Here is a 45,674-nt window from a genome sequence, read left to right on the forward strand (position 1 = left end):
GTTGTAGTTCGTGCGCGCCACCGACGCGTTGCCAATGTTGTACAGGTTCGGGATTTTCAGCTCCGGGGCGTACATATACTGCCGCTCGAAATAGTTGTAGCGCCGGTTGCCGCCCGCGTTGATCGTTACCCGGAAATCGCTGAATGTTTTGTCGGCCGTAACCAGGAAATCGGAGTTCGACTCGCGGGTGAAGACGTTGTCGAGCGCGAAATCGCCATTAGGAATGCCCACGCTCCGCGCCCGTTTGGTGTTGCGCCGATCCAGCGACACGTCGGTACCCGTGCGGCCCATAACCGTAAGCCACGGCAGCGGTTTGTAGATCAGTTGCACATTGCCCACGATCCTGTCTTTGTCGTTGGCGTAGAGCAGCTTGTTCAAGGCGAAGTAGGGATTGTTCCAGTAGTTAAGGTTCCAGTTGCGCTGCATGGGCCACAGACTAAGGTCGGTGCCGGGTTCCTGATATTGCTTCAGGTCGTCCAGATCCACCTGCCGCCCAAACCACGTCCAGTACAGATTCAGGTTCTGCCGGTTGTCCGACCCGTCGCGGATGTAGTTGACCGCCGTACGCACGGTCAGGTTTTTGGCCAGGTTATAGCCCGCATTCAGCGCCACGTTCTGGCGGCGGTAGTTGGTGTTGGGGTACATGCCGCTCTGGTACAGGTTTGTAAACGACAGCCGCACGTCGCCTTTGTCGTTGCCGCCCGTGATACCCACGTTCTGGGTGTTGGTCATGCCCACTTCATGAAAATTCTTCACGTTGTCGGGCCGGGCAATCCAGGGCGTGGCCGTCCGTACACCCGTGGTGGGGTCAACCGGCGAGTTAAACTGCGAAATCAGCCGCCCGTCGAGTTTCGGTCCCCAGCTTTCATCTACCCCGTCGTTGGTGCCGCCGCCTTTGCCATCGACGTAGGCAAACTGCCCTTTAAAGCCCTGTCCGTACACGTTCTGGTAGTTGGGCAACCGAAACGGCGTGTCGAACGTGGAGTTGATATTGCCCGAAATGCCCAGCCCTTTGCTGCCCTTACCCGATTTGGTGGTAATCAGAATGACCCCGTTGGCCGCTCGTGAGCCATACAGTGCCGCCGCGTTGGCCCCTTTCAACACCGAGATATTGTCGATATCGTCGGGGTTGATGGCCGAGGCGCCGTTGCCATAATCAACCGTCACGTTGTTGGTGTTGCCTGTGCTGCCCGGTGCGGTGTTATAGCTACCATTGTCAATCGGGATGCCATCGACCACAAACAGGGGCTGATTATTACTGCCGATGGAATTAGCCCCCCGAATGAGCACCCGCGATGACGCCCCCGGCTGCCCGTTGGACCCCGTCACCTGCACTCCAGCAATCTTCCCCGACAGAGCGTTGACCAGGTTGGTAGGCCGTGCCTGCGTCAGTTCCGAGCCTTTCAATTCCTGGATGTTATAGCCCAGTGCTTTCTTCTCGCGCTCGATACCCAGAGCCGTCACCACCACTTCGCTTAGTTGCGAGGCATCTTCGGCCAGAGTTAGTTCAATTTCGGTGCGGTTGCCCACGGTCACTTCCTGCGATACGTACCCAATGTACGAGATCACCAGCTTGTCGGTGGGCGAGGCCGAGATCGTGAAGCCGCCATCTGCGTTGGTAGAGGACCCGGTGTTGGTGCCTTTCACGAGCACGTTAGCCCCCGGCAGGCCCGCCCCGTTGGCCGATAGCACCCGGCCTTTGATGGATTGAGCTATGGCACTGCTGGCGCATAGCATCAGACAGAGCAACAGCCCATACAGGGTATATTTTCTCATAATCGGTTGACGTTAAGATAAACAGGTTGTATTCTAATATTCTGTAATTCCTGAAATATTCAACCGATTATTTGGCGTTAAAAATATATTACAAAATTTTCAATAATAATTAAAGATTAATTAAAAAATATCATAGAAGGATGCAATTTTCTACAAGTGTACCTGATCGGGCACAAAAAAGCGGTGCCCGATCAGGTCTGGCACCGCTTTGAGTAGAACCCCGCCACTACGGTGGGGTGATGCTTACAACTGTGGCTGTTGAGCTGCCACTTCATCCAGGCTGTGGTCTACTTTGCGGTTGCGCATGAAGAAATAGAGACCTGCGAAGGCCACGATCAGAATAATGGGGAACGTGGTCATTTTAGTCAGCGTGGCCTGTCCGGCAGCCAGTTCGAGGGCATCGCCCGTGAGGCCCGTGGCGGCTTTGGTAACCCGTTCGCTATCAATCCATTTGCCAATGATGGGCTGGAAAATAGAGGTTGAGAACATGCCCACGCCCCCCACAATCGACATGCCCAGGGCACCACTCAACGGAATGCGTTCGGCTACGAAACCGATCATTGTTGGCCAGAAATAGCACACGCCAATGGCGAAGAAAATGGCTGCTACATAGGCCATTGCGCCCGTTTGAGTGCTGAACAGGTAGATACCAATCGTGGCGAAGATAGCTCCACCCAGCAGTACGCCGGTTTGGTCGAGGCGATGGATGATTGGTCCACCAAAGTACCGGCCAACAGCCATCAAACCTGTTACCAGGGCCAGAATCAGCATGGGACTAGCACCGCTTTTGCTCATAATGAGGCCCACCCACTGTTGCGGACCGAACTCGGAAATAGCCGTCAGCGCCATGCAGCAAAAGATAAACAGGTAAAGCGGCGTGAGCATAGCCTGGAAGTTTTTGCCCAGCGACGTTACACCTTCTACGCGTGGTTTTGGAAACGCCTGGCCGAAAAACAGGAACGCATAGATGAGGGTCGGCACCATAATGGCCCAAATCTGAGCCTGCCACGAAAAGCCACCGTCGGTCATGAACTTCGACAGCAGGCTACCCACCACAATGCCACCAGGGAACCACATATGGAAGCGGTTCAACTGTTTGTTCATCTGTGCCCCTGAATACATGTCGGCGATCAGCGGATTACAGGCGGCTTCGGTGCAGCCGTTGCCGATGCCGATGAACAGTGTCGAGATTAGTAGACCCGTGTAACCGCCCGAATAGATTGTGAGCAGAATACCCAGCGTATGGGCCACAAAGGCCACCGTCATAATAATTCTTGGCCCAACGGTATGGTATACCAGCCCCCCAACGATCATGGAAATGGGGAAGCCCAAAAACCACATCGAGTTGATAAAACCCAGTTGTTCGGCGCTCAGGCCAAACTCGGTGCCTAGCTGCGGCAGAATACCCGCTCGTATGCTAAACGAAAAGGCGGTGGTGATGAGAGCAAAGCAGCTTGACAAAAAAAGCCGCGATGGATTGACGGTTTGGTTCATAATCGGAAGGAGATAGGATGATTTTGGTGAAACAAGTAATCTCGGTTTGCGAATAAAGCGGATTCGTGCGGCTTATTACCCGGTTGTTATGCTGAATTGCACATCCAGCACAACCTGGCTCCCCTTAAAAAGTAAATCAGCCCCCTTTTGCGATTTCCTTATATAAGGGTTGCTTCGGGGCCGTTGCCCGTCCTTACTTTGCAGCCTAAGCCTTACCAACGTCTGTTTATGACTATTCAGCCCGACAAGAACCCTACGTTTATTCCCTCCACTACGCACCGCAAGCTCCGCATGGGCATGGTGGGCGGTAGCCTCGACGCCTTCATCGGGGCCGTACACCGCCGCGCCGCCGTTCTCGACAATGAGATCGAACTGGTGTGTGGGGCTTTTAGCTCTAACTCTGAAAAATCGCGGCAAACGGGCCATGCGCTTTACCTGCCACCTAATCGGGTTTACGACAATTTCGAGGCCATGATTCTCCGGGAAAAGGAGCTTCCCGACGGTGAACGCATGGATTTCGTGACCGTCGTGACGCCCAACCATATGCACTTTGCCCCGGCCAAAATGGCCCTCGAAAACGGCTTCCACGTGGTCTGCGACAAGCCCATGACGCTGAACCTGGCCGAGGCCCGCGAGCTAAAACGCATTGTGGAACAAACCGGCCTGCTGTTCTGCCTTACCCACAACTACACCGGTTACCCGATGGTGAAGGAAGCCCGGGCGATGGTGAAAGCGGGCAAGCTGGGCAAAATTCGTAAGGTCATCGTGGAATACCCGCAGGGCTGGCTGGCGCAGTTGGTGGAAGCGACGGGGCAGAAACAGGCAAGCTGGCGCACCGATCCGGCCAAATCAGGCGCAGTGGGTGGCGTGGGCGACATCGGTACGCACGCCGAAAACCTCGCCGAGTACATTACGGGCCTGAAAATCACTGAACTCTGCGCCGACCTCACCATTTTCGTGGAAGGCCGCCTGCTCGATGACGACGCTAACATGCTGCTCCGGTTCGACAATGGTGCCAAGGGGCTACTCACCAACAGTCAGATTGCCAACGGCGAAGAAAACCCGTTCTCCATCCGTGTCTACGGGGAATTCGGTGGTTTAGAGTGGCATCAGATGGAGCCTAACACGCTGATTTACAAAACCAACGAAGCCGGTGCGCGTCTCATTCGCACGGGTGTGGGTGACCTCTCGCCCGAAGCACAGGCCAACACACGCCTGCCCGCCGGCCACCCCGAAGCGTTTCTGGAGGCCTTCGCCAATATTTACACTGCCTTTGCCCAAACCCTTCGCGCTCGCCTCAACGGCACCGAACCTGACCCCATCCGCCTCGATTTTCCCGGCGTGGAAGAAGGCGTTCGCGGCATGGCCTTCATCGACACCGTCGTCGCGTCGGATAAGTCGTCGGAGAAGTGGACGAAATTTATTTCGTAAGGTATCGGCGTACCCCCCCGCCCTAAAGGGTGCTTTGCTTACGCGTAAGCAAAGCACCCTTTAGGGCGGGGGCGGTCCCGCGTCCGGGGTTACGCCGATTAAAAACACAAACCCTTTTTCTTTTTTCACTAATTCGCTCATTCTAATGACTAAAATACAAGTTGGTGTCGTTGGCACCGGTTTCATTGGTCCCGCGCACATCGAAGCCCTCCGTCGGTTGCCCAATGTCGAAGTCGTTGCGCTCTGCGAAGTGTCGCAGGAACTGGCCGAAACCAAGGCCGCACAGTTGGGTATTCCCCGCGCCTACACGTTCGATGAACTGTTGAAGCAGGACGACATTCAGAGTATCCATATCTGCACGCCCAATTTCCTGCACTATAGTCAGTCGAAAGCGGCGTTGCTGGCGGGTAAACACGTCATCTGCGAAAAACCGCTGGCGAAAGACCTGCACGAAGCCGAGGAACTGGTGCAACTGGCCAAAGAGTCGGGCCTCGTCAACGCCGTGCATTTCAACCTCCGCTACTACCCGCTGGTACGGCAGATGAAGGTCATGCGCGAGAAAGGCGAGCTGGGCGACGTCTACAGCATTATCGGCTCGTATTTGCAAGACTGGCTCTTCTACGAAACGGACTACAACTGGCGCCTCGAACCTGACAAATCGGGCGACTCCCGCGCTATTGCCGACATTGGGTCGCACCTGATGGATATCATCGAGTACATCACGGGCCTGAAAACGACCGCCGTACTGGCCGATTTCAACACGATCCACAAGACGCGGAAAAAGCCCCTGAAGCCGGTAGAAACCTATTCGGGCAAGATGCTCCAGCCTGACGACTACGCCGACGTACCCATTAACACCGAAGACCACGCCAACGTGCTGCTCCGGTTTGATAATGGCAACCGGGGTGTTGTCACCGTGTCGCAGGTGTCGGCAGGGCGCAAGAATCAGTTGAAGCTGGAGATTTCGGGGTCGAAAAAGACGTTCGCGTTTGATTCAGAATCACCCAACCAACTCTGGATGGGTAACCGCGACGGCTTTAACCAAACCGTGACGGATGACCCCTCGCTGGTTCACGCCGAAGTGCGGTCGGTAATCGGTTTTCCGGGTGGGCACAACGAAGGTTTCCCCGACACTTCAAAGCAGATGTTCAAGGAAGTTTACGCCGCTATCGAAGCAGGCAAACAGCCTGAAAACCCGACGTACCCTACGTTTGCCGACGGTTATCGGGAGTTGCTCATTTGCGAACGCATTCTAGAATCGAACAAAAGTCAAAGCTGGGTTGAGGTGTAGTGAAAGAGTGAAAGACAGAAAGAGCGAAAGAATGGTTTTGCAATGACCGAGAGCTATAATGGTGAATTTGACTGGGATGAAAATTGGCTTGGTGAACCTGTCGCTGATTATTCCTCTTTTTCTAAAAGCCAGTTTTTGGAAGATGTTGGTCGCCGACTGACTAATGTCATGCTTCGATGTCTGACGGTTTGTCGGGCACTTCCTAATCGTTATGAGGCACAGCATTTTAGTCATCAATTGATTCGCTCTGCTTCTTCTTTCGCTGCCAACTTTCGTGCGGTTCGTCGAAGCCGGAGCAGCAAGGAATATTTCGCTAAGTTAAGTTTGGTAATTGAAGAGTTAGATGAATCGCTTTTCTGGCTCGAAACGCTGGTTGCTGCTCAACTTGTCCCCGAACAGCGATTGGCAGACTTGATCGACGAAGGGTATCAGCTTTTAAAAATTCTCTCTAAATCCCGTAAAACAGTGAGCGACTGACAATCATGGAGTGAAAGAGATAAAGAGTGGTTCCTATGGCTTATCCATTGACCTGTTTATGCCAGCGCAATCACTCTTTCGCTCTTTCATTCTTTCGCTCTTTCACATATGAAATCACTAAAAGGACCAGGCATCTTTCTCGCGCAATTCATGGGCGACGAAGCCCCCTTCAATTCGCTCGATTCGATTGCCCGCTACATGGCCAACCTCGGCTACAAGGGTATCCAACTCCCCACTTGGGACCCCCGCGTGATTGACCTGCAACAGGCCGCCGACAGCAAGACCTACTGCGACGAACTGAAAGGTAAACTTGCCGACATCGGCGTGGAAATCACTGAGCTGTCTACTCACTTGCAGGGGCAGCTTGTAGCCGTTCACCCCGCCTACGCCCCTATGTTCGACGGGTTTGGCCCGGCAGAACTGGCGGGAAAACCTGTTGAGCAACAGGCATGGGCCGTCAATCAGATGATGCTGGCTGCCAAGGCGAGCCAAAATCTGGGTTTAACGGCCCACGTGTCGTTTACGGGTGCCCTGCAATGGCCGTTTGCCTATCCGTGGCCCCAACGCCCCGCCGGTTTGGTCGAAACGGGTTTTGCCGAACTGGGCAAACGCTGGAAACCCATTCTCGACGCCTTTGACGATGCCGGTGTAAACGTGGGCTATGAACTACACCCCGGCGAAGACGTGTTTGACGGAGCTACATTTGAGCTATTTCTTGATGCCGTAGACAACCACAAACGGGCGGGGATCAACTACGACCCCAGCCATTTTGTACTGCAATGTCTTGACTATCTGGAGTTTATTGATATATACCACGAGCGAATCTACGCCTTCCACGTCAAAGATGCCGAGTTTAACCCCACGGGTCGGCAGGGAGTTTACAGCGGTTTTCAAAGCTGGGTGAATCGCGCTGGTCGGTTCCGTTCTCTGGGCGACGGGCAGGTCGATTTTAAAAGCATTTTCAGCAAAATGGCGCAGTACGACTACGACGGCTGGGCGGTGCTGGAGTGGGAGTGCGCCATCAAACACCCCGAACAGGGTGCCGCTGAGGGTGCTCCATTCATCCAGAACCACATGATCCGCGTCACCGAGCGCGCCTTCGACGACTTCGCCAGCAGCGGCTCAGACGAGGCCTTTAACAGGAAGGTGCTGGGATTGTAAAGCAGAGAGGTAAGAGGTAAGAGGTAAGAGGGCTGACGCATGTATATGCTTGCGTCAGCCCTCTTACCTCTTACCTCTTACCTCTCTGCTTTACAATTGGCTCCCCATCCCAATCAACACGGTCGACAAAATAATGATACCAAGACCGGTGTAGACGATGCGGAGGGTGGAGGGGCTGGAGCCGCGCCACTCGTGGAGGACCAGGCCCCACAGCGTGCTGAAGGTGATGATGAAGGCCATGTGCAGTGTCCAGCCCGCAAACCGGAACGAGTCGCCCAGGTACGTGTCGCCCATGCCGTAGAAAAAAAACTGGAAATACCAGACCGTTCCGGCCAGAATAGCCCACAAGTAGTTGTTTTTCAGTAGCTTACTGCTGTCTAGGTAATCGCCGAAGCTCTTGTTGCGGGTATTCAGAATCATGCACCAGATGAAATTGGTGGTGAAACCGCCCAGTAGGAGTACGGGATAAATAGCGTTGTTTTGGTAGAGCGGATCGGTGCCGTTTTGCACGGCCAACACCGCAATAGGGTGCCCGGCGGTGAGGCCAAACGAGAAGCACGCGCTCAGAATACCCGACACCGTGGCCACGCCGATACCCTTCCGCAGATTGAATTCGGCGACGGTGGCTTTCTGCTGTTCTTCGTTCAGTTCGCCCTCTTTCCGGAAACCCGCCAGCCCACAAACGGCGATGCCGATGAGGCAGACCACTACGCCCGCCAGCGTAAACTGACCCGTGCGCGTGGTAAGCAATTCATTAAACCTCCCCGCCCAGATGGGTGGTACCAGCGTACCGAAGGCCGAACAATAGCCCAGTGCCACGGCCATACCCAGCGAAATGCCCAGGTAGCGCATCGACAAACCGAAGGTTAGCCCGCCAATACCCCATAAAACGCCGAAGAAATAGGTCCAGCCCAGGGTGGCTATGTCGGCAGCCATGATGGAACCAACCAGGTTATGAACCGTGAGGCTACCCATGATCCAGGGTACAAGTATCCAGGAGGCCAGCCCACCCACAATCCAGGCACTTTCCCACGACCAGCCTTTTACGTTACGGAATGGTAGATAAAACGAGCCAGAGGCAAAGCCGCCAAAGGCGTGAAAAAGAACACCCAGAATTGCAGTCATCGAGATAGGGTAGGAGATTGGTTATAGAGGCTGGAAGATGCATAAATCTCCCCACATTATGATCCCTCACTTACCCAGGCTTACTCAACCACCACCCGCATCGGCGGACCGCCCCGGCCCCCTCCTTACCAAAGAGGGGGCCGGGGCGGTCCGCCGATGCGGGTGGTACAAACGCAAAAAGCCCCTCGGTTGCGAGGGGCTTTCTGTAAGCGGTGGCGAAGAATATTACTTCGCTGAGTCAGACGCCATTGATGATGACATGGCTGAAGTTGATTCAGCACCGGTAGCCATCGTGGTATCCATAGATGACGTAGCTGACGAATCCATAGACATGGTTGACGTAGAGTCTGAAGTTGTAGTTGACGTGGTGTCAGCTTTCTTCTCGCAGCTAGTAGCCAGAGCAAGGATTGACAATACGAACAGGGCAGATTTTGCGAAGCCTTTCATGATCTTATGTGTTTAAATGTTATTGGTTAACTTTCCATACGTTAATACTGGGGCACGAAGAAGGTAACCCACCTTCTGTGAAAATTTTTTAATTTTTTTTTGGGTTACCCTTGGCCCTCATTTTGTATTAAGAAGTAGGCGTTCATGAGTGAAGCGATAGGGTTGGTTTGGACAGACGACGATCTGTTGAGCGGGTTGGCTGAGGGGTCTGATAAAGCATTGAGTCACCTGTACCGGCAGCATTATCCCATGGTTTCGCACCTGGTGCTGTCGAATAGCGGGTCGGCGGAAGACGCCAAAGACATTTATCAGGAGACGCTTATTGTGCTCTATGAGAAAGTGTCGGCGGGTGATTTTGACTTGCACTGTCAACTCAAAACCTTTGTCTATGCCGTAGCCAGGCGGTTGTGGCTCAGGCAGTTAACCCTGCGAGGACGCTCACCGATGTTGCGGTCGGCACCCATGGACGACGAACCTGCCGATGACGTGGCTACTGATCTGGCTGAACATCAGCGGCGCGAGAACCAGTTTGCGCAGATGGCCACCTCGCTCGATCAGTTGGGCGAACCATGCCGGACCCTGTTAGATGATTTTTATGTCCGCCGCCTGTCTATGCAGGCGATCACGGAGAAGTTTGGATATACCAATGCCGACAACGCCAAAACGCAGAAGTACAAGTGCCTGACGCGGTTGAAACGCATTTTTTTTAAAGACTACCAAGACGACGACTACCAATGAACGCCGATGATATGACTTCTTTCGAAAGCACCCTACGGGCTTACGGCCGTCGGGTGGCGTTTAAAGAAAAGCTGACTAACGTACATCAGTCGCTGGAGGCCGATGCCCTGTTACCTGTTGCCGAACCTCAGCAGCCCGTGCGCCTGTGGTGGAACATACATCGGCCTACGCTGGCTATTGCGGCTGCCGTGGCCATCATGACCACATTTGCTACCATTATTCTCTACCGGTCGTACCAAAGCAGCCATAAGCAGGACGTGCAGTATAGCATGATGATGCGCAACCTGGCCGTGATCCAACAAACCCAAAACCGGCTGATGAGCAACATCGGTGGGCGGGGGAAAGTGTTCCAGCAAAACCCAGGTCAGGTGGCGGGTTCGGGCTTTTTGCTCACCTCGTCGGGCTACTTGGTCACCAACAACCACATTGTGCAGGGGGCCGACTCGGTCTATGTGCAGAGTCAGCAGGGCGAAGTGTATAAGGCCCGGCTCGTACATACCGATCCAACGCATGACCTGGCTATTTTGCAAATCGGGCAGGATACGGCTTTTCATGCCCTACCCCCGGTGCCTTACGGATTCGACGCCCGCTCGTCGGATTTAGGCGAGCGGGTGTTCACGCTGGGCTATCCCCGCGAGGAGATCGTATATGGCGAGGGCTACCTTAGTTCCAGCACAGGTTTCCGGGGCGACTCGGCGGCGTATCAGGTGGCCATCAGCGTGAACCCCGGCAACTCGGGTGGTCCACTGCTCGACGAGCGGGGGAACGTAATTGGTATTATTACGGCCAAACAGATTACCTCAGAAGGTGCCACGTTTGCTGTGAAAACCAACGTATTGCTTAACGCTCTCAACGCTATTCCGCCCGATTCGCTCAAGGCCGACCCGCTGCTGATGAATCGCCGGGGTCGTATGGCTCGTTTGCCGCGCAAGCAGCAAATCAAGCAAATGCAGGCGTACGTATACCAGGTGAAAGTGTTTAAGCACTGAAAATAGTGGCATTTGGTAGTGGCAGTAAACAGTTGCTGACGCATGGCTAAGAATCAAAAAAAGGGGTGTTCCTGCGCAGGAATGCCCCTTTTTTGATCTTTAGCCATGCGTCAAACACAGTCCATATAGCTGATAGATAAATTTCTCGCTGCCTGTATCTAATTTTTGTTCTAATTGGGAATTTACAAAAATCAGCCTCAAAATCAGTCATTTATGAACCGTATCAGCCTCTTTGCTGGCTGTTTTGTCCTGTTATTCTGGGGTAAAACAGCCGCTCAACCCATCCCAATAGACAAACTTAGAGCACAGGTAGCCGACACCGAACGAGCCTTTTCCAAAACCATGGCCGACCGGGATTTTGCGGCTTTCACCGGTTTTCTATCAGACGAAGCCGTCTTTTTTTCGGTGGGAAAACCGCTCTATGGTAAAGCCGAAGTAGCCGCCTGGTGGAAACGTTTTTTCGAGGCAAGAGAAGCCCCGTTCACCTGGCAGCCCGACAAAGTAGAAGTCCTTGAATCGGGTACGCTGGCGCTCAGTTCCGGCCCCGTCCGCGACGCCAAAGGTAAAGTGACAGCTACCTTTACTTCCATTTGGCGACAGGAAGCCCCCGGCCTCTGGCGTATTGTGTTCGACAAAGGCAATGAGATTTGTCAATAGAAAAGGTCAGGCGGTTGCTAGTGATAGGGATGCCATCGCTCCAAGCGATGGCATCCCTAATCCGTTACTCTTCCTCGCTATTGTTCAATTTGCTCAACAAGCTGTATCCACCAATTAAGACAATAGGCGTTTTGACAGGGTCGATATCGGCTGAGAGGCTTACCGCTATAAAGCCATTTTCGCGGACCCCCGTGCGCACTTCCATCTGCCGAAACTGGTAGGTGACGGGCTGCCCGCTCTTCGATTCCAGCACGTAGATGTAGTTTTTTCCGCCAAAGCCAACCACCGCCGATTCAGGCAAGGTAGGCAGCGACTGCGTTTTTACGTCGATTTGGGCCGAAATGTAGCCGCCGGGGATGAAAATGGGCTTCAACTCGTCGGGGTGGGCCAGAACGGGGATGGTGCGGTCGGTGGCGAGCGACTTACCAATGAGGAAAATCTCGCCTTTGTGAATGGGGGCGGCATCATTGCCAATGCCAAACCGCACGGGTTGCCCCAGCCGAATTTGGCCTATGTCTTTCTCGAAAATATTGAGCCGCACGTGCAGGTCGTCCATATTCGTAATCTCAACCAGCACGTCGGCGGGGTTTACGTACTTGCCCTTGTTCACAGGTACGTTGGTGATGTAGCCCGACGTAGGCGACGGCACAGTGATGGTGCGCGTCATTCGGGCGGGGGTAAGCGTGGCGGGGTTGATGCGCAAAATGGCCAGTCGTTGGGCGTCGGCGGCTAGTTGGGCCTGTAGGCTTTGCCGATTCGAGCGGGTTTGCTGGAAAACCTTCAGCGCGCTCACGTTTTCGCGGCTCAGCTCTTCCTGCCGGGCATAGTCCAGGTCGGCGTAGTCGAGCTTGGCTTTGGTGTCGAGGTAATCCTGCTGAAGCTGAATGTAATCGGGATTTTCGAGCGTTACCAGCGTTTGTCCTTTCCGGATTCGCTGCCCCGGCTCAAGCGTTATGTAACGGATATACCCCCCAAATGGCACTGATACCGACACCAGATTAGCTGCGGGTACGTCGATTTGGCCGTTGGCTTTCAGGATTGTGTTAAGGCTGCGGTTGGTAGGTTGGCCCAGCTTGATGTCGGCCACGGTATACTGCGCCTGCGTCAGCGACACCCGCACAATACCGTCTTTGGAGATGGCCTCGGTCGTATCTTTTTGGGCCGCGCCCTCATCGGCAGGCTCTGCTTTTTTGGCTGACGAACAGCTCGAAAAAATAAGAAAACCAATACACAAAAGGCAGACAACTGGTTGGCTAACTGCTTTACAACGAATGATTTGCGAAACGTTCATATTAGGGGTTGCCCAGCAAATAGGTGATGTAGAGAACCGATTGGTTATACTGATTTAGCAGGTCCAGATACGACGACCGGATGGTGAGCGCCTGCTGAATGGCCAGCGAAAATTCGACGTAGCCGATGTCGCCACCCCGGAAGGCGCGGCGGGCGTTAGTCTGAATCAACTGCGCCTGCGCCAGTCCGTTTTGTTCGTAATAGGTCAGCGCATTTCGATACTGTACATACTGGCCTACAGCCTGTTGCAGTTGTTGATTAAGCCCGAATTGGCCTGATTGCAATTCCGTCTGCGCCAGTTGCTCTCCCACGCGGGCAGCTTCCACGCGGGCTTTCTGCGCCTTGCCGAACAGCGGAAACGAGACTCCCAACTGCCCCGCCGTGAACCGATAACCCGGACCAAAATAGATCTCCTGCCCGTCGATCAGCTGATTGCCGATGAGCGTTTGTGAAGTCAGCCCCACCAGAAAATCGGGTCGGCTGCGGGCCTGTTCTACCAGCCGTGATTGTTCGGCTACCTGAATCTGCGACTGCAACAACCGTACCTGCGGGTTCTGGTCGGGCTGGGTCAGCAGCAGGCTGTCGGGGTTGTAGGAGAGGGTCAGTTTGGGCAGGGGCTGCTCGTCGGTATCGACGGGGGCGGTGCTGTAGAGCAGCGTTTTCAGGCGGGTGCGGGCGGCGGTGAGTTCGGCTTCGAGTTGCGCCAGACGTACCTGCTGGTCAGCGCGTTGGCTCTCGGCGGTGGCTTTTTCGAGGCTGCCCGTCTCGCCGGTTTTAAAGCGCAACGTTGCCGCCTGCACAAACTCGGCCAATATGGTGTCCTGCTGCCGGTAGAGTTGCCGCCGCTGATGCAGGTAGCCCAGGTCGTAGTAAGCCGCCTTTACCTGATAGCGTACGTCGTTTTGGGTTACGGCTACGGCGGCCTGCCGGTTGGCCACGGCGCGGTCATTGAGGTCGGCCAGGCGGCGCATCAATACCGGGTTTGGAATGGTTTGCGTCACGGTCAGGTTGTTGTCGAACCGGCGGCTGTTATATTGCCCCAGCAAGGCCGTGGCCGAAAACCGCCCGGCATCATAGGCCGTTCGGCGCAGGGCCTGCTGTTGCGTCACGCCGATGTTACCCAGCTGAATCTGCGCGTTGCGATTACCCGCCTGTTGCAGGGCCTGATTGAGCGACAGAATGCCTGAAGACTGTGCGCGCCCCTGCTGGACCGTACCCAGCAATACCAGCAAAATCACCGCTGTTGCTACCGAAATGGCATTTTTAGTCGGTTGCTTCCGGGCTTCCTGTACTTCTTTATCCAAGGATTTTTTCTCAAACAACGAATATAGAATCGGCAGTACAATCAGGGTCAAAAGCGTGGCCGTCAGCAGCCCGCCGATGACAACGGTGGCCAGCGGTTTCTGCACTTCGGCCCCCGCCGAGTTGGACAGGGCCATGGGAATAAAGCCAAACGAGGCTACCAGGGCGGTCATGATCACGGGCCGGAGCCTGATTTCGGACCCCTGCCTGATGATCTCGGCCATGTCTGTGAGATGGTCTTCGTGGCGTAGTCGGTTGAACTCGGCGATGAGCACGATACCGTTGAGCACCGCCACGCCGAAGAGCGCAATGAACCCAACCCCCGCCGAAATACTAAACGGCATACCCCGCAATTCCAGCGCAAATACGCCGCCGATGGCTGCCAGCGGAATGGCCATGAAGATCATCAGGCTCTGCCGGGCCGAGTTGAAAGTGAAGAACAGCAGGGCAAAAATCAGCCCCAGCGCAATGGGAACGGCAATCGTGAGGCGTTGTTTGGCATCGACCAGATTCTGGAATGTGCCGCCGTACGTAACTGAATACCCCGCCGGAAACTTGATCTGTGACTGCACTTTCTGCTGCAATTCAGTCACGATGCTCTCTACGTCGCGGCCCCGCACGTTGAAACCCAGCGTAATGCGGCGGTGGGTCTGGTCGCGCTGAATCTGGTTGGGGGCCTGTTCCATGCTCACCGTGGCAATCTGCGCCAGCGGTATCTGATTGTTGTCGGGCGTGGCCACGTATAAGTTGCGAATATCGTCGATGGTCTGGCGTTTGTCTTCGGCCAGCCGGAGTACCAGGTCATACCGTTTTTCGCCCTCGTAAACCGACCCCGCCGTCTGCCCCGCAAAGGCCGTGTTGATGGTCTGGTTCACGTCGGTCACGTTGAGGCCGTATTTGGCAATGGCGTTGCGATCCAGCTTGATCAGAATCTGCGACAGCCCGCCCACTTGCTCGATGTAGAGGTCCGTTGCACCGTCTATCTTCCGCACCAGTCCGCCCACCTGGTTAGCCAGTTTGGTCAGTTCGTTGAGGTCTTCGCCGTAGATTTTCAGGGCCACGTCCTGCCGCGAGCCGGTCATCAGTTCGTTAAACCGCATCTGCACAGGCTGCTGAATCCCGAACGTGACGCCGGGAATAGCCGACAGGGCTTCGCTCATCTTCTCGGCCAGTTCGTCGCGCGTGGTGGCCGATGTCCACTGGTCTCTGGGCTTGAGAATCACCATCATATCAGCCGCTTCGATAGACATGGGGTCAGTCGGGATTTCGCCGGAGCCGATCTTGGCTACCACCTGCTCTACTTCAGGAAACTGGCTCAGCAGCACCCGTTCGCCTTTCAGCGTCGCATCGACGGTTTCGCTCAGCGAACTGCCCGTGAGCGTACGGGTGTCGATGGCGAAATCGCCTTCGTCCAGTTGCGGAATGAACTCGCCACCCATGCGCGAGAATGTAAACAGGGCCGCCCCCAGCAAGAGTACGGCTATGCCCAGAATCAGCGCCCGATGTTTCAGCGAACGCAGCAGCAGCGGCTCGTAGACCCGGAAAAGGCGCTTCATGATCTTGTCGGAAAACGATTCCTTATGCGCTACTTTCTTGCTCAGCAGCAGGGCCGAAATCATGGGTACGTAGGTCAGCGACAGAATAAATGCCCCCAAAATGGCAAAGGCCACCGTGAGGGCCATGGGCCGGAACATCTTGCCTTCGATACCTGATAACGACAAAATGGGCAGGTACACGATCATGATGATGATCTCGCCAAACGCCGCCGACGACCTTATCCGGCTGGCCGCTCCATAGACCTCCTCGTCCATTTCGGCTTGACTAAGGTGCTCTTCAGAAAGAGTGGAAGGCTCTGCATTTGGCGAAAGGCTGCCCCTGCTTCTTTCACTCTTTCGCTCGTTCACTCTTTCGCTCTTGCGCCCCTGCAAATGGTGCATGGTGGCCTCCACGATGATCACGGCCCCGTCGACGATGAGGCCGAAGTCGATAGCACCGAGGCTCATGAGGTTGCCCGACACGCCAAAGAGGTTCATCATGGAAATCGCAAACAACAGCGCCAGCGGAATCACCGACGCCACCACCAGCCCCGCCCGGAAGTTGCCCAGCAGCAGTACCAGTACGAAAATCACGATCAGCGCGCCCTCCATCAGGTTGCGTTCTACGGTGCCAATGGCGCTGTTGACCATCTTAGTCCGGTCCAGAAACGGAACGATCTGCACGCCTTCGGGTAAGGTTTTCTGGATCTCGGCGATCTTCGATTTCACCCGCTTGATCACCGCCGATGAGTTCTCGCCCTTGATCATCATCACGATAGCCCCCACGGTTTCGCCCTGCCCGTTGCGCGTGACGGCCCCGTAGCGCACCGCCGACCCGATCCGTACCTTGGCCACGTCGCGCACCCGAATCGGCGAACCGGTCATGCTACTGCCTCCATTGCTCAGCCTCACTACAATGTTGGCAATGTCGTCGGGCGAGGTGATGAGGCCGTCAGAGCGAATAAAGTAGGCGTTGGGTTTCTTGTCGATGTAGGCCCCGCCGGTGTTTTGGTTGTTCTGTTGCAGCGCATGAAACAGGTCGGCAATGGTAATGCCTACGCTCTTGAGCCGGTCGGGGTCAACGGCGATTTCGTACTGTTTCATTAGCCCACCAAAGCCACTCACGTCGGCCACGCCCTCGGTGCCCAGCAGTCCCCGCCTGATGGTCCAGTCCTGAATGGTGCGCAGGTCGGCGAGGCTGTACTTGCTTTCGTAGCCCTTTTTGGGTGTGACGGTATACTGGAAAATTTCGCCCAGGCCGGTCGTCACGGGGGCCATAGTGGGCGTACCCACACCCGGCGGAATCTGACTCACCACGTTCTGGAGGCGTTCGCTGATCTGTTGCCGCGCCCAGTACACATCGGTAGCGTCGGTGAAAACGACCGTGATAATAGATAAACCAAACCGAGAAAACGACCGTAGTTCGGTCAGGCCGGGAATGTTCGACAGGCTTACTTCGATGGGAAACGTCACCAGCCGTTCGATGTCTTCGGCGGCCAGCGAGGGGCTACTTGTAATAATTTGTACCTGATTATTGGTAATATCGGGCACGGCGTCGATGGGTAACTGCGTGGCCGACCAGACGCCCCAGAGCGTGAGGGCCAACGCAAACAGGCCGATAATCAGCTTGTTACGAATCGAGAATTGAATGATTGCATTCAGCATGGAAAAGACGGTAAAAGGTCATTAATGGTCATTGGTCATTCGCTGGGCTGTCATTTAGTGGTCATTCGATGGCCATTCGTTGTAAAAACAATAAATGACTACCGAATGACCACTAAATGACAGCGCAGCGAATGACTAATGACCGCGCAGCGAAATGACTAAATTCTTACCGTCGGGGGGGATTGATGAGCGAACGAATCGCGGCAAAGGCGTAGAGATCGGCCTTGCGAAAAAAGGTGGCTTTGGCCACGTGAATGATTGATAGCAGCGAAGGTTCTGCGCTAAGGATCAGTATAGTAGGTGTGAAAACAGAAACCGGCTGACCCGCCGTTGGCAAATTGTGGTGGTTGTGCCGGGGGTGTTTCTGGTGCTCGGAGTTTGCCCCGTAGTGCATCACCAGAAAATCGTATAGCCCCAGTTGCCGGTCGGTTTGGCGATGTTCCTGGTAATGATTGATTAACTCTACCCATCGCGCCGACTGGTCGATGCCAAAGCCGGGAAGCAGGTTGCTGCCCAACATGAGGTGTACCAATAAAACGGCTACAATGGATTTCATTACCTACGCTGACTTACCTGCTTAACGAAGCAAACCGTTGAAAGTTTCGACGCACCCTGGCAGGTAGCTAATTTGTACAAATTCAAGATTGCTGCCAAGATCTGTCCTGTAGTCTTTTATTTCGCCCAGATCCCCCGTGCTCGTCTAGATACCAGCTTGTCGGCCTGAATAGTGCCCAACACTGTGCCAAAGAGCAGCGATATGGACGATGCCATAATGATGCCCTTGCTGCCATGGCCTAGGTTTCGCCCAAAATAAACGCATAGCGGAAGGTTGATAATGGCCCCCGCTACGGCGGTGAAGAGTTGTAATTTCACTTTACCAAAGCCGTTTAGTACCGTCACCGTAATGTTATTCCAGCAGGCAATAAGCACAAAAATGGCCATCAGCGCATTCAATGACCAGGTTGTTTTAAAACTGTCACCCAGCCAGAGTTGATACACATACCCAGACACCAAAAACATGATGAGCACCGTACCGAAAATCAGGAACCAACTGCGTTGCATACGCCGGTAGGCCGACTGAACCCAGGCCATGTCATTTTTGGCATACGCTTCTGTAAAGGCCGACCAGAATGGCGAAATGATGACGGTAAACAATGAACTGACGGCATTGTAGTACCGAAACACAACGCTGTATTCAGTCACCGCCTTCGGGCCGAACAGCTTGGAAATGATTACATTATCTGTCGAGAAAATGACCACGCCAGCGATTTGGATGATGAAAAATTTCAGCCCCAGGTTCATCAGTTTCGGGCGGGTGCTGAAATCTATGGCCTTGAAAGACGGCGCATAATCGCGTAGCTGGGTGCGGTAATAATAGATGCTGAACCCCAGGATAATAATCACCGGCACAACAGCCGTCATAATAGAGACCGACAGTAGGTTACGGTAACCGCCCAGCGTTAAAACCCATATCCCCAACACCAAACCTATATTGACAACAAGGTAGATGAGATTAGATAGGGCCGTTTGTTGCAATGCCATCAAGACCGATGATACTGCATCAAGGACAAGCTTCATGCAGAAGCCCGCTAACGTAATGAGCACTAGCAGGCTTACGTAGCTGTCTGATAACCGAAAATTGAGTACAGATTTCCAATGAATAACGTAGATCAGTCCGGCAGCTAGTATTAGAAACCCAAACTGAATCACCGTAAATAACAGGTAGGCCGTGCTGACATAGGCCCGGCCAGTGATATTATCTCCTTTGGCAACGGCCTCACTCAGCCGGTTGCGCAATCCATTGCCTAGGCCAATGTCGAAAAACGAAGCAAACGTAACGAGCGAACTAATGGCCGTCCAGATGCCGTACTTCTCTTCCTTGAGTAATTCCAACGTGATTCGGACCAGAATAAACGACAAGGATACATTGCCAATCTTCACCAATACGCTGGCAATGGAGTTTTTTAATGCCCGCTGACTCCGGGGGTGAGCCGACTGTACCGCCGAAATGCGGTTGGTAACCCAAAGAAAAGGCTGGCGGATAAACTTCACGAAGGAACGGTGGTCTGTCTGTTGGGGCTGATTGATGTACAAACGTAGACTATACAACCAACCCGCAAAAGTACGTAACCTGCGCCGGATATTGCCAACTCACTGTTTCGCCTGTGCCAGCACCCGCAGCAGGTTGCCACCCCAAATTTTGGCAATATCCTTATCAGAATAGCCCCGGCGGACCAGCTCGCCTGTGAGGTTTTCGATCTGGCTTACGTCTTCGAGGCCATTGACACCCCCGCCCCCGTCGAAATCTGAGCCGATGCCTACGTGGTCGATGCCCACAAGCTGCACAATATGGTCGATGTGGTTTACGATGTCGGCTAGGCTGGCGCGTTCTGAGGCGTAAACGCGCTTCACTGAGTCGGTTTGGGCTTGCTGACGGGCTTTCTGCGCATCGGTCTGTGCCTTGCCCAATCCAGCCATGCGCAGGCTGGTGAGGGCTTGCCGGTGAGCGTCTGACGGTTTGCGGAGGTAGTCGCTTACGAAATTAACCTGCACCACGCCCCCTTTGGCAGCCAGGGCCTTAATCATGTCGTCGGTCATGTTGCGGGGGAAGTCGCAGAGGGCGCGGCAATTAGAATGCGAGGCAATCATGGGCGCTTTCGAAAGAGCCAGGGCGTCATAAAACGACTTGTCCGACACGTGCGAGATGTCGATCATCATGCCAAGGCGATTCATTTCGGCCACTACCTGCTTGCCAAAGGGACTCAGGCCGTTGTGCAACGGACCATCGGGGTCGGTGGCCGAATCGGCAATGTTGTTGTTGGCAAAGTGCGACAGCGTGATGTAGCGGCACCCCAGGTCGTAATAGGTTTTCACCAGGCTGAGGTCTTCGCCCACGGGGTAGCCGTTTTCCATACCGATGAAAATGGCCCGCTTGCCCGCTTTCTCGATCCGGTAGGCATCGGCGGGTGAAACGGCCAGTTCGGCCATGTCGGGGTATCTCTTCAGCGCCGCATTGATAAGGGCAAACTGGTTCAGGGCGTTGCGTTTGGCCTCGGCGTGGCCTTCGGGCGTGCGGGGACCCTGGGCGGTGTAGACGGCAAAAAACATGGCGTCCATGCCGCCGGCTTTCATGCGCGGAAAATCAATCTGCGACGCGTCGGCTTTGGTGTCGTGCGATTTGCCCACGTCGAACCCCTCTTTCTGGAGCATAATAGGCGCGTCGGCGTGAGTATCGAGCGTCAGGATGCGCTGGTGCAGTTTGGCAATTTTCTTGTCGGGCGGGCCGGGCGCAAAAGCCAGTAGGAGCGAGGCGGTTAGCCCGGTAAGCAGGCAGGCGGCGTGATTCATGATGAAGAGGTGGTTGTATGCCGACAAGTTACGAAACCCCCGTTCCTCCGCCGAAACTTTCACATACAACAGGCAGTTGAACACAATGAACAATGTATAATGAACAATGTACAATGCTGCTTGCTCTTGATCTATAGAGACGGACCAGCCTCATTGTACATTATACATTGTACATTATACATTGATACTAAACATGGCCGTACTTCCTTACAAAGACAAAGACACCTCCAAGCGCGAGCAGGTGGCCGAGATGTTCGATAGCATTTCGCCGAAATACGATTTGCTCAATCACGTGCTCAGCGGTGGTATTGATATTCTGTGGCGGAAACGGGCCATTCGAGAACTGCGCAAAGCCGCCACTACGCCCCCCAAACGCATTCTCGACATTGCCACCGGTACCGGCGACTTTGCCCTGGAAGCCCTGGCGCTGAAGCCCGATACCATCGTGGGCATGGATATTTCAGAAGGGATGCTGTCTGTTGGGCGCGAGAAAATGAAGCAGCGCGGTGTAGACCAGATCATCGACATGCGGTCGGGCGATTCGGAAGGATTGCCCCTGCCAGACAATGATTTCGATGCCGTCATCGTTGCTTTTGGTGTGCGTAACTTCGAAAATTTGCAGAAGGGCCTCACCGACATGTGTCGGGTGACACGTCCGGGCGGTACCTGCGTGGTGCTGGAATTCTCGAATCCGCGCCAGTTTCCGTTCAAACAATTCTACGGTTTTTACTCCCGGACTATCCTGCCGTTGGTAGGGCGCATGGTCAGCAAAGACGCGTCGGCCTATACCTACCTGCCCGAATCGGTGCAGGCTTTCCCCGACGGTCCCGACTTCCTGCGCATCTACGAAGCCGCCGGATTTACCAACACCAAATGGATACCGCTCACCTTCGGCGTCGCGTCGATTTACATTGGCCACAAACCCTGATTAACCACCTGGCCAGCCCCTTTTGGTTAGGAAAACGAAGCCGTAACAGGCTGACTATCACAGCTATATTGCTACTTGTGGCCGCCCAAACAGCCACCGCCCAATCGTCGACGTACAAGTACACCCGGAAGTTTAAGGAGGACTACGATTTTAAGCCCATTCATTTCGGCTTCTATTTCGGTCTGCCCACCACCCGCTATGGCCTGACCTACGCGCCCGCGTTTGCCACGGCCACCCCCACCGACCCTAACCCCGTTGTCAGGATCACGTCGCCCAACAACATGGGCCTGTTGCGCGTAGGTTTTCTGGTCAACGCCTTCCTCGACGATAACTTCGATTTGCGCACCAACCCCGGCATTTCTATCATCAGCCGGTCGATCAACTACACCTTCGCCGACGGTACCGAGAAAGCCAACCTGGTTGAGTCGGCCTGGGTGGAGTTGCCGTTGCTGCTTAAATACAAATCGGCGCGGCGGGTCAACTCGCGGATGTATCTCATTGGCGGGGCGTCGTTGGGGATCGAGACCAACCGCAAACGCCGCGAAGACACCAGTCAGGGACTACCCAACACCGCCAGCACCGACCTCTCACTGGAATATGGCGTTGGGTTCGAGCAGTTTCTGGAGTATTTCAAATTTGCCCCGGAGCTGCGTTTCTCGCACAGCCTGGTCAACGCGTTTAAGCCTGGTGCCAGCACCCCCGCCGCCGCCAATATTCAGCGCCTCACCACCCACACCATCACGCTCTACCTCAATTTCGAGTAGGGTACAGCGCGGTCTGCTAACCCTGTTGGCGGTCAGTGTGTTACGAAAAAGTTAACCTTTTTTTGCCCCAGAGCTTGCAAAACGGCCTTCTAGCCCCCTATATTTGCACCACCAAACGACGAAAGAAGGGCGGCAGTAGAAGGGAGTTTAGCTCAGTTGGTTCAGAGCATCTGCCTTACAAGCAGAGGGTCGGGGGTTCGAATCCCTCAACTCCCACATTAAAAATTAAGCACTTAGCAGGTAATGTTAAGTGCTTTTTTGCTGTTAGGTGAAACGCAATGTGAAGCAAGGCCATGCGAGTAGAAACAACATCAACAGAATATGTCATCCGACTTGACCGCACTGCGTTCACGGCTGATGAAATTGAACGACTCATTCGTACGCTTCGGTTAAACGAATTAGCGGGTCGCCTGCAGGGTACGGCTCAGGAAGCAAACCAACTGGCTGACGAATTGATGGAGAACTGGTGGAATCAACAGGCAAATGGGGCGTCTACACCACCTACTGCCTAACATTGGCTGTCTGATAGAATGAAGCCAATCATTGTTGTTGATGCCAATATTTTAATGAGCGCGCTGATTACCCAGCAAGGCAAAATCGCTTTTGCGCTTCTTGAGGCTAGCGAACGGTATCGACTGGTGAGTTGTCACTTTCTGTATGTCGAATTATTTAAACACAAAGACAAGTTGGTGAAACTGTCGGGTTTGGATGAGCCTGACTTTTTAGATTTCCTATTAGGGATATTGAATCGCGTTGAATTTCAGAGTGAATCGTTGTTGCCGGTTGATGTCGTTAATAAGGCTCGTTTGCTAGTTGCTGATATTGATCCGCGCGACATATATTACGTTGCCCTGACCATTCATTTACGAGCACGTCTGTGGACTGGCGACCGAAAATTAGCAGAGGCTTTGCAAAAGAAGGGAATCTCTTTTCTCTGCTCGACGGCTGATGTATTGAGCTAGTACTTATATATGTCCTTCGACTAGCAGACGATAAATCAAGCACTCAGAATGATGTTTTAAGTGTTTTAGTGGTTCAAGCAGTAGTCTAAACATTTTCTCGGTAGTCTAGGTGTTGTTACGTTTATAAGTAACAGATCTAGCTGTTGCATGCCCGCGTCAAAGACCCTGCACGACGGCGTTGAGCAGGGTTTTTTGTTTCAGGTCATAGGTGTATTCCCAGAACATGACCCCGGCCAGGCCTTTGGCTTTTGCGTAAGCCGTCTTTCTGGCCAGCGATGCTTCGTCTTCATACGTGAAGAAGGTGTGGGTCATAGGGTTCCAGAGGTAGGGGACGCCCGCGTCGGCATCCCAGTAGCGGGTGAAGCCGTTTTTGTCAATGTACTTATCCACCAGCTCGTCGTGGCTGATGAAGAGGTGTTTGCCCGCGGCAGGTTGGTACAGGCCGTTGTCTTTATCGGCTACGTTGGTCCAGCCGCGCCCGTAGAAGGGTAGCCCCAGCACAATTTTCGACGCTGGCACCCCCGCCCGGATATGCCCCTCTACAGCCGACATACTGCTGTTTCGGCCCTGCTTCTCTTTCTTAGACTGCCCCAGGGGGCTGTGATGACCCGTCACTTTGTCGTTGCCGTGGTAGAGGTCGTAGGTCATGATGTTCACAAAATCGAGGTACTGCTGCGCCTTGCCCAACTCGGTATGGCTCACAAAAGCACTGTCACCTCCCGTGGCCGACGTGAGGAGGTAATGGTTGGTTTTCAGTCGGTTATTCTGCCGTCCCTGCTGGTCGAGCTGGTCGCGGAGGGCTTTGAGCAGGAGGGTATAGGTCTGTTTGTCCTGCGGTCTGAAGATGTTGTTGTCGCCAATCTGGGCGGGATATTCCCAGTCGATGTCGAGTCCGTCGAGGTGGTGTTTTTTTAGCATGGCTACGGCATCGTCGGCGAATGTTTTGCGCGATGCTTCGGTCAGGGCCACGTCGGAGAAATACTTGCAGCCGCCCCAGCCGCCAATGGACAGCAGAATACGGAGGTCTTTTTTCCGGGCACGAAGGGCCGTGAGGTTCGCCAGGTTGACAGAATCGTTGGCTGAGAGCGGGGCTAGTTTTCCGTTGGCGGCGGGCACGGCAAATGCGTAGTTGATGTGGGTCAGCTTCTGCACCTCGATCTGGTCTTTAGTCCATCCGTTGCCGGTAACGTAGCCAATAATGACAGGTGATTTCGGCGTGGTTTGGGCCGAAAGAGACAGTGGGAGTTGGGTAGCCAACGTGCCGGCGAGGGCCACGAGATGGGCGAGGTGCGTGTTTTTCATAAAGAGCGGCTAAAAATAAGTATTTCCTGAGCGGGTGAGCAACGGTTGTCCTATCAGGCTGCGTATGGCTATACAAACGCCGGGGCCAATGGTGGTCCGGCGGCTATATCACTTCGCTTTTGCGCTACCTATGAACAAGCTTATTTGCCTTTGTCTACTGATGCTAGTGGCCGTTGCAGGCCGGGCGCAGGACAATATTATCCTGAAAACCGGCCAGGAAGTGTCGGCCAAGGTGCTGGAGGTCTCGAAGGCCGAGATCAAATACAAACGCGCCGACAACCCAGACGGGCCGATCTACACCATGACGGCGGGCGAGGTGTTTCTGATCAAATACGCCAACGGTACTAAAGACGTGCTGGCGGAACAACCGCAGGCACCCGCTCCTCAACTAATGCCTGGCCAACCCAACGGCGGTCCGGCGTACCGGAATATGAATCGTCGGCAGGGGCGGCTACGACCGGGTGTTGACCGTCTTGGCGACCGTGGACCGGGCATGCCGGGTGGCGCGGCCCCTGCTTTGGTTGGGTTGCGCTACCATAGCGGCCTGTTTAGCAATTATTTCGTCGACGGTCAGGGTACACGCCTGGGTTACGGCGAGGCGCGTACTATGATGGCAGGCCAACCCGATGCCCTGCGGGCGTTACAGCGCGGACGGCAGTTGCGGGTGGCGGCACTGGTTACGGCTATTCCGGCGGTGGCGTTGATCGTTACAGGGGTTGCCCTGGCAGCCTATGGCCAACGGGGTGGGCGCAACGGCGGTTTTGGCCGTAGCAATGATCCTGACGATTTCGGCCCGAACGGCATCAGAAATGACCGCAACGACCGCGGCGACCGGGTTGTGGGTGCGGCTCTGGCAGGGGGCGGGCTGCTGTTGGGTATTACCTCGGCGGTGTTGAGCCACAAAGCCACGATTCGTTTCCGCGCTGCTGCCCGCTACCGCGCTGGCGAAGGCACCAGCCTGCAACTAACCCCCGCCAAACAGGGCCTCGGCGTAGGGCTGGTGATGCGGTTTTAGCTTGTAGATGAACTGAGCTGTTGAGTTGATGGGCTAGTGGGCTTCGTTCGCTAGGCCCCTCGACTGCGCTCGGGGTGACAACTATCTTGAATCAACTCAAGAATCTATTATAGTATTATAGTGGCCTGTCACCCCGAGCGCAGTCGAGGGGCCTAGCGAGCGAAGCCCACTAGCCCACTAAATCGATCACTACTTCATCTGTTCTGCCAAAACGGCAATACCTTCCGAGAAGCTATGTGGCGCGTAGCCCAGTTCGCGCTGGGCTTTGGTGATAATGAAGCCCGTGCGGGGTGGGCGGCGGGCGGTTTGGGTGAAGGTGGCGGCGGTGGCTTCGGTAATCAGCGACTTGTCGAGGCCGAAATAATCAGCGGTTTGGATGGCCATCTCGTGGGGCGTCAGCACGTCTTTCCCCGAAATATTGAAGATGCCCGTGGCCCGTTTCTGGGCAATGAGTGCACAGCCCTGGGCCAGATCTTCGGCCAGCGTTGGGCTGCGAAACTGATCAGTTACAACCTTGATGGTTTTGCCATCTTCGAGCGATTTTTTCACCCAGAGAATGATGTTGCTACGGCTCATGTCATGGGCAATGCCATAGACCAGCACCGTCCGGGCAATGGCCCAGTTCAAGCCCGAATGCATCACCACCTTTTCGGCGGCATATTTGCTCCAGCCATAGAAACTGATGGGGTTGCCCTCGGCTTCTTCGGTATATGGTCCGGCGGTGCCGTCGAAAATGAAATCGGTAGAGACGTGACAGAGGAAAGCACCCACCGCCCGGCAGGCTTCCACGATGTGTTCGGTGGCGGTCACGTTCTGCGCCCAGCAGGCATCTTTGTCCAGTTCACACTTGTCCACATCCGTCATGGCTGCACCGTGGATAACCGCATCGGGCCGCACGTCGGTGATCACGTCGAGCACCTGCTGCCGGTTGGTGATGTCCATAGCGCGGTAGGTATAGCCCCCCTGCAAGGGCAGTCTGTTTTCGCCACGCGCCGTAGCAATCAGGTCAACATCAGTCTGTTGCGCCAGCAGACCGACCAGTTTCTGACCAAGCAGGCCGTTGGCACCGGTAATGAGAATTTTCATTTTGCTTCGCGTCATTCGCTGCGCTGTCAATAGTCAGTGGTCATTAGGTTTCGCTGTTATTCAATAGTCATTCGTCGTAAATGCAATGAATGACTATTGAATAACAGCGAAACCTAATGACCACTGACTATTGACAGCGCAGCGAATGACTAATAAACATATCCGTACTGTTTCGTAATCCTTTTCTTTTTCACCCACTCGCCCTTCATCGTCATTTTGATGTCGGCGAGGGGGCGGTCTTTGGGGTTGCGGGGCTGTTTGGCAATGCTGTCGACTACGGCGAGGCCATCGATTACCTGCCCGAACACGGTGTAGTTGCCGTCGAGGTGGGGGGTGCCGCCAAGTGTTTTGTAGACCTGTTTCTGGTCGTCGGTAAAGTCGTGTTTGGCCCCCCGCGCCAGGCCCCGGTCGATCTGCTTCTGCAAATCGGCGTCGGTCCAGACACGGCCCTGCACAATGTAGAACTGCACCGCGCTCGATGCCTTGTCGGGGCGGTCGTCGCGGGCGGCCCCGATGGCTCCTTTTTTGTGAAAAAGCGTAGGGACAAACTCAGCAGGCACCAGGTAGCCAATGTCGCCGTTGCCCAGTTCCTGCCCCGCCACCGCCGTGCGCGAGTCGGGGTCGCCACCCTGAATCATGAACTTCTCGATGATCCGGTGGAACAGCAATCCGTCGTAATAACTACTGTCGACAAGGCGGATAAAGTTGGCTTTGTGCTTGGGCGTTTGGTCGTGGAGCACAAACCGCATCTGCCCAAAACTGGTGCTGAGCGTGACGAGGTAGTCTTTTTTCTTACGGTTTTGCCCTACGGCCAGAAGCGGCAACAGGAGCAGGATCAGTAGTGCTTTACGCATAAGGTGGGCGGTTTATTTTTCTAAACTAACGCGGTTCTGGAAGGCATCTTTCAGCCGTTGATCGTGCGTGACCACCACCAGACTGGCCCCGATCTGCTCCGACTGCTGGCGTAGCAACCCGATCACGCGTGTGGCGTTTTCATCGTCGAGGCTGGAGGTGGGTTCGTCGGCGAGGATCAGGGCGGGTTGGTTCATCACAGCGCGGGCAATGCTCACGCGCTGCTGTTCGCCCTGACTCATCTGGTTGGGCCGCTTGCCAAGCTGATCGGCGAAACCCAACTGCGAAGCTAATTCACGGGCGCGGTCTTTAGCTTCTGTTTTATTAGCTAAGTAGTTGGCCAACAGCAGGTTGTCCATCACCGATAGTGAACTGACGAAATGCGGTCTCTGGTACACAATGCCCATATTGGCAGCGCGAAAGGCGGCGGTCTGGGCGGCGCTAAGCGTAGTCAGATCCGTATCATTGATCGTTACCGACCCCGCCGAGGGTGTCAGCAACAGGGCCAGCAGGTGTAGCAACGTGGTTTTGCCCGTGCCTGACTGCCCCAAAATCAGCAGTGCCTCACGGTTGGCGCAGGCAATGTCGGGAAACTGAAACTGCTTCGTGGGCGAATAGGCGAACGTCAGGTTGTGGGTTGTGAGCATGACGGGGCAAAGGTAAAGTGAAATAGGTCATTGGTCATTGGCTTCGCTGTCATTCAATGGTCATTCAATAGTTAGTAGCGGTGAAGACAATGAATGACTACTGAATGGCCATTGAATGACAGCGAAGCCAATGACCAGTGCCTCCCCCTTCCAATCGAATTAATAAGCAGTCTACCCAACAAATGGGTTACGACCTGAAAACAACCTCGAAAACCATGACTGATCACGCTGTCGATCTTGACCAACTGAGCATCAACACCATTCGTCTATTGTCTGTCGACATGGTGCAGCAGGCCAATTCGGGGCACCCCGGTTTGCCACTTGGCGCTGCTCCAATGGCCTATGTGCTATTTTCTAAGTTCTTGAATTTCAATCCGCAAGACCCCCACTGGCCCAACCGTGACCGCTTTGTGCTGTCGGCGGGGCACGGGTCGGCGTTGCTGTATAGCCTGTTGCATTTGTACGGCTATGACCTGCCGCTCGAAGAGTTAAAGCGGTTTCGCCAACTCCATTCCAAGACGCCCGGCCACCCCGAATCAAACCTGACGGCGGGTGTGGAAGTGACTACCGGGCCACTGGGACAGGGTTTTGCTAACGGCGTGGGTATGGCTATGGCCGAAGCGCACCTGGCTGCGACCTATAATAAGGAAGGCCACACCGTTATGGACCACCACACCTACGCCATTGTCAGCGATGGTGATCTAATGGAAGGCATCGCCTCCGAAGCCGCCTCGCTGGCGGGCCACCTGAAGCTGGGCAAGCTGATCTACCTCTACGACGACAACCTGATTTCGCTGGATGGTCCCACCAATCTGGCCTTTACCGAAGACCGCATGGCCCGGTTCGATGCCTACGGCTGGCACACGCAGCAAGTGGCCGACGGTAACGATCTGGGAGCCATCGAAGCCGCCATCCGTGCCGCGCAGGCTGACGACCGCCCGTCTATTATTGCCGTACGGACCATCATTGGCTTTGGCAGTCCGCAGGAGGGCACGAGCAAAACGCACGGTAGCCCGCTGGGTGACGAAAACCTGCGCAAAACCAAAGAGTTCTTCGGCTTCGACCCCAACCAGTCGTTTGTCATTCCCGACGATGTGCGCACCCACCTGCTCGAATTGGGTCATCGCGGAAAAGCCACGCAGTATGAGTGGCTGGCGCAATTTGATGCTTACGAAAAGCAGTTTTCGGCAGAAGCGAAACTGTTCAAGACGTCGTTTGCCGGTGCCGAATCGCTCCCTGACGGCTGGGATGCCAACCTGCCCAAATTCACCCCCGCCGACGGCGACATGGCCACGCGGCAGGCATCAGGGAAAGCCCTGCTGGCCTTGAAAGACAGTATTCCATACCTGTTTGGTGGTTCGGCTGATCTGGCCTCGTCCAACGAGATGCCCACTAAGGGTGATATCAGTTTCCAGCCGGACCGGTATCAGGATACCAATATTTGGTTTGGCGTACGCGAACACGCCATGGGCGCGGCCCTCAATGGTATGTCGCAACACGGCGGTGTGCGGCCCTACGGCGGCACGTTCCTGAATTTCTCGGACTACATGCGCGGGGCCATTCGCCTCACCGCCCTCGCCGAATCGGCGGCCACGTTTGTGTTCACCCACGACAGCATCGGCCTCGGCGAAGACGGTCCTACCCACCAGCCCGTAGAGCAGGTGATTGGCCTCCGCACCGTTCCCAACATCATTGTACTTCGCCCGGCCGATGCTAACGAAACCGTGGAGGCCTGGCGCGTGGCGATGTTGCAACCCAAAACGCCCGTGGTGCTGATTTTGTCGCGGCAGAAATTACCCGTACTCGACCAGACTAAATACGGCTCGGTGCGGAGCGTGGAGAAAGGTGCATACATCCTCAGCGAAGCCGAAGGTGGTACGCCTGAACTGATCCTGATTGCCACCGGATCGGAAGTGCAACTGGTGATGAAAGCCCAGGCCGAGCTGCAAAAGCAGGGTGTGAAAGCCCGCGTGGTGAGCATGCCCTCATGGGAATTGTTTGAGAAACAGGATAAAGCCTACCAGCACGAGGTCTTGCCGCCCACAATCCGTAAGCGGCTGTCGGTAGAAATGGGGTCGCCCATTGGCTGGCACAAATACGTCACCGACGAAGGCGCTTCGCTGAGCATGAACCGCTTCGGTCTCTCCGGCCCCGCCGAGGAGGTGATGGCCTACTTTGGTTTCACGGTGGAAAACGTGGTGAAAAAAGCCCAGGCCGTACTGGCGGGCAATGCCGAAGAGATGGAAGAGAAAGAAGTGTTGTCGTAGGTCTTTTTATATAGGCAGTTTGACTCCGGGCGAGGGGCCGGGGGTAAGGTGGCTCCTCGCCTGAAGACAACCTGCCTTCTGACCACCCCTACACCAGCGCTTTTTTCTGCTCGTCAATCGCGGCCAGCAGCTTATCGTAGGGCTTAATAAACTTGTCGATGCCCTCAGTTTCGAGTCGCGTAGTCAGGGCCAACAGATCGATGCCGAGTTCTTTTACACGGGCCAGTACCTGTGTGGCGTGGTCCATGTCCTGTTCCAGACGCGCCTGTGGCTGACCGTGGTCGCGGTAGGCTTCGAGGGTTTCCAGGGGCAGGGTGTTTACCGTTTTAGGACCAATCAGAGCCTCTACATATTTCACGTCCGAAAACGCCGGGTTCTTGCTGCCTGTACTAGCCCAAAGCAGGCGTTGCGGCACGGCACCCTTGTCGCGGAGTTTCTGGAAACGGTCGCTGCTGAACACGCGCTTGTAGATTTCGTACGCTTTCTTGGCCGACGCAATAGCCACTTCACCCATCAGATCACCGGCTCCTTTTTGGTCCAGCATAGGGTCGATCAACACGTCGATGCGACTCAGGAAGAAGCTGGCTACAGAGGCTATGTTGTTGATAGGCAATCCCTTATCGGCGCGTTCTTCCAGCCCGGCAATGTAGGCTTCGGCGACGGCTTCATATCGTTCCAGGCCAAAGAGCAGGGTCACGTTGATGTTAATACCATGGGCGATGGCCTGCTGAATGGCGGGTAGCCCGGCCTCTGTTCCCGGAATCTTGATCATCACGTTAGGCTTGTTCACTGCCTTCCAAAGCTCGCGTGCTTGCGCAATTGTGCCGTCGGTATCGAGCGCCAGGCGGGGCGATACTTCTAGGCTCACGTAGCCGTCGGCACCTACCACTTCGTCGTCGTTGTAGACGGGCATGAAGATATCCGCTGCCCGCTTGATATCGCTGATGGCCACGCCGTAGAAAATGTCGTCGTTCGATTTGCCCTCTTGTGCCAGTTGCCGGATATCGTCGTCATAATCGGAGCTGCCGCTGATAGCTTTCTCGAAAATGGCGGGGTTAGACGTCAGCCCTCGCACGCCGTCTTCGTCGATGAGGCGTTGCAGCGACCCGCTGTTCATCAGCTGCCGGTCGATAAGGTCGAGCCAGATGCTTTGCTCGAAATCGTGTATTTTTTTTACGCGGTTGGTTTCCATAAAGTAGTTCTTTGGTCAGTCAACAGGATAAAACCCGCCCTGGTGCGTATTGTTGGATTTACGATGTACGAATTACGAATTACGATTGTTGCTGACGCGTCAACTTGCTGTAGCGCAAATGGACGCGTCAGCAACAATCCGCAATCCGCAATCCCCAATCCGAAATCAAAGGATCCTACCTTTGCTCATCTTGACTCTTGCTTCTTATCTCTTGCTTCTCCTTTGAAAAAGCTCGCCATTTTCGCTTCCGGTTCGGGTAGTAACGCCCAGCAGATTGCTCAGTATGTTGCTGGTAATCAGAACATTGATCTGTGCATGATCCTGACCAATAATCCCAACGCCGGGGTCATCGACCGGACGCGGCGTGGGTTCGACTGTGGAGTGAACGTACCGGTGCTGGTGTTTGATCGTCCTACATTTTATCAGACCGACCGGATCAGTCAATTACTTGAGAGACAAGAAGTTGATCTAATTGTGTTGGCCGGATTCATGTGGCTCGTGCCGCCAGCGCTGGTCAAGGCGTTTCCGGGGCAGATCATTAACATCCACCCCGCGCTACTGCCCAAATTTGGCGGCAAAGGCATGTACGGGCATCACGTGCACGAGGCGGTGGTGGCGGCGGGCGAAACCGAAACGGGCATCACTATCCACTTCGTCAACGAGCATTACGACGAAGGCGCTATCATTTTCCAGGCCACCTGCCCCGTTTCCCCCATCGATACCCCCGATGACGTAGCCGAAAAAATTCACGCCCTCGAATACACCCATTACCCCCGCGTTGTTGTTGAGGTGTTAGACCGGGTTCCGATGCGGATTCCTTATTAACGTACCACGGGTTTCAACCCGTCTTTACAGCTAAATACGTATGAAAAGTCCCCGCTACTTCCTCTTTCTCATCACCTTCTGCCTTTCCCTGACGGGCTGTTTTCGCCCCGTCATCCCCATCTCGACCGGCCCCAAATACCCTATCGACGTGTTCTACGCCGATCAGCAGCCGGGTAGGCCGTATGATGACATTAAGCTGCTGTATATCAGCGAAGAGGTGCCGATCCGGGCCAACCAGAAACGAAGCGATGGACGAATGTTGAGCCGGGGCAATTCTATGCTTGAAAAAGATGCCCTGCTGGCCAAACTGACCCTGCAAGCCCAGCGCCTGGGAGCCACTGCCCTCATCAACGTTACCTACCAATACTACACCACAGCCACTACCAACGGCTACAGCATGGAAGGCCTCGCCGTGAAATACCGGGGCGAGCAGGAAGCTAATTAATACAAGGTGGTTACTGCTTTCGCATGTCAATTTGAGTCAGGCTGTTATTAAATGCCTTCCAAAGCATAGTTTTTCCATCCGCCCCGATCTCCATTGAATAGTGATCTTCGATTCTTACCGTAGTCAAGAAGCGAAGCTCAGGGTCATTAGGGAGAGGCCCATTGGGGAAATTATAATAGAGTGTAAACAGGGCTACGTAGCCCGTACCCTTCTCTATTCGCTCATAACCAGCCATCGTTCTGAAGTAAAGAGGATACGTTTTTCCTCGAAACCGGATTGAACCGGAAAATTGAGGCGCACCAGGGTCCTCCGGCGTGTCCCAGAGTTTAAGAGGCTGTTGGATGGTTATTGTGGCGAAATCTTGGAACGTTGTGTCGGCTACTAGTTTCGCCCCATAAGATGCCATGTTGTATCGTTGGGCATTTATCTGCACCCGGTTCAGCACCCAAGTGCCCACAACCTGCGGTTTCAACGCACTCATGACCCTGATAGCCTCCTTTTTGTAGTCAACGGGAGCAGGCTCAGGGGCGGGCTGTTTGCATTGAGCAAGCCCCAAGCTGATTGTCAGCAACAACAGTAGCCGATTCATACAACACCGTGTTTGGTTTTGTGGGCAATGTAGCAAATTAGTACACTGTACTACACCGATATGGTAGAATAATCTAGCCAAAATTGACCAGACGCACTACTCAAAAAAAAGTACGGTGCGACAGGTTCAAAATCACCTAACGAGGGGTCACAACAATATAGTCCCGAAATCTTAGAAAAGTATAAGAAAGCGGGGCTTTGTTGGCTTCTAATCGGTGTTTTATCAAATTTTAACCCTACCTTTGCGGCCAGAAATTGATCTCTAACTAACGATTACTCAGACTATATGGTGTCCGTAAGACCCGATGAGGTATCAGCTATCCTTCGCGCCCAGCTGGCTGGTGCGCAGACCGAGGCTGAACTCGAAGAAGTGGGTACGGTGCTGCAAATCGGCGACGGTGTGGCGCGTATCTACGGTTTGTCTAAAGTACAGGCCGGTGAATTGCTTGCCTTCGATAACGGCTTGCAGGCACTTGCCCTGAACCTCGAAGAAGATAACGTCGGTGCGGTACTGCTCGGCGACTATTCAGAGGTGAAGGAAGGTGATACCGTGAAACGCACCAGCCAGATTGCCTACGTGAACGTGGGCGAAGGTATCCTGGGTCGCGTAGTAAACACCCTTGGTCAGCCTATCGACGGCAACGGCCCCATTCAGGGCGAAACGTTCGAGATGCCTCTGGAGCGGAAAGCACCAGGCGTAATCTACCGCCAGCCCGTTACCGAACCCCTTCAGACGGGTATCAAGGCTATCGACGCCATGATACCCATTGGCCGGGGTCAGCGCGAACTGATCATCGGCGACCGGCAGACGGGTAAGACCGCCGTGGCTATCGACACGATCATCAACCAGCGCGAGTTTTACGACAAAGGCGAACCCGTATTCTGTATCTACGTAGCCTGCGGTCAGAAAGCCTCAACGGTGAAACTGATTGAAGCGACCCTGCGCAAAGCCGGCGCTATGGACTACACCGTGATCGTGGCCGCTGCCGCGTCCGACCCGTCGCCCATGCAGTTCTTTGCCCCCTTCACCGGTGCGGCCATCGGCGAATATTTCCGCGACACGGGCCGTCCCGCCCTCGTGGTGTATGATGATCTCTCGAAGCAGGCCGTGGCTTACCGCGAAGTGTCGTTGCTGCTGCGTCGCCCACCCGGACGTGAAGCCTACCCCGGCGACGTGTTCTACCTCCACAGCCGTCTGCTGGAGCGGGCCGCCAAAATCACCCAGAACGACGACATCGCCCAGGCCATGAACGATCTGCCCCCCAGCCTGCAAGGCAAGGTGAAAGGCGGTGGTTCACTAACGGCCCTGCCGATTATAGAAACGCAGGCTGGTGACGTGTCGGCGTATATTCCTACCAACGTGATCTCGATCACCGACGGGCAGATCTTCCTGGAATCGAACCTGTTCAACGCTGGTATCCGTCCCGCCATCAACGTGGGTATTTCGGTATCGCGGGTGGGTGGTAACGCCCAGATTAAGTCGATGAAGAAAGTGGCCGGTACGCTGAAACTGGACCAGGCGCAGTTCCGCGAACTGGAAGCCTTCGCCAAATTCGGTTCCGACCTCGACGCCTCTACGAAACTGACTATCGACCGGGGCCGTCGGAACCAGGAGATGCTGAAGCAGCCGCAGTACTCGCCCGTGAAGGTAGAGCAGCAGGTAGCCATCATCTACGCCTCGACCAACGGCTTGCTGGATAAAGTGCCCGTTGACAAAGTGAAAGAGTTTGAATCGGCGTTTGGCATGATGCTGGAAACGCAATATGCCGATGCCCTGACCGACCTGCGGAAAGGCAACTTGAGCGAAGCCGCCACCACGGCCATCCGCAAAGTTGTAGCCGACCTGACGGCGAAATATTAAGGAGTTTTCAGTTTTCAGTTTAAGGAGTTTTCAGTTGGCTTGCGCGAGAGCAATACGCCTGCGCAAGCCAACTGAAAACTCCTTAAACTAAAAACTTCCAAACTGAAGTTTATGGCCAACCTAAAGGAAGTACGCAACCGGATTGTGTCGGTGAATTCGACGCAGCAGATCACCAAAGCCATGAAAATGGTGGCGGCGGCGAAGCTGCGGCGGGCACAGGACGCCATCACGCAGATGCGTCCCTATGCGCAGAAGTTAAGTGAAATGCTGGGTACGGTGTCGGCGGGTGCTGAATCGGCTACAGATAGCCCTTATAAGCAGGCCCGGCCTGTGCAAAATGTGCTCATGATCCTGGTTACGTCTGACCGGGGGTTGTGCGGCGCGTTTAACACCAACGTAGCCAAGGCTGCCGTGGCCCGCATCAACGAGCAATACGCCGATCAGGCCCGCCGGGGCACGGTGCAGGTGATGGCCATTGGCAAAAAAGGTGCCGAGGCTATGGCCCGTCGGGGGTATAAAGTAAACACCAAGCACGTCAATACCTTTGGCAACCTGAGCTTCTCGACTGTTCGTGAAGCCGCCGAAGAGGCCATGGATCAATTCGTGAAAGGGCAATATGATGTAGTGGAGGTGGTGTATAACGAGTTCCGCAACGTAGCCACGCAGATCATTCGCGTCGAGCAAATGTTGCCTATCGTGTCGACGCCCGCTCCGGCTGGCGTGACAGCTAACGTGAACTATACGTTCGAGCCGGGCGAGGAAGAAATCGTGACCGAACTGATTCCCAAGACGCTTAAGATTCAACTGTACAAAGCCGTGCTGGAATCCAACGCCTCGGAACATGGTGCCCGGATGACGGCCATGGACAAGGCTACCGAAAATGCTGGTGAACTGCTGAAAGAACTGAAGCTGATCTACAACCGGACGCGTCAGGCGGCTATTACCAAAGAGATTCTCGAAATCGTGGGTGGTGCCGAAGCGCTTGCCAGCAGCTAGTAGCATACACATCGAACCGATATGAATGCCAACCCGCGACCCACCTGGTCGCGGGTTTTTTATTGGTGTGTTCTGAGCGCACACAATCCCATTTACCCACCGCTTATGTAATTATCCTTACGTCTGTTGCAGCTATTGCTTAATTTAGGATGGTTAACTAACTGCTGAACAAACAAAACCATTTACATGAAAAAGCTGCTTGTACTTTTCTTTTGCGTGGCCGGTTCGCTGGTGGCGCGGGCACAAACCGCCGACGAAGTGATTGACAAATACTTTGCCCAAACGGGGGGTAAAGACAAATGGATGGCCATTAAAAGCATGAAGGCCACCGGCAAAGCCAAAGTGCAGGGCATGGAGCTGCCCATTGCGATGCTCCAAAAAGCGCCCAACAAAATGAAGGCCACCGCCACATTTCAAGGCATGAGCTTCATACAGCCCTGTTTTGACGGCAGCACTGGCTGGAACACCAACCAGATGACCATGAAGCCCGAAAAAATGGCCGCTGAAGACAGCGAGAACATGAAAGACGAGGCCATGCTGGAAGACCCATTTCTGAACTACGCCGCCAAAGGCTACAAGGTGGAATTGCAGGGTAAAGAAACCATTGAAGGCACCGAGTGCCACAAAATGAAGCTGACCCGCAAACCCACCATGGTGGATGGCAAGGCTGAAGAAAACGTGGTGTATTACTTTTTCAGCGTGGCCGACAATGTACCCATCATGAGCCGGACGGTGTCGAAAAAAGGGCCTGCCAAAGGGGCCACGGTAGAAACCTTCATGAGTGATTACCAAGAAATTCCTGGTGGGATTTTCATGCCCTTTACCGTGACGACCAAAGCCAACGGTAAAGACATGATGTCGATGGTGATGGACAAATACGAGACCAACGTGGCTATCGAAGACACCGAATTCGATTTTCCAAAACAATAAGCACCCTGCTTTTTAATGAATTCCTGCCGATGCCATCGCTTCAAACGATGGCATCGGTGTACTAGACAAACCTTGGCATGAAAACACCCCGCTACCTCCCGTTGCTGACCCTGCTGGCTATCAGCACCAGCACCCTGGCGCAACAAGCTATTCCGCTGAAAGGCAACGAGTTATTTGGTTCCTTACGGGCACGGCACATTGGTCCGGCCATTACCAGCGGTCGCATCGCCGACCTCGACGGCCACCCCACTGACGGACGTGTGCTCTACGTAGGCACGGCGGGTGGCGGTGTCTGGAAAACCACCGACGGTGGCGTGAGCTACAAGCCCATGTTCGACAAACACATCCAGTCTATCGGGGCCGTGGCGGTCGATCCCAAACAGCCCGATCAGGTGGTGTGGGCCGGTACCGGCGAATGCTGGACGCGCAACAGCGTGTCCGTAGGCGATGGCGTGTACAAGACCGTAGATGGCGGCCAAAACTGGACCAACATGGGCCTGGCCAAATCGGAGCGGATCAGCGCCGTAAAGATCGACCCCACCAATACTAACATCGTTTACGTGGGCGCGATGGGCGCGCTATGGGGCCCAAGTGCCGAACGGGGCGTGTTTAAAACCACCGACGGTGGCAAGACCTGGGAGAAGATTCTGTTTGTCGATGAGAACACGGGCTGCTCCGACCTGGCCATGGATCCCAAAGACCCCAACGTGCTCTACGCTGCCTTCTGGGAGTTTCGGCGCACGGCCTGGTCGTTCAATTCGGGCGGAAATCAGAGCGGGTTGTACAAGTCGAGTGACGCGGGCAAGACCTGGGCCAAGATTCATACGGGCTTCCCCACGGGTAAGCTGGGCCGGATTGCCATTACGGTGGCCCCGTCGGTACCCAACCGGCTGTTTGCAGTAATTGAATCGGAAACGTCCGAGGGCAAGGGTTTGTACCGCTCTGAAAATGCGGGTGCCTCCTGGCAGCGTACCAATGGCGACTTCGAACTGACCGTGCGGCCGTTCTATTTCTCGCGCATTGTGGTCGACCCGCGCAACCCCGATATTCTCCTGAAAGGTGGCCTGAGCGGGTCCATCAGCCGCGACGGGGGCAAGACATTTACCACGCTGGGTACTATGCACTCCGACGTGCACGATTTTCATTTCGACAACCAGAATTCAAACATCATTTTTGCCGCTACCGACGGGGGCGTGTACCGGTCATACGACGGGGGCAGCGTGTTCGAGATGGTTAAGGGGCTGCCCGTGTCGCAGGCGTATCAGGTAAGCGTAGATAACAGCAAACCCTACAAAGTCTACTGCGGGTTGCAGGACAATCAGTCTTGGTATGGCCCGTCAGAAAGCCCCGGCGGTATTGAAAACCGCGACTGGAACTGCGTAGGGGCGGGCGATGGCTTCCGGGTGTACCGGCACCCAACCAAGGCAAACATCCTCTATTCTGAAATGCAGGGGGCCGAATATATCTGGCGCTACGATACCGAACGGCGGCAGAGCAAGATCGTGAAACCCTACGCTAGCGCCACCGACCCTAAGTTGCGGTTTAACTGGAATACGGCCCTACAGATCAGCCCCAACAAGCCCGACCGGCTCTACGTAGGCAGTCAGTTTTTGCACCGATCCGACGATATGGGTGAGACCTGGACCAAGATTTCGCCTGATTTGACCACCAACAACCCCGCCAAACAGCAACAGGAGGGTTCGGGCGGCCTGAGCGCCGATAATTCCGGGGCCGAAAACCATTGCACGGTATTCAGCGTGGCCGAATCGCCGCTCGACGAGAATATGATCTGGGTGGGTACTGACGACGGCAACGTGCAGGTAACCACCGACGGCGGCAAAAACTGGAGCAACGTAGTCGGCACGGTGCCGGGCCTGCCCAAGAACACCTGGGCCTACCACGTGGAACCCAGCCGTTTCGACAAAAACACGGCCTACGTGGCGTTTGAGGGCCATTCGTCGGGCGACATGGCCACCTACGTTTACAAGACTACCGACCTGGGCAAGACCTGGACATCCATCACCACGCCTGATATTAAAGGCTTTGCGCGCCACATCAAAGAAGACCTGGTAAACCCCAACCTGCTGTTTCTGGGTACCGAACAGGGCCTGTACGTGACTGTAGATGGCGGGCAAAACTGGTCGGCGTTTACGAACAACATGCCCCCCGTGGCGGTGATGTACATCGCCATTCAGCCCGACGAAAACGATCTAGTGCTGGCTACCCACGGGCGCGGCCTGATCATCATCGACGACATCAGCCCACTACGGCAGGTGACCAACGAGTTGCTGACGAAAGACGCGGCCTTCCTGCAAACAAACCCCACCGCCATGCGCGACGACGGGGGGTTCTCGGAAGGCGGTGATGCGGGTGAGTTTTCGGGCGAAAACCCCAGCCGGTCGGCCAAGATTGTGTACTACCTCAAGAAGCGCCAGACGTTCGGCAAGATGACGATGGAGATCATGGACTCGGTGGGCAAAAAAGTGGGTGATGTAACGCCGGGTAAGGCCAAGGGCATCAACATTGTGGAGTGGAACTACCGCCTGAAGCCACCTAAAGTGGCCACGGGCAAAACGCTGTCGTTTGCCGGGTTCACCGGTCCGCGCCTGCCTGCTGGCACCTATACCGTGAAGCTGACACAGGGCACCAACACCTACGAAACGCCCCTGAAACTCCTGCCCGACCCCACCAGTATGCATTCGGTGGCGGACCAACAGGCTCAATACGAGACTGTTACGCGGTTGTATACCATGACCGAACAGCTGGGCTACCTGGTGGATCAGATCAACGCGATGCAAAAAGCCGCCGATGAGCAACTGGCCAAAGATGCCAAGTATAAGAAGCTGATTGACCCGCTGGCGAAAGACCTAACCACCCTGAAAGAAAAGCTGGTGGTGCTGAAAGGCGATAACTACGTGGGCACCGCCGAGCCGCAACTGCGCGAAAAAATTGGCACCATCTACGGCCAAATTGCGGGCTACTATGGCCGTCCGTCGGGGGCGCAATTGGCCAATGTAACGGTGCTGGATGATCAGTTGAAAGCGGCTCTGGCTACGTTCGAGACGATCAAAACCACGCGCTACAAGGCCTTCACCGACCGGCTATCGAAAGACAAGCTCCCCGAAATTTCACTCCGCTCATTCGACGAGTACAAGAAATCGGACGGGTAGGGTTTTTTGCGTAACCGGTTGCTGCCGCGTTGGGGTGGCTGGCGCTGTTATGGCTTCGCGCTTGTGGCCCCTCGACTGCGCTCGGGGTGACAACGACCTTGAATCAAGCAAGGATGCTTTCTTATTTGCCTGTCACCCCGAGCGCAGTCGAGGGGCTACAAGCGCGAAGCCATAACAGCGCCAGCCACGCTATTTAAAAATGAGATTATAATTTGAAGCAAAACGGACTCGTACAGTGGGCGAAGCACTAGGCTTAGATCTCTGATAATCAATAACATAAACCTCATCTAGGTCTGTAACTACATCTGCGAAATGTGAACCGTAGCGGGGTGTTTTTGGTTATGTAAGTGCCACACAATAGCAGCCATCGGCGTACCGTTTATTACGTGTTAGCCTGCTGAACACCAACTGTTTTTGTACGGCAACCGACTACTTCTTAACACAACTCATCCATGAATATCAAGCACATAATTGCCGGTTTGTTTGTGGCGGGAACCATCGCATCTTGTGCGCCCGCCATTACGGTTAAGTACGACTACGACCCCAAAGTGAACGTTCGGCAGTTTAGCACCTACCGGATTGAAGCAGACCGGCAGCGTAACGCCGACCCCATTGTGGGCAGCAACCTTAACCAGCGCCGTATCGCCGAAGCCCTCGATCAGTCGTTGCAGGGGCTGGGCTATAAGCCAACTGAAGATATCGGTGCCGATTTGATCGTGCGTTTCTTCACCGATTCGAAAGACCGTCAGCAAATTCAGTCTAACAACATGGGTAGCCCCTGGGGTTGGGGCTACGGTGGCTTTGGTGGCTACAACAACCAGGTCTACTCGCGTCAGTACGAAGAGAACCGGGTGGTGGTGAACATCTATGATTCGCGGACCAACAATATCGTTTGGCAGGGTTGGGCTACGGGTCAGTTGAATACCAAGAAAAACGAGCGCAACCGCGATCTGGCTTTCCGCGAAACTGTGGTCAGCATTATGAAAAACTTTCCGCAGAGTGCCGGTCAGGATTACGGTGCCGCTGCCCGATAGTTGTTGGCGGTTTAGTAACTTTCAGCCCCTTATCTGATCTACAGATGAGGGGTTTTTTGTTGCTGTTCAAACCCGTAGTGCCAATATTGCCGAAGCCGGGCAAGCAGACGTAGTGATACCATCAACGCCACCACCCAGAACGGTCATAGCCCTATTGGTAGCCTGTGGGCTACTGAGCATCGGTGTGGCGGCGCTGGTATGGGTCAATAGTCGCCGCGTGGCGCACTACAACGACGAAATCAACGACCTGCGCCGCCACGTCACCACCGCCGACGGCCAGGTGCAACGCCTGAGCCAGAAACTAAAAGATTGCCTCTATCTCCGTAAAACCCCCGACAGCCTGCGTAACACACCCCTGCGTGTAACGGGTTGGGAGTGAATGACCAATGACCGACCGCGTAGCGAATGACCAACTACTTTACTCCCTGCCTCAGCAGCCAGCCGGTTTGGCCTGCTGTTGTTTTGATGAACCAGAAGTTTGGAATCTGCCCTAGCACGGCTACTGAACTACCTGCCGGAAGGGTCTGGATGACTGCCGCCCGGGGGTGAGCTTCGTCCAGCAGCGCGGCGGGGGTGGTTAGCTGATCGGTGCGGAGGGGTTTGGCTAGGGCCTCAACAGCATCGCGGGCCACGTAGCCAGGCTGTCCGGTTGGCAGGCTCACCCGTAGCCAGTTGGCGGTACCTCCCAGGATGGTGAGCGGTTGTTGACGAGGCAGCTCGCGCACAACCGGTGCGTCGGTGCTGGGCGACAGCCGAAGGCTTACTTTCCCCGCACTAACTCGTGCCGAATCACCCAACAGGGCTGAATTTAACAGTTCCTGCTGAGCGGGACCACGGCCCAACCGTACGTAGGGTAGGGGATCAACGGCCCCGTCGGCATACGTATATACACCAAAGTGCAAATGCGGACCGGTAGTGCGGGCATTGCCGGTGTTCCCCACAAACCCCACTGTATCGCCGGGGTTTACGCGCTGCCCGGTGGTCACGTTAAACCGGTCTAAGTGAGCGTAATAAAGGCGTTGTTCGCGGTCAGCGTCGGTTAGGAAAACCACGTTGCCCCCCAATTGATTCTGGCCTACCTGCGAGACCACCCCGGCCACTGAAGCAAGGGCGGGTGTGCCCTTCGGCGCAAAAATATCGATACCCTCGTGCCGCCGACGCCCTCCGTCGCGGGGGACGCCAAAGTAGCTGCTAATTTGTTTGCTGCTACGTCCCTGCACCGGAAACAGCAGCACCGGTTCGCGGGTGATGGCAATGGTGTAGTGGCCCGACCGGAGCAGTTCGGGCTGAACGCGAATGAGGTACGTCTGATTGCGGCGCGGCTCCCAGACCAGTTCGGTGGGTGCGTTGGTGGTATCGGTTTTGGCGGCCGCAATGGGGGCTACCTTCCCGCCATCAATCGAAAACACGTCGACGAATACCCGGACCGGCTCTCGACCCTGCACATTGACCCGGATCGTGAATTTATCACCTCGCACTCCCGCCATGCGGTAACCTACGGCCAGGGGTTGCGCGGCGCTGAAATAGCCACTTTCGCGGTAGGGCACACTGATGGTGAGCGAATCGCGGAGCGCGCGCTGGGCGGCGTTGGCCCACGCCAGACCCAAGGCCGTGCGGTCAAGATCGGCCGTTTTCAGCGACTGCTCATAGCGTTCGTGGGGCGACGGCGTATGAAACAAACCGCTGCCAGGACCACTACCCGTGCAAGCCGCTACCAGCATCAGCAAACTGAGAAAGGATAATGTTGATTTCATATCCCTCTTTAAACGACTCGTTCGCGGTGGTATTTTAGGCGGGAAAGGTAGACCACCATGCCAAAGCCGATGAGCAGGCTGAGGTAAGGCGACAGAAATGAAGCCAGTGCCGCCACAACGTAAGCGATGATGCTGATAACCAGCCCCATACGTACCGTTTGTACTTTTACATCTGCGGCGGGGCGTTTCAGCAACAGGTAATCTTTGGTGGCGTGTGACCACATCAGATACAGCGTTGCGCAAATACCTGCGAAGAGAAACATGTAGACGAACCCCGCCAGCGTCATGGCCTCGGTGGCAATGTAGTTCGACATGAGCGAGGTGGTAAACGGGATAGTGCTCACCAGCAGCAGGTGCAGGCCGTTGTAGTACATAAACCGGCTGTCGCTCCGCCGAATCACATTATACATGCGGTGGTGGTTAACCCAGATAATGAAGATCGTAGCGAAGCTAAGCCCAAAGGCGATGTAGGCGGGCCATTGTTTAAACAGGGCATGGAGCAGCATAACGCTACTGTAATCACCGTCGGGGTGGCGCGGCGCTTTCAGTTCAAACGTTAGCAGCGTAATATCAATGGCAAAGACCCCGTCGCTAAAGGCCTCCATCCGCACTGTCTCGTTTTCCTGAAAAGTGTTGTCCATGTTTTGATTTACGACTTACGATGTACGATTTATTGCTGACCGGTCTGCCGGTGCGGCACGGGTTTGCTCTACAGCAGAGTGCCGCACCGGCAGACCGGCGTCAGCAATAAATCGTACATCGTAAGTCGTAATTCGTAAATCATTACTTCCGTTTCGTCCAGTAATAAACGGGTACGCCCAGCCCAGCAATGAGGAGACCCATGCCAGTGTTGAAACGAGTAACGGGGTTGTAGAGCAGGATAAGGCAGATGGCCGTGCCCGCCAGCATATAGATGGCCGGTACCAGCGGGTAGCCGAACGCGCGGTAAGGTCGTTCGGCGTTGGGCTCTTTGCGACGCAGGATGAACAACCCGCCAATGGTGACGATGTAGAAACAGAGCGACGTAAACGTGCAATAGTCTAGCAGATCGCCGTAAGTACCTGACAGACAAAGTAATGACGCCCAGATACATTGCAGCCACAGTGCCCGGCCCGGCACGGCGTTTTCGTTCAGGTGTGAAGCCTGCTTCAGAAATAGCCCGTCTTTGGCCATAGCGTAATAGAGTCGTGCCCCCGCCAGAATCAGCCCGTTGTTACACCCAAACGTCGAAATCATAATCAGCACCGCCATAATGGCCACGCCGATATTGCCAAAGATGGTGGAGACGGCGGCGGTGGCTACACGGTCGGCGGTGGCGAACTGAATACCCCGGCCCACAATGTCGGTGGCGGTGAGCAGGCCTTTCAGCGGCAGCAAGGACAGGTACGACAGGTTGGCCAGGAAGTAGATGGTGGTCACGATAAGCGTACCGAAAAAAAGCGCCAGCGGAATGTTACGGCGCGGGTTTTTGATTTCGCCCGCAATGAAGGTGACGTTGTTCCAGGCATCGGCTGAAAACAACGACCCCACCATAGAGGTACCAAAGGCCAGCAGAAGTGCCATTCCGGCCAGCGGCAGCACCTCGCCTGTGGCCGAGGTGGTAGAGGCCGCCCAGGCGTTGCTGAGGTTGGCCGACAGCAGGCCGCTGCTCAGCCCCAGGGCAATGCCCACCACAATCAGTCCCAGCAGGGCCACGAGCTTAGCCGACGTAAACACGTTCTGAATTAATTTCCCGCTTTGCACCCCCCGGCTGTTGAGCCAGGTAAGCAACACCAGACTGCTAATGGCGTAGAGCGACCCCAGCGTGATCTTCACCGGCCCCAGCGCCAGCAGCACGTTTTCGGGACCAAGGGCGGGCATAAACACCGCCGAAAATTTGGTAAACGCCACTGCCACGGCCGCGATGGTGCCAGTTTGAATGACGGTAAACACGGTCCAGCCGTAAACAAAGCCCGTCAGGTGACCGTAGGCACGCTGGATGTAGATGTACTGGCCCCCGGCTTTGGGCATCATGCCCGCCAATTCGCCGTAGCTGAGTGCTGCCGCCACGGTCAGCACACCCGTAAGCACCCACAGCATGAGCAGCCACCCCGACGAACCCAGGTTGCGGGCCATTCCCGCCGTGACAATAAACACCCCCGACCCAATCATGGAGCCGGAAACAATGAGTGTGGAGTCGAGCAGACTCAGCGAACGATTAAAATCGGTAGAAACAGGCGTTGTCTCGGTCGGTTGCGACATAAAAGGTTAGGTAGTTGCCCCAAGAATCCGGGGAAGTGTTTTGCAAGAAAGGATTTTAGATTGAAGGAAGGGAATGTACAATGAATATT

The 45,674-nt window shown here is 55.0% G+C and carries 38 protein-coding genes and 1 tRNA gene (1 of these 39 only partly in view); 22 read left to right on the forward strand and 17 right to left on the reverse strand.

The annotated features are described in order from the left end of the window. Positions 1-1,776, reverse strand: the 5' portion of a protein-coding gene (locus J2I48_RS18670; protein WP_207337005.1) for a SusC/RagA family TonB-linked outer membrane protein. It extends 1,362 nt beyond the left edge of the window; 1,776 of the gene's 3,138 nt are visible here — the first part of the coding sequence; it begins with the start codon at positions 1,774-1,776; its stop codon lies beyond the left edge, outside the window. Positions 1,777-2,019: 243 nt separating this feature from the next. Next, the gene (locus J2I48_RS18675; RefSeq protein WP_207337006.1) at positions 2,020-3,270 is read right to left on the reverse strand and encodes an MFS transporter; all 1,251 of its coding nucleotides are present in this window, start codon (positions 3,268-3,270) and stop codon (positions 2,020-2,022) included. Between the two features lie 291 nt (positions 3,271-3,561). On the opposite strand from J2I48_RS18675, the gene J2I48_RS18680 reads away from it, so the two are divergent. The 4 genes from J2I48_RS18680 to J2I48_RS18695 all read left to right on the forward strand — a co-directional run bounded on the left by J2I48_RS18680 (position 3,562) and on the right by J2I48_RS18695 (position 7,630). Next, on the forward strand, positions 3,562-4,701 hold the full coding sequence (locus J2I48_RS18680) for a Gfo/Idh/MocA family protein (protein ID WP_207337044.1): 1,140 nt from the start codon (positions 3,562-3,564) through the stop codon (positions 4,699-4,701). Positions 4,702-4,846: 145 nt separating this feature from the next. Further along, positions 4,847-5,992, forward strand: coding sequence for a Gfo/Idh/MocA family protein (locus J2I48_RS18685; protein ID WP_207337007.1), 1,146 nt, complete (start codon positions 4,847-4,849; stop codon positions 5,990-5,992). Positions 5,993-6,034: 42 nt separating this feature from the next. Then, positions 6,035-6,469, forward strand: a complete 435-nt coding sequence (locus J2I48_RS18690) for a four helix bundle protein (RefSeq protein WP_207337008.1) — start codon at positions 6,035-6,037, stop codon at positions 6,467-6,469. A 108-nt stretch (positions 6,470-6,577) separates the two neighbouring features. Next, complete coding sequence (locus J2I48_RS18695) at positions 6,578-7,630, forward strand: sugar phosphate isomerase/epimerase family protein (RefSeq protein WP_207337009.1); 1,053 nt, start codon at positions 6,578-6,580, stop codon at positions 7,628-7,630. Between the two features lie 90 nt (positions 7,631-7,720). Here J2I48_RS18695 and rhaT read toward each other — a convergent pair whose 3' ends face one another. After that, complete coding sequence (gene rhaT, locus J2I48_RS18700; protein ID WP_207337010.1) at positions 7,721-8,755, reverse strand: L-rhamnose/proton symporter RhaT; 1,035 nt, start codon at positions 8,753-8,755, stop codon at positions 7,721-7,723. A 58-nt stretch (positions 8,756-8,813) separates the two neighbouring features. Between rhaT and J2I48_RS18705 the strand changes: the two genes are divergently transcribed. The 4 genes from J2I48_RS18705 to J2I48_RS18720 all read left to right on the forward strand — a co-directional run bounded on the left by J2I48_RS18705 (position 8,814) and on the right by J2I48_RS18720 (position 11,586). Next, positions 8,814-9,218, forward strand: coding sequence for a hypothetical protein (locus J2I48_RS18705; protein ID WP_207337011.1), 405 nt, complete (start codon positions 8,814-8,816; stop codon positions 9,216-9,218). 128 nt (positions 9,219-9,346) lie between these two features. After that, entirely contained in the window at positions 9,347-9,940 is a 594-nt protein-coding gene (locus J2I48_RS18710) for an RNA polymerase sigma factor (RefSeq protein ID WP_207337012.1), read from the forward strand. Between the two features lie 11 nt (positions 9,941-9,951). Next, positions 9,952-10,929, forward strand: a complete 978-nt coding sequence (locus J2I48_RS18715; protein WP_229376483.1) for a S1C family serine protease — start codon at positions 9,952-9,954, stop codon at positions 10,927-10,929. Between the two features lie 213 nt (positions 10,930-11,142). Next, a complete protein-coding gene (locus tag J2I48_RS18720; protein WP_207337014.1) occupies positions 11,143-11,586 on the forward strand; it encodes a YybH family protein in 444 nt (147 codons plus the stop codon). Between the two features lie 64 nt (positions 11,587-11,650). Here J2I48_RS18720 and J2I48_RS18725 read toward each other — a convergent pair whose 3' ends face one another. The 5 genes from J2I48_RS18725 to J2I48_RS18745 all read right to left on the reverse strand — a co-directional run bounded on the left by J2I48_RS18725 (position 11,651) and on the right by J2I48_RS18745 (position 20,726). Further along, positions 11,651-12,877 (reverse strand): efflux RND transporter periplasmic adaptor subunit, encoded by a 1,227-nt coding sequence (locus J2I48_RS18725; RefSeq protein WP_207337015.1) that lies wholly within the window; start codon positions 12,875-12,877, stop codon positions 11,651-11,653. A 1-nt stretch (position 12,878) separates the two neighbouring features. Further along, positions 12,879-17,378 carry a CusA/CzcA family heavy metal efflux RND transporter gene (locus tag J2I48_RS18730; RefSeq protein ID WP_207337016.1) on the reverse strand — a complete coding sequence of 1,500 codons (4,500 nt, stop codon included), beginning with the start codon at positions 17,376-17,378 and terminating at the stop codon, positions 12,879-12,881. Between the two features lie 166 nt (positions 17,379-17,544). After that, entirely contained in the window at positions 17,545-17,934 is a 390-nt protein-coding gene (locus J2I48_RS18735; RefSeq protein WP_207337017.1) for a hypothetical protein, read from the reverse strand. A gap of 116 nt (positions 17,935-18,050) precedes the next feature. Then, complete coding sequence (locus J2I48_RS18740) at positions 18,051-19,430, reverse strand: lipopolysaccharide biosynthesis protein (protein ID WP_207337018.1); 1,380 nt, start codon at positions 19,428-19,430, stop codon at positions 18,051-18,053. A gap of 99 nt (positions 19,431-19,529) precedes the next feature. Further along, complete coding sequence (locus J2I48_RS18745) at positions 19,530-20,726, reverse strand: dipeptidase (protein WP_207337019.1); 1,197 nt, start codon at positions 20,724-20,726, stop codon at positions 19,530-19,532. Positions 20,727-20,919: 193 nt separating this feature from the next. Between J2I48_RS18745 and ubiE the strand changes: the two genes are divergently transcribed. From ubiE to J2I48_RS18765, 4 genes are all read left to right on the forward strand, one after another. Then, positions 20,920-21,654, forward strand: coding sequence for a bifunctional demethylmenaquinone methyltransferase/2-methoxy-6-polyprenyl-1,4-benzoquinol methylase UbiE (gene ubiE / locus J2I48_RS18750; RefSeq protein ID WP_207337020.1), 735 nt, complete (start codon positions 20,920-20,922; stop codon positions 21,652-21,654). Continuing rightward, complete coding sequence (gene porT / locus J2I48_RS18755) at positions 21,600-22,418, forward strand: type IX secretion/gliding motility protein PorT/SprT (protein ID WP_207337021.1); 819 nt, start codon at positions 21,600-21,602, stop codon at positions 22,416-22,418. The genes ubiE and porT overlap by 55 nt, the downstream gene beginning before the upstream one ends. A gap of 141 nt (positions 22,419-22,559) precedes the next feature. Beyond that, positions 22,560-22,634 (forward strand) — tRNA-Val (locus tag J2I48_RS18760). A gap of 314 nt (positions 22,635-22,948) precedes the next feature. Then, on the forward strand, positions 22,949-23,380 hold the full coding sequence (locus J2I48_RS18765) for a PIN domain-containing protein (protein ID WP_207337022.1): 432 nt from the start codon (positions 22,949-22,951) through the stop codon (positions 23,378-23,380). Positions 23,381-23,536: 156 nt separating this feature from the next. On the opposite strand, the gene J2I48_RS18770 is transcribed toward J2I48_RS18765, so the two are convergent. Next, positions 23,537-24,682, reverse strand: coding sequence for a glycoside hydrolase family 18 protein (locus J2I48_RS18770; protein WP_207337023.1), 1,146 nt, complete (start codon positions 24,680-24,682; stop codon positions 23,537-23,539). Between the two features lie 64 nt (positions 24,683-24,746). Here J2I48_RS18770 and J2I48_RS18775 point away from each other — a divergent pair, with 64 nt between their 5' ends. Next, the gene (locus J2I48_RS18775) at positions 24,747-25,697 is read left to right on the forward strand and encodes a hypothetical protein (protein WP_207337024.1); all 951 of its coding nucleotides are present in this window, start codon (positions 24,747-24,749) and stop codon (positions 25,695-25,697) included. 189 nt (positions 25,698-25,886) lie between these two features. Here J2I48_RS18775 and J2I48_RS18780 read toward each other — a convergent pair whose 3' ends face one another. From J2I48_RS18780 to J2I48_RS18790, 3 genes are all read right to left on the reverse strand, one after another. Continuing rightward, positions 25,887-26,783 carry an SDR family oxidoreductase gene (locus J2I48_RS18780; RefSeq protein ID WP_207337025.1) on the reverse strand — a complete coding sequence of 299 codons (897 nt, stop codon included), beginning with the start codon at positions 26,781-26,783 and terminating at the stop codon, positions 25,887-25,889. A gap of 149 nt (positions 26,784-26,932) precedes the next feature. Then, positions 26,933-27,637 carry a peptidylprolyl isomerase gene (locus tag J2I48_RS18785; protein WP_207337026.1) on the reverse strand — a complete coding sequence of 235 codons (705 nt, stop codon included), beginning with the start codon at positions 27,635-27,637 and terminating at the stop codon, positions 26,933-26,935. 12 nt (positions 27,638-27,649) lie between these two features. Then, a complete protein-coding gene (locus J2I48_RS18790) occupies positions 27,650-28,282 on the reverse strand; it encodes an ABC transporter ATP-binding protein (RefSeq protein ID WP_207337027.1) in 633 nt (210 codons plus the stop codon). A gap of 215 nt (positions 28,283-28,497) precedes the next feature. Between J2I48_RS18790 and tkt the strand changes: the two genes are divergently transcribed. Then, positions 28,498-30,549 (forward strand): transketolase, encoded by a 2,052-nt coding sequence (gene tkt, locus J2I48_RS18795; protein ID WP_207337028.1) that lies wholly within the window; start codon positions 28,498-28,500, stop codon positions 30,547-30,549. Between the two features lie 88 nt (positions 30,550-30,637). Here tkt and tal read toward each other — a convergent pair whose 3' ends face one another. Next, positions 30,638-31,741, reverse strand: a complete 1,104-nt coding sequence (tal, locus tag J2I48_RS18800) for a transaldolase (protein ID WP_207337029.1) — start codon at positions 31,739-31,741, stop codon at positions 30,638-30,640. Positions 31,742-31,963: 222 nt separating this feature from the next. Here tal and purN point away from each other — a divergent pair, with 222 nt between their 5' ends. Continuing rightward, positions 31,964-32,566 (forward strand): phosphoribosylglycinamide formyltransferase, encoded by a 603-nt coding sequence (gene purN, locus J2I48_RS18805; protein ID WP_207337030.1) that lies wholly within the window; start codon positions 31,964-31,966, stop codon positions 32,564-32,566. Between the two features lie 40 nt (positions 32,567-32,606). Beyond that, complete coding sequence (locus tag J2I48_RS18810; protein ID WP_207337031.1) at positions 32,607-33,011, forward strand: hypothetical protein; 405 nt, start codon at positions 32,607-32,609, stop codon at positions 33,009-33,011. 10 nt (positions 33,012-33,021) lie between these two features. Here J2I48_RS18810 and J2I48_RS18815 read toward each other — a convergent pair whose 3' ends face one another. Beyond that, positions 33,022-33,600 (reverse strand): hypothetical protein, encoded by a 579-nt coding sequence (locus J2I48_RS18815; protein ID WP_207337032.1) that lies wholly within the window; start codon positions 33,598-33,600, stop codon positions 33,022-33,024. A gap of 285 nt (positions 33,601-33,885) precedes the next feature. On the opposite strand from J2I48_RS18815, the gene atpA reads away from it, so the two are divergent. The 6 genes from atpA (at position 33,886) to J2I48_RS18845 (ending at position 41,969) form a co-directional block, all read left to right on the forward strand. Beyond that, positions 33,886-35,460 carry a F0F1 ATP synthase subunit alpha gene (gene atpA, locus J2I48_RS18820; protein WP_207337033.1) on the forward strand — a complete coding sequence of 525 codons (1,575 nt, stop codon included), beginning with the start codon at positions 33,886-33,888 and terminating at the stop codon, positions 35,458-35,460. A 111-nt stretch (positions 35,461-35,571) separates the two neighbouring features. Then, positions 35,572-36,456, forward strand: coding sequence for an ATP synthase F1 subunit gamma (gene atpG, locus J2I48_RS18825; protein ID WP_207337034.1), 885 nt, complete (start codon positions 35,572-35,574; stop codon positions 36,454-36,456). Positions 36,457-36,642: 186 nt separating this feature from the next. Continuing rightward, on the forward strand, positions 36,643-37,386 hold the full coding sequence (locus J2I48_RS18830) for a LolA-like protein (protein ID WP_207337035.1): 744 nt from the start codon (positions 36,643-36,645) through the stop codon (positions 37,384-37,386). 77 nt (positions 37,387-37,463) lie between these two features. Continuing rightward, on the forward strand, positions 37,464-40,556 hold the full coding sequence (locus J2I48_RS18835; protein WP_207337036.1) for a hypothetical protein: 3,093 nt from the start codon (positions 37,464-37,466) through the stop codon (positions 40,554-40,556). A gap of 452 nt (positions 40,557-41,008) precedes the next feature. Further along, positions 41,009-41,590 carry a DUF4136 domain-containing protein gene (locus J2I48_RS18840; RefSeq protein WP_207337037.1) on the forward strand — a complete coding sequence of 194 codons (582 nt, stop codon included), beginning with the start codon at positions 41,009-41,011 and terminating at the stop codon, positions 41,588-41,590. Between the two features lie 112 nt (positions 41,591-41,702). After that, entirely contained in the window at positions 41,703-41,969 is a 267-nt protein-coding gene (locus J2I48_RS18845) for a hypothetical protein (protein WP_207337038.1), read from the forward strand. A 34-nt stretch (positions 41,970-42,003) separates the two neighbouring features. Here J2I48_RS18845 and J2I48_RS18850 read toward each other — a convergent pair whose 3' ends face one another. The 3 genes from J2I48_RS18850 to J2I48_RS18860 all read right to left on the reverse strand — a co-directional run bounded on the left by J2I48_RS18850 (position 42,004) and on the right by J2I48_RS18860 (position 45,585). Beyond that, positions 42,004-43,344 (reverse strand): peptidoglycan DD-metalloendopeptidase family protein, encoded by a 1,341-nt coding sequence (locus J2I48_RS18850; RefSeq protein WP_207337039.1) that lies wholly within the window; start codon positions 43,342-43,344, stop codon positions 42,004-42,006. A gap of 8 nt (positions 43,345-43,352) precedes the next feature. Further along, the gene (locus tag J2I48_RS18855; protein WP_207337040.1) at positions 43,353-43,985 is read right to left on the reverse strand and encodes a TMEM175 family protein; all 633 of its coding nucleotides are present in this window, start codon (positions 43,983-43,985) and stop codon (positions 43,353-43,355) included. A 142-nt stretch (positions 43,986-44,127) separates the two neighbouring features. After that, positions 44,128-45,585 carry an APC family permease gene (locus J2I48_RS18860; protein WP_207337041.1) on the reverse strand — a complete coding sequence of 486 codons (1,458 nt, stop codon included), beginning with the start codon at positions 45,583-45,585 and terminating at the stop codon, positions 44,128-44,130. Positions 45,586-45,674 lie beyond the last annotated feature (89 nt).

It is taken from the genome of Fibrella aquatilis, assembly GCF_017353255.1.
In the GTDB taxonomy this organism is placed as follows: domain Bacteria; phylum Bacteroidota; class Bacteroidia; order Cytophagales; family Spirosomataceae; genus Fibrella; species Fibrella aquatilis.

Coding starts and splice junctions, on each gene's coding strand:
- J2I48_RS18675 (WP_207337006.1), bottom strand. CDS start 3,270: ATGAACCAAACCGTCAATCCATCGCGGCTTTTTTTGTCAAGCTGCTTT.
- J2I48_RS18680 (WP_207337044.1), top strand. CDS start 3,562: ATGGGCATGGTGGGCGGTAGCCTCGACGCCTTCATCGGGGCCGTACAC.
- J2I48_RS18685 (WP_207337007.1), top strand. CDS start 4,847: ATGACTAAAATACAAGTTGGTGTCGTTGGCACCGGTTTCATTGGTCCC.
- J2I48_RS18690 (WP_207337008.1), top strand. CDS start 6,035: ATGACCGAGAGCTATAATGGTGAATTTGACTGGGATGAAAATTGGCTT.
- J2I48_RS18695 (WP_207337009.1), top strand. CDS start 6,578: ATGAAATCACTAAAAGGACCAGGCATCTTTCTCGCGCAATTCATGGGC.
- rhaT (WP_207337010.1), bottom strand. CDS start 8,755: ATGACTGCAATTCTGGGTGTTCTTTTTCACGCCTTTGGCGGCTTTGCC.
- J2I48_RS18705 (WP_207337011.1), top strand. CDS start 8,814: ATGATCCCTCACTTACCCAGGCTTACTCAACCACCACCCGCATCGGCG.
- J2I48_RS18710 (WP_207337012.1), top strand. CDS start 9,347: ATGAGTGAAGCGATAGGGTTGGTTTGGACAGACGACGATCTGTTGAGC.
- J2I48_RS18715 (WP_229376483.1), top strand. CDS start 9,952: ATGACTTCTTTCGAAAGCACCCTACGGGCTTACGGCCGTCGGGTGGCG.
- J2I48_RS18720 (WP_207337014.1), top strand. CDS start 11,143: ATGAACCGTATCAGCCTCTTTGCTGGCTGTTTTGTCCTGTTATTCTGG.
- J2I48_RS18725 (WP_207337015.1), bottom strand. CDS start 12,877: ATGAACGTTTCGCAAATCATTCGTTGTAAAGCAGTTAGCCAACCAGTT.
- J2I48_RS18730 (WP_207337016.1), bottom strand. CDS start 17,378: ATGCTGAATGCAATCATTCAATTCTCGATTCGTAACAAGCTGATTATC.
- J2I48_RS18735 (WP_207337017.1), bottom strand. CDS start 17,934: ATGAAATCCATTGTAGCCGTTTTATTGGTACACCTCATGTTGGGCAGC.
- J2I48_RS18745 (WP_207337019.1), bottom strand. CDS start 20,726: ATGAATCACGCCGCCTGCCTGCTTACCGGGCTAACCGCCTCGCTCCTA.
- ubiE (WP_207337020.1), top strand. CDS start 20,920: ATGGCCGTACTTCCTTACAAAGACAAAGACACCTCCAAGCGCGAGCAG.
- porT (WP_207337021.1), top strand. CDS start 21,600: ATGGATACCGCTCACCTTCGGCGTCGCGTCGATTTACATTGGCCACAA.
- J2I48_RS18765 (WP_207337022.1), top strand. CDS start 22,949: ATGAAGCCAATCATTGTTGTTGATGCCAATATTTTAATGAGCGCGCTG.
- J2I48_RS18770 (WP_207337023.1), bottom strand. CDS start 24,682: ATGAAAAACACGCACCTCGCCCATCTCGTGGCCCTCGCCGGCACGTTG.
- J2I48_RS18775 (WP_207337024.1), top strand. CDS start 24,747: ATGGCTATACAAACGCCGGGGCCAATGGTGGTCCGGCGGCTATATCAC.
- J2I48_RS18780 (WP_207337025.1), bottom strand. CDS start 26,783: ATGAAAATTCTCATTACCGGTGCCAACGGCCTGCTTGGTCAGAAACTG.
- J2I48_RS18785 (WP_207337026.1), bottom strand. CDS start 27,637: ATGCGTAAAGCACTACTGATCCTGCTCCTGTTGCCGCTTCTGGCCGTA.
- J2I48_RS18790 (WP_207337027.1), bottom strand. CDS start 28,282: ATGCTCACAACCCACAACCTGACGTTCGCCTATTCGCCCACGAAGCAG.
- tkt (WP_207337028.1), top strand. CDS start 28,498: ATGACTGATCACGCTGTCGATCTTGACCAACTGAGCATCAACACCATT.
- tal (WP_207337029.1), bottom strand. CDS start 31,741: ATGGAAACCAACCGCGTAAAAAAAATACACGATTTCGAGCAAAGCATC.
- J2I48_RS18810 (WP_207337031.1), top strand. CDS start 32,607: ATGAAAAGTCCCCGCTACTTCCTCTTTCTCATCACCTTCTGCCTTTCC.
- J2I48_RS18815 (WP_207337032.1), bottom strand. CDS start 33,600: ATGAATCGGCTACTGTTGTTGCTGACAATCAGCTTGGGGCTTGCTCAA.
- atpA (WP_207337033.1), top strand. CDS start 33,886: ATGGTGTCCGTAAGACCCGATGAGGTATCAGCTATCCTTCGCGCCCAG.
- atpG (WP_207337034.1), top strand. CDS start 35,572: ATGGCCAACCTAAAGGAAGTACGCAACCGGATTGTGTCGGTGAATTCG.
- J2I48_RS18830 (WP_207337035.1), top strand. CDS start 36,643: ATGAAAAAGCTGCTTGTACTTTTCTTTTGCGTGGCCGGTTCGCTGGTG.
- J2I48_RS18835 (WP_207337036.1), top strand. CDS start 37,464: ATGAAAACACCCCGCTACCTCCCGTTGCTGACCCTGCTGGCTATCAGC.
- J2I48_RS18840 (WP_207337037.1), top strand. CDS start 41,009: ATGAATATCAAGCACATAATTGCCGGTTTGTTTGTGGCGGGAACCATC.
- J2I48_RS18850 (WP_207337039.1), bottom strand. CDS start 43,344: ATGAAATCAACATTATCCTTTCTCAGTTTGCTGATGCTGGTAGCGGCT.
- J2I48_RS18855 (WP_207337040.1), bottom strand. CDS start 43,985: ATGGACAACACTTTTCAGGAAAACGAGACAGTGCGGATGGAGGCCTTT.
- J2I48_RS18860 (WP_207337041.1), bottom strand. CDS start 45,585: ATGTCGCAACCGACCGAGACAACGCCTGTTTCTACCGATTTTAATCGT.